Raw genomic sequence first — 57,076 nt, 5'->3', positions numbered from 1 at the left:
TTGCTTTTTCAACAACGTGGCGATTGCGGCACTGCACGCCCTGCAGCGCCGCCACCTCAAGCGCGTGGCCATCGTGGACTTCGATGTGCACCATGGCAACGGTACGGAAAACATCCTGGCCGGCGACGACCGGGTGCTGATGGTCAGCTTCTTCCAGCATCCGTTCTACCCGTTCAGCGGTGACAAGGAGCCGGCCTCCAACATGCTGAACCTGCCGGTGCCGGCCTATACCAAGGGCATGGATATCCGCGAGCTGGTGGAGATGATGTGGATTCCCCGCCTGGAAGCCTTCAAGCCCGAAATGATCTTCATCAGCGCCGGCTTCGATGCCCACCGTGAAGACGATATGGGCCAGCTGGCGCTGAACGAGCAGGACTTCGCCTGGATCACCGAGCGCATCAAGGATGTGGCGCGGCGCTTCTCCAAGGGCCGCATGGTGTCCTGCCTGGAAGGCGGCTATGTGATGAGCGCCCTGTCACGCAGCGTGGAAGCCCATGTCCGCGTGCTGGCAGATATCTGATTTCGTCTGGGCAAAGACACAGACACAGCAACGGGAGCATCGGCCATGATGGATTTGCAGAACGTGGACCAACTGGTGCAGGTGCAGCGCAGCCCGCAGGGCGTGGTGCGCATCACCTTGAACGATCCCCAGCGTTTCAACGCGCTGGGTGCCGAGATGCTGGTGGCGCTGCAGCAGGCACTGGATGCCGTGGCCGCCGATGCCTCGGCCCGGGTGGTGGTGCTGGCCGCGCAGGGCAAGGCCTTCTGTGCCGGCCACAACCTGAAGGACATGGCGGCCAACCCGCAGCTGGGCTATTACCAGCAGCTGTTTGCCCAGTGCAGCAAGATGATGGTGAGCATCGCCCGCCTGCCGGTGCCGGTGATCGCGCGGGTGCATGGCATGGCCACGGCGGCCGGTTGCCAGCTGGTGGCGCAGTGCGACCTGGCGGTGGCCAGCAGCGCGGCCAGCTTTGCCACCAGCGGCATCAACTACGGACTGTTCTGCGCCACCCCCAGCGTGCCGCTGGTGCGCAACCTGCCCATCAAGCAGGCCATGGAAATGCTGCTGACCGGGGACTTCATCGATGCGGACACCGCGTTCGCCCGCGGGCTGGTGAACCGGGTGGCCGCCCCCGACGCGCTGGATGCCGCCGTGGAGGCGCTGGTGCAGTCCATTCTGGCCAAGCCCGCGGCGGCCGTGCGCATGGGCAAGGCCCTGGTCTACCAGCAGCGGGAACTGGGGCTGGAAGCGGCCTACCAGCTGGCAGGGCAGACCATGGCGGCCAACATGATGGATGCCGACGCCCAGGAAGGTGCACAGGCCTTCGCGCAAAAGCGCAAGCCGCACTGGCAGGGCTGAGGTGGCTGTCCGTCCTCCTGTGACGAGGCGCTGCGCAGGCGCCCCGGATGCCGGGCCTGCCATGTCGCCATCCTGTGCCGGTCCGTGCAGGCCAGGGCGGGCTGCCGACGAGGGCTGCGGGCAAGGGTTGCCAGATAGGTGGTAACCCGAGGTTGGGCCGATTTCCATGCACACCGCCGCCGTTGTTCGCATAAAATAGAACGATCGTTCTTTTTTGTGCCGGCAAGGACCGTGTGAATTGTCAGGAATTCCGCCGCTGCTGCTGCAGCGCCGCATAAAATGAGTCGGTTTACGTAAACGTCAATCTTCCAAGAAATCAAGGAGCCGCAGCATGAAGGTATTGGTCCCAGTCAAGCGGGTGGTGGACTACAACGTGAAGGTCCGCGTGAAGTCGGACGGCACGGGCGTGGACATCGCCAACGTCAAGATGAGCATGAACCCGTTTGACGAGATTGCGGTGGAAGAAGCCGTGCGCCTGAAGGAAAAAGGCGTGGTCACGGAAGTGATCGCGGTCTCGTGCGGCGTGGCCCAGTGCCAGGAGACGCTGCGCACGGCCATGGCCATCGGTGCCGATCGCGGCATCCTGGTGGAGACCGATGCCGAGCTGCAGCCGCTGGCGATCGCCAAGCTGCTCAAGGCCCTGGTGGACAAGGAACAACCCGGCCTGGTGATCCTGGGTAAGCAGGCCATTGACGGCGACAACAACCAGACCGGCCAGATGCTGGCGGCCCTGGCCGACCTGCCCCAGGCGACCTTCGCCTCCAAGGTCGAAGTGGCTGGCGACAAGGTCAACGTCACGCGTGAAGTGGACGGCGGCCTGGAAACCGTGGCCCTGTCCACCCCGGCCATCATCACCACCGATCTGCGCCTGAACGAGCCGCGCTACGTGACGCTGCCCAACATCATGAAGGCCAAGAAAAAGCAGCTGGACACCGTCAAGCCCGAAGAGCTGGGCGTGGACGTGGCGCCCCGCATCAAGACGCTGAAGGTGGCCGAGCCTGCCAAGCGCGGTGCCGGCGTGAAGGTGCCGGACGTGGCCGCCCTGGTGGACAAGCTCAAGAACGAAGCCAAGGTCATCTAAGACAGGCAGCACAAGGAGATCATAGAAATGACCGCACTCGTTATTGCAGAACACGACAACGCTTCGATCAAGGGCGCAACGCTGAACACCGTGACGGCCGCCAAGGCCTGCGGCGGCGATGTGCACGTGCTGGTGGCCGGTGACAACGCTGGCGCCGCCGCTGCTGCCGCGGCCCAGATTGCCGGCGTGTCCAAGGTGATCCACGCCGACGGCGCCAGCCTGAAGGACAACCTGGCAGAAAACCTGGCTGCCCAGGTGCTGGCGATTGCCGGCAACTACAGCCACATCCTGTTCCCGGCCACGGCCTCGGGCAAGAACGTGGCCCCCCGTGTGGCCGCCAAGCTGGACGTGGGCCAGATCAGTGACATCACCAAGGTGGACAGCGCCGACACGTTCGAGCGTCCCATCTACGCCGGCAACGCCGTGGCCACCGTGCAGTCGGCTGACGCCGTGAAGGTGATCACCGTGCGCGGCACCGGCTTTGATGCAGCGGCTGCCACCGGCGGCGCTGCAGCCGTGGAAACCGTGGCCGCCGTGGCGGACTCGGGCAAGAGCAGCTTCGTGGGCCGTGAAGTGACCAAGAACGACCGTCCCGAACTGACGGCCGCCAAGATCATCGTCTCCGGTGGTCGTGCCCTGGGCTCGGCCGAGAAATTCAACGAAGTGATGACTCCGCTGGCAGACAAGCTGGGTGCGGCCATCGGCGCTTCGCGCGCTGCCGTGGACGCGGGCTACGCCCCCAATGACTTGCAGGTGGGTCAGACCGGCAAGATCGTGGCGCCGCAGCTGTACATTGCAGCCGGCATCTCGGGCGCGATCCAGCACTTGGCAGGCATGAAGGACTCCAAGGTGATCGTGGCGATCAACAAGGACCCGGAAGCCCCGATCTTCTCGGTGGCCGACTACGGTCTCGAGGCCGACCTGTTCCAGGCCGTGCCAGAACTGGTGAAGGCGCTCTAAGCCACCACCACAGGAAAGAGGGGCTGCGTGCCCCTCTTTTTCCGTCTGCCATCAGCACAGGATGCATGGGCATGCCACCGCCGCGTGGTGCCATGCCCATGGACCCTGGCGCCACAGCGGCTGCACAGCGCAGCCAGCGCGCACGCGCCGAACCCATCCCTCAATCAAACCCAAAGAGAAGGTGACAAGATGAGTTACACAGCCCCCGTCAAAGACATGCTGTTTGCCATGGAACATCTGGCTGGCATCGAGCACGTGGCGCAGATCCCCGGCTTTGAAGATGCCGGTCTGGAGACCGCACAGGCCGTGCTGGAAGAGTGCGCCAAGCTGTGCGAAGGCGTGGTGGCTCCGCTGAACGTGCCGGGCGATGTGAACCCCTCTGCGTGGAAGGACGGCAAGGTCACCACCACCCCTGGTTTTGCCGATGCCTTCAAGCAGTACGCCGAAGGCGGCTGGCAGGGCCTGCAGCACCCCACGGACTTCGGCGGCCAGGGCCTGCCCAAGACCATTGGCGCGGCCTGCATCGAAATGCTCAACAGCGCCAACCTGAGTTTTGCGCTGTGTCCGCTGCTGACCGATGGCGCCATCGAAGCGCTGCTGACCGCAGGCAGCGATGCCCTCAAGGCCACCTACCTGGAAAAGCTGATCTCCGGCCAGTGGACCGGCACCATGAACCTGACCGAGCCCCAGGCCGGCTCCGATCTGGCCCTGGTGCGCACCAAGGCCGATCCCCAGCCCGATGGCACCTACAAGGTGTTCGGCACCAAGATCTTCATCACCTACGGTGAGCACGACATGGCCGAGAACATCGTCCATCTGGTGCTGGCCCGTGTGGCTGGTGCGCCCGAAGGCGTGAAGGGCATCAGCCTGTTCGTGGTGCCCAAGTTCCTGGTCAATGCCGACGGTTCGCTGGGCGCGCGCAACGACGCGCACTGCGTGTCCATCGAGCACAAGATGGGCATCAAGGCCTCGCCCACGGCCGTGCTGCAGTTCGGCGACCACGGCGGCGCCATCGGCTACCTGGTGGGCGAGGAAAACCGCGGTCTGGAATACATGTTCATCATGATGAACGCCGCGCGCTACGCCGTCGGCATGCAGGGCATTGCCGTGGCCGAACGCTCCTACCAGCACGCCGTGGCCTACGCCAAGGACCGCGTGCAAAGCCGTCCCGTGGACGGTTCGGTCAAGGCCAGCGCCACCATCATCCACCACCCGGACGTGCGCCGCATGCTGATGACCATGCGCGCCTACACCGAAGGCTGCCGCGCCATGGCCTCGGCGGCGGCGGCGGCCTATGACGCTGCCCACCACCACCCGGATGCCGAAGTGCGCCAGGCCAACGCCACCTTCTATGAATTCATGGTGCCGCTGGTCAAGGGCTACAGCACGGAGATGAGCCTGGAAGTGACCAGCCTGGGCGTGCAGGTGCATGGCGGCATGGGCTTCATCGAAGAAACCGGTGCCGCGCAGTACTACCGTGACGCCAAGATCCTGACCATCTACGAAGGCACGACCGCCATCCAGGCCAACGACCTGGTGGGCCGCAAGACCGCACGCGACGGCGGCACCTCGGCCAAGGCCATTGCCGACCAGATCGCCAAGACCGAAGCCGCGCTGCGCGCCAGCGGCACGGCCGATGCCCTGGCCCTGGCCCAGCGCCTGCAGACCGCGCGCGAAGCCTATGTGCAGGTGGTGGAATTCGTGGCCGGCCAGACCAAGGCCAGCCCCAACGCCGTGTTCGCCGGCAGCGTGCCCTACCTGATGCTGACCGGCAACCTGGTGGCCGGCTGGCAGATGGGCCGTGCGCTGCTGGTGGCCCAGGACAAGGCCGCCCAGGGCGAGGATGTGCAGTTCATGCAGGCCAAGGTGGCCACGGCGCGCTTCTATGGCGACCACATCCTGACCAAGGTGCCCGGCCAGGCCGAGTCTGTGCTGCACGGCGCCGATGCCGTGATGGCGCTGCCGCACGAAGCTTTCTAAACCGAAGCTATCAAAAAAGTGAGCTGGAGTCGCTTGTGTGGCAGGCACTCCAGCCTTTTTTTGTCATATTAGAACTTTTAGTGGAGACATCGTCATGTCCAAGATTCCTGCGGCGCTGCAAAAACTGGCGCTGCCCGTCATCGGATCGCCGCTGTTCATCATCAGCAACCCCAAGCTGGTGATTGAGCAGTGCAAGGCCGGCATCGTCGGCTCCATGCCGGCCCTCAACGCGCGCCCTGCGGAACAGCTGGAAGACTGGCTGGCGGAAATCACCGAAACCCTGGCTGCCTGGGACAAGGCCCATCCCGAACAGCCCTCGGCCCCGTTCGCCATCAACCAGATCGTGCACAAGAGCAATGACCGCCTGGAGCACGACATGCAGGTCTGCGCCAAGTACAAGGTGCCCATCGTCATCACCAGCCTGGGCGCACGCGAGGACGTGAACCAGGCCGTGCACGGCTGGGGCGGTGTGGTGCTGCACGACATCATCAATAACAAGTTCGCCCGCAAGGCCATCGAAAAAGGCGCTGACGGCCTGATCGCCGTGGCAGCCGGTGCCGGCGGCCATGCCGGGGTGAAAAGCCCGTTTGCCCTGATCCAGGAAATCCGCCAGTGGTTCGACGGCCCGGTGGCGCTGTCCGGCTCCATCGCCACGGGCGACGCCGTGCTGGCCGCCCAGGCCATGGGTGCAGACTTTGCCTACATGGGCTCGGCCTTCATCGCGACCGAGGAAGCCCGCGCCGCCGACGAGTACAAGCAGGCCATCGTGGCCGGCAACTCGGACGACGTGGTCTACAGCAACCTGTTCACCGGCGTGCACGGCAACTACCTGGCCCCGTCCATCCGCGCGGCCGGCCTGGACCCCGACAACCTGCCGGTGTCCGACCCCAGCGCCATGAACTTCGGCTCGGGCCGTACCAAGGCCTGGAAAGACATCTGGGGCTGCGGCCAGGGCATTGGCGCCATCGAGCAGGTGGTGCCCACGGCCGAACTGGTGGCGCGCCTCAAGCGCGAATACGCCGCCGCCCGCCAGCGCCTGCAACTGGCCGCAGCCTGAGTCGGCGTTCCAGTGCACCAGTCCGGTGCGAGACTGGACGCATTGCCGGCGATTGTTACAATTTCACTGCCCCGGTAGGCCCAGGTCTGCCGTGCGCAGCCGCCAAGCCCCTGTGTGCCATTGCCCTCTGCCAAGAGGGTGGTGTACCGCAGGGGTTTGTCTTTTTTTGCGCGCTCCGTGGAGCGCGGTTTCTTGTTTTTTCTCTATGCAATTGAAATCCCTCGGCGCCGTGGCGCTGGCATCGCTGGCGTTGGCCACTTCCGTACAGGCCGCTGAACCCACGCCCCAGGCCGTGACCGACATGTTCCTGAAGTCCATTGTGCACATCGATGCCAAGTCCATGGAAGCCCTCAACGCCTACCTGCGCCCGGCGCGGACCTTTCCCGGTCAAGGCGATTTCATCAATGTGAAGGAAATGCTGGAAGTCGACCGCGACTACGCCAAGGAAATGGCGGCGACTTTCCTGGAAAACGTGAAGCTGAGCGACGCCGACAAGAAGGCCCTGGAGCCGGCCGCCGTGCAGCTGTTCGCCAACGTGCGCGATTCGCAAAAGCGCATCACCTGCACCATGGGCCAGCCCCAGAAGGTCACCGAAGGCGTGCATGCCGAGATGCTGGCCGTCAACGTGCCGTTCAAGTGCCTGGCGCCCAACCCGCCGGAAAAGGTCGTGGCCTTCCTGCAGCGCGCAGGCGGTGCCAAGTGGGACCTGGCCCAGTACCGTGAAAACGTGCAGACCCTGGCCAAGGGTTTCGAAGCCGCGCCGCTGACCCAGGTCTGGGAAGCCGAGTTCCCGCTGGCCACCGAGAAGAAGAAAAAGCCGCTGGTGTGGCAGAACAACTTCCCGCGTGAAACCATCGACGTCACGCCGCTGCAGTACTGATCTGCGCCCCGGCGAACCTGCATCCCTGCCGGTGGCTCCGCCACCGGTGCGGTGCAGACCGCCATCGTGACCCTGGACCCCGGTGGGGCGGCGGTGTGCCACCGCCCGTCCCCCGTCGGTGCCAGCGGCACCCGCATACAAGCGCCCCTCGGGGCGCTTTTTCTTTGCCTGCGTGCAGCGCTGGGTGACAGCCACATGAAGCCGGCGTTAACCCTGTTGCTGTCCGGGTGAATTGATGGAAATCAACGCCGCAGTGTTTCACTCGACTACCTGAGCCAGCGTGGAAGTTGTTTTGCAGAAACCCTAGCATCTGCACAAATTTCAGTAAATACTGAAAATTCAGAAACACATGAAATCGACTGACTTCGATCAAACGGCAGGCGCACCGGCAGGCACCCCCCAGGGGGCACGCCTGCGTGCCGACCGCGGCACTGCGTGGTCGGTGCTGGCGTCGCTGCTGTGGCTGCCCCAGGCGGCATTGCTGGCAGCTGCCGTGCAGTGGATTGCCGAAGGGCGGGCCGCCGAAGTCTGGCGCCTGGCACTGGGCCTGCTGGTGCTGGGGGTGGCCAGGGCGGTCTGCGACGGCCGTGGCATGCGGCTGAGCTTTGATGCTGCCCGTACCCAGCTGCAGGCGCTGCGCGCCCAGGTGGTGCAGCAGCTGGCCAGCAGCTCGCCGCTGGACACGCAGCGCGCGCCTTCGGGGCAGGCCGCCAGTGCGGTGGCCGAACAGGCCGAAGCCATCGTGCCCTGGCTGTCACGCTACCAGACGGCCATGTGGCGCACGACCGTGGTGCCGCTGGTGCTGCTGCTGGCCGTGGCCTGGCAGTCCTGGGTGGCGGCCCTGATCCTGCTGGTGGCCGCGCCGCTGATCCCCTTGTTCATGGCCATCGTGGGCTGGCGTGCACAGGCCGCCAGCGAGGCGCACATGGTGCAGCTGGGCCAGATGAATGCCTTTTTGCTGGACCGCCTGCGGGGCCTGACCACCTTGCGTGCGCTGGGCGCGGTGGATGCCACCGCACAGCGCCTGCGGGCCCATGCCGAATCGCTGCGCCAGCGCACCATCCGCGTGCTGCGCATCGCCTTTCTGTCCTCTGCCGTGCTGGAGCTGTTTTCCGCGCTGGGCGTGGCCATGGTGGCCGTGTATGTGGGCTTTCACCTGCTGGGCTATCTGGAGTTCGGCACCTGGCACGGCCGGTTGAGCCTGGGCGAAGCCCTGTTTGTGCTGCTGCTGGCCCCGGCTTTCTTTGATCCGCTGCGCGAACTCTCCGCCGTCTGGCACGACCGCGCCGCCGGTACCGCCGCGCTGCAGACCTTGCAGCACATGGCCCGTGGTGCCCAGCCGCTGCCGGGTGCGCTGGCGGAGGTCGCTTCCACGGCGGAAGCTGCCCCGGCCCGCGTGACCCTGCAGGCGCTGCAACTGCCCGGGTCGGTGGCCGCCATGCCGCTGGTGCCGGTGGATGTGGACATCCAGCCGGGTGAGCATGTGGCCCTGTGGGGTGCCAGCGGCAGCGGCAAATCGCTGCTGCTGGCCCAGATCGCCGGCCTGTTGCCCATAGACCAAGGGCAGGTGCTGGTCGATGGCGTGCCCATGGCCGATGCCACGGCACCGGCGCTGCGCCGCCGCATGGCCTGGATGGGCCAGCACCCGCATGTGTTCGCCGGTTCGGTGGCGCGCAATATCAGCCTGGACCGCCCCGATGTGGCAGGCGCAGACATTGCCCCGGCCTTGCAGCAGGCCGGCCTGGGCACGGTGCTGCAGGCACGGCCCAGCAGCAGCCTGGGCGAAGGCGGGCAAGGCCTGTCGGGCGGCGAAGCCGTGCGCCTGGCACTGGCGCGCCTGGCGGTGGCCGCCCCCCATGCCGGCGTGCTGCTGGTGGATGAGCCCACGGCCCACCTCGATCCCGCTACCGCCGCACAGGTCACGCAGGCGTTGCTGCAGCTGGCCCAGGGCCGCACCCTGGTGGTGGCCACCCACGATCCGCTGCTGGCCGCCCGCATGGACCGGGTGGTGCAGCTGCAAACACAAACGCAAACCCCAACCCCAACCCCAACCCCAACCCCAACCCCAACCCCAACCCCAACCCCGGAACAAGGCCCGGCGCCCGCATCCGTGCAGGCACAGGAGGGCGCGGCATGAAGCGCACGCGTCCCTCCCTGGGCGCCATGCTGGCAGCGCTGGCTGCCATGGCACCGCGCCGCCTGTGGCTGGGCGGCATGGCACTGGCCTGCCTGACCGTGCTGATGGGCATGGCCCTGCTGGGCCTGTCCGGCTGGTTCATTGCCGCCACGGGGCTGGCCGGGCTGGTGCCGGCCACGGCCCTGGTGTTTGATGTGTTCATGCCCAGCGCCGGCATCCGACTGCTGGCCCTGGGGCGCACTGCCGCCCGCTATGGCGAGCGCCTGGTCACCCACGATGCCACGCTGGCCGTTCTTGCCGCGCTGCGCGAACGCCTGTTCCGCAGCTGGGCGCCCGCCGGTGCCGCCTCGCAGCTGCGCCTGCGCCCGGCACGCTGGTTGCAGCGCCTGACCGGCGATGTGGATGCGCTGGACAGCCTGTACCTGCGCCTGGCCGTGCCTCTGGTGTCCGCCTGTGGTGCAGCGCTGCTGGCGGCCGTGGTGCTGGGCGCCATGCACTGGCAGCTGGGCCTGCTGCTGGGGCTGTGGCTGCTGCTGGTCGGCACCGCCATTGCCGTGGTGCTGGCGCGGCGCGCCCGCCGGCCTGCATTGCGCCGCGCGGCAGCGCTGGAACGGCTGCGCTCCCAGGCCGTGGACCTGGTGGCCGGGCAGACCGATCTGCTGATGGCGGGGCGCCTGCCGGCACAGTGCGCGCGCCTGGCGGCGACCGAGGCCTGTGTGGCCCGGGCGGACCGCCAGCTCAACCGGCTGGAGGCGCATGCCACCGCCGCCTATGGCGTGGTCAGCACCTTGACGCTGGTGGGCGTGCTGCTGGCCGTGGGCTGGCTGGCCGAGCAGGGCGTGATCGGTGCCCCGGGGGCTGCACTGGCCTTGCTGGTGGCCCTGGCCGCGATGGAGCCGTTTGCGGCACTGCGCCGCGGTGCCGTGGAAGCAGGGCGCACCTGGCTGTCCATCCAACGGCTGGCACCCCAGGTGGTGCAGGCACCGGTGGCCGATACCGCCGTGCACCTGCCGCCGCCCGGTGTGGCGGCCGTGCTGGAGCAGGTCAGCGCCCGGCACCAGGGCAGTCCGCGCTGGGCCTTGGAAGCGGTGAGCCTGCAGATCCCGGCCGGCACCCAGGTGGCGGTGGTGGGTGCCAGCGGCGCCGGCAAAAGCACGCTGCTGTCCGTGATTGCGGGCGAGCTGCCCGCCACGCAAGGCCATGTGGCCGCGCAGCCTGCTACCTGGCTGACCCAGCGCACCGAGCTGTTCCAGGACAGCCTGCGGGACAACCTGCTGCTGGCCTGTCCCGGTGCCAGCGACGAACGGCTGTGGCAGGCGCTGGAAGACGCGGGCCTGGCCAGCGATGTGCGCGCCATGCCCCAGGGGCTGGAGAGCCGGCTGGGTGAGGGCGGTCTGGGCCTGTCCGGCGGGCAGGCGCGCCGCCTGGCGCTGGCGCGGCTGCTGCTGCACCCGGCACCGTGCTGGCTGCTGGACGAGCCCTCCGAAGGACTGGATGCCGCCACCGCGCGGGATGTGCTGGCCTGCCTGCAGCGGCAGATGAAAGGGCACACCGTGATTGTGGCTACTCACTTGCGTCGAGAGGCAGAAAGCGCCGATCGTCTGCTCTGGGTGGAAGGCGGTCGCTTGCTGGGCGACGCCCGGCGCGGCACAGCGGATTTTGACAAGCTGCTGGCACGGCTGCGCGATGACGCCGCCACCCCGGCAGCGCATGCAACGGCCAAGGGTTTTTAAGAGAGAAAGGAATTCCCCATGGACCTCGACATCGTCGACTTATCGCGGCTGCAGTTCGCGATAACGGCGCTCTACCACTTTCTGTTCGTGCCGCTGACACTGGGCCTGTCGATTCTCATCGCCATCATGGAGACGGTGTTTGTGATGACCGGCCGCACCATCTGGCGCGACATGACCAAGTTCTGGGGCGTGCTGTTCGGCATCAACTTCGCCATGGGCGTGGCCACGGGCGTGGTGATGGAGTTCCAGTTCGGCATGAACTGGAGCTACTACAGCCACTACGTGGGCGACATCTTCGGTGCCCCGCTGGCCATTGAAGGGCTGATGGCCTTCTTCCTGGAAGCCACCTTCGTGGGCCTGTTCTTCTTCGGCTGGGACCGGCTGAGCAAGGTCAAGCACCTGATCGTGACCTGCCTGATGGCCATTGGCACCAATTTCTCGGCGCTGTGGATCCTGGTGGCCAACGGCTGGATGCAGAACCCCGTGGGCGCCGCCTTCAACCCGCAGACCATGCGCATGGAAGTGACCGACTTCTTTGCGGTGCTGACCAACCCGGTGGCACAGGCCAAGTTCGTGCACACGGTCTCGGCCGGCTATGTGATGGCCTCGCTGTTTGTGCTGGGCGTGTCGGCCTGGTACGTGCTCAAGGGCCGCCATCTGCACCTGGCTAAGCGCTCGATGACGGTGGCCGCCTCGTTCGGTCTGGCCGCCTCGCTGTCGGTGGTGGTGCTGGGTGACGAGTCCGGCTACCTGTCGTCAGAACACCAGAAGATGAAGCTGGCCTCGATCGAAGCCATGTGGGAGACCGAGCCCGCACCGGCGGCGTTCACCGCCATCGGCTTCCCGGACCGCGAAGCGCGCGAAACCCATTTCGCCGTCCACATCCCCTGGGTGATGGGCCTGATCGGCACGCGCTCGCTCAACACCGAGATCCCGGGCATCAACCAGCTGGTGAGCAACGCCGAAGGCTATATCCGAAGCGGTATCGACGCCTATGACGCGCTGCAGACCATCCGCAGCGCCAAGTCGGACGCCGAAGTCCCCGCCGAGGCGCGTGCGCGCTTCGAGGAAAAAGGTGTCTACCTGGGCTACGCCCTGCTGCTCAAGCGCTATGTGGACGACCCGCGCCAGGCCACCGCCGAGCAGATCCAGAAGGCGGCGACCGACACCATTCCCCCGGTGGGCCCGCTGTTCTGGAGCTTCCGCGTCATGGTGGCCCTGGGCATGTTCTTCATCGTGCTGACCGGCACCTTCTTCTGGCTGTCCGTGCGCCACCGGCTGGACGCCTACCCCTGGCTGCTCAAAGTGGCCGTGCTGTCCATCCCGCTGCCGTGGATTGCGGCCGAGTGCGGCTGGGTCGTGGCCGAGCTGGGCCGCCAGCCCTGGATCATCGAAGGCGTGCTGCCCACGGCCATGGCCGTCTCCCACCTCGGCGCCGGCACGCTGCTGCTGACGATTGCAGGCTTTGTGCTGATCTACACCGTGCTGCTGGTGATCGAACTCAAACTCATGGTGCGCGCCATCCAGAAGGGGCCGGAGCATGAGAGCGAGCCGCACCTGAGCTTCTACGAACCCATGATCCAAAAGCTGGCCCGCGCCCGCTGAGTGCAAGCAAGGAGTACACACAAATGATCTTGCATGAACTGATTTCGTATGACGTGCTGCGCGTCATCTGGTGGCTGCTGCTGGGCGTGCTGCTGGTGGGCTTTGCCGTGACCGACGGGTTCGACCTGGGCAGCATGGGGCTGCTGCGCGCCACGGCCAAAACCGATGTGGAACGCCGCACCGCCATCAATGCGGTCGGCCCCGTGTGGGAAGGCAACCAGGTGTGGCTGATTCTGGGCGGCGGTGCCATTTTTGCCGCCTGGCCGCAGCTGTATGCGGTGTCCTTCTCGGGCTTTTACCTGGCCATGTTCGCGGTGCTGGTGCCGCTGATCCTGCGCCCCGTGGCCTTCAAGTTCCGCAGCAAGCGCGAGAGCGCTGCCTGGCGCAACGGCTGGGACTGGGTGCTGTGCATCACCGGCCTGGTGCCCGCGCTGCTGTTCGGCGTGGCCGTGGGCAATGTGATCCTGGGCGTGCCTTTCCGCCTGGGGGATGACATGCGCATCTACTACGACGGCAGCTTCTTCGGCCTGCTGACACCGTTCGCGCTGCTGTGCGGCCTGGTGTCGCTGTCCATGCTGCTGATGCACGGTGCATCCTGGCTGGTGTTCAAGACCGAAGGCGAAGTCGCCCGGCGCGCTGCCAAATACGGCGTGCTGTTTGCGCTGCTGACCACCGTGCTGTTTGCCGCCGCCGGCGTGTGGCTGGGCAGCATCAACGGCTATGTCATCACCAGCGAGATCAGCCACATCGGCCCCTCCAACCCGATGAACAAGACCGCCGCCGCAGCCGCTGGCGCCTGGATGCACAACTTCCAGTCCTATCCCGCGCTGTGGGTGGTGCCCGGCATCGGTCTGGTCATGCCGCTGATTGTGGCCCTGGGCCTGCGCAGCCGCCGCGAATGGCTGAGCCTGCTGGGCAGCGGCCTGGCGATTGCCGGCATCATCCTGACCGTGGGCGCTGCCATGTTCCCCATGATCCTGCCGTCCACCGTTGACCCCCGCTTCAGCCTGACGGTGTGGGATTCCTCCTCCAGCCATGTGGTGCTGTTCATCATGCTGGTGTGCGTGCTGATCTTCCTGCCCTTGATCCTGGCCTACACCAGCTGGGTGTATGCGGTGCTGCGCGGCAAGGTCGATATCGCCGCCATCGCCACCGGCAAAGGCCACTCTTACTAAACGGTAGAAAGGAATTCGATATGTGGTATTTCGCGTGGATTCTGGGCCTGCCACTGGCCGCCGCTTTTGCTGTGCTCAATGCCATGTGGTACGAGCTGATGGATGACGAGGCCACCCGCCGCCGCATCCTGGAGCGCACCAGCAAGCTGCCCGAATAAGGGCCGCGGGCACGGCGCCTTCCGTCTCCGCATGGCAGCGGAGTCGCAGAGATTTTGCAAAGCCACGGTGACCGAAGGTGCTGTCAGCCGCTTTAGGCTCTTCAGATTCGGCCGCCCATTCGGGTGCCCAGGCAAGGCCTGGTGCTGTGATGGCACCAGGCCTTGTGTTTTTTTGGGTGGCGCACGGCAGCGGAGGCGGCCCCGTTTTGTACCGCCGTTGACATCTGGTCATGCAACAAAGCGTGTGCATGCGGTGCACAGCCACCGATTGCTGCTAGGGTAGTCCGGTCAAGATTCCCATCTCTATCGCACAGCAAGGAGGAGCCGTGATGGAAGCGCGCAGCGAACCGATTTCCCGCCAACACCACCGCAAGCAGGGCCTGGGCACCACCGGCCGATGGGCGCTGGTGGCCGTGGTGTTGCTGGGAGCGGGCTATGCCGGTTGGCACTACTGGGGCAGGGCGCCGGCCGCCCTGGAGACACCGCCTGTCGCAGCGCCCGCCCCCGCGGCCACGGCGCCTGCCGTTGCGGAACCCGCCCCGGCAGCGCCTGCGGCGGACCCGGCCGCTGATACCTCCCATCCGCTGGAACCTGCAGCCGACGCCCAGGGCCGCCCGCCGCTGGCCGGTGGCGATGGTGACGGCCTGGCCCAGGCCGTCACGGAATGGCTGGGGCGTGAACGCACGCTGCGCTTTGTCGCCACCGACGGGCTGGCCCGCCGCATTGCGGCCACGGTCGACAACCTGGCGCGCAGCCAGGCGGCCTCCCGGCTGTGGCCGCTGCATCCGGTGGGCGGGCGCATGGCCGTCACGCAGACCGACGACGGCCGCATGGAGATCGCGCCCGCCAACGCCGCGCGCTACGAAGCCGTGGTGCGCTTTGTTGTGGGCCTGGATGTGGAGCAGGCCGGCGTCCTCTACCGCCGTGTCTACCCGGTGTTGCAGCAGGCCTATGAAGAGCTGGGCTATCCCGGCCAGCGCTTCAACGACCGTCTGGTCGCGGTGATCGACCACCTGTTGCAGACCCCCGAACCTCCCGGGCCGCTGGCGCTGAAACTGGTACAGGTGCAAGGCCAGCTGGCGCCCCAGCAGCCCTGGCTGCGCTACGAATTTGCCGATGCGGATCTGCAGTCCCTGTCGGCAGGGCAGAAGATCCTGCTGCGCATGGGCGTGGAACACACCCAGCGCATCAAGGCCCAGTTGCGGGCACTTCGGGCGCAGATCACCCGGCGCTGAGCAACGGGTCCGCGCCCCGCGGAACGCACGGGTGCTGCCCTCCGCGCTTCAAGGGCTGCTCACGCAAAAATGGCCTGCAGTTGCAGGCCATTTTTTTGGTCGGTGCGTGGGCTGACAGCGCAAGCACCCGGCAAGCGCCGTGCCCCTGCAGACACTCAATCCTGCGGGTCCTTGCCGCCCTTGGGGTCCTTGGGCTTGGCACGGCCGGTGAGCTTGTCCTTGATTTCCAGCACCCGCGTCACGGCGGCACCCATGCCCATCAGCTGCATGGCGGTTTCGGGCTGCAGGCGCTGCACATCGTCGAACCAGGTCATCAGCTTTTCGATCAGCTCGTACATCTCCTGCATGCGCTTTTGCGCATGGCGTTCGTCGTCGGACTGGGCCTCTTCCAGCAGGGCCGAACGCAGCATGGACTGCGTGGGCTCGATCTCGCGGCGGCGGCGCTCCTCGGCCAGGCGGCGGAAGATGTCCCACACATCCTGCGGTGCTTCAAAGTATTCGCGGCGGTCACCGGGTTGGTGGCGCAGGTTCACCAGGCGCCACGACTGCAGCTCCTTCAGGCCCATGCTGACGTTGGAGCGCGAAAACTCCAGCGTCTCCGCAATCTCTTCCGCATTCAGCGCGCGCGGCGACAGAAACAGCAGCGCGTAGATCTGACCCACCGTGCGGTTGATGCCCCAGCGGCTGCCCATCTCGCCAAAGTGGGAGACGAACTGGCGGTTCAGGGAAGGAAGGGGTTGAAGCTGACTCATAAAGGAATTGTGCCTGTGAATTTAAGAATTTCAGCACTTCCTGAAATTGTCCGCAATGCAGGCTGGGCCGGGGGCGGCCGCGCCGAACGGTCGACCGCATTGGGGCCACCGGCCCGGCGCGGGCGGGCTCAGCGGTGCAGCTCGCCCGCGTTCTCGGGCTGGAAGTCGATGCCGTCCACCCGCACCGTCACCTTCTGGCCCGTGGGGCTGGGCATCTGGAACTCGTCGCCCACGCTCAGGCCCAGCAGGGCAATGCCCACCGGGGCGAACACCGACACCTTGTCCGCGCTGCCATCCATGTCCTTGGGGTAGACCAGGGTCAGGGTGTTGGTTTTGCCGCTTTCCAGCAGGGTGAAGCGCACGGTGGAATTCATGGTCACCACGGTGGCGGGCATCTGGGCCGGCTCCAGCACATCGGCACGGTCGAGTTCGGCTTCCAGCACGGCGCGGCCCGGAAACTCGCCCGGCATCTTCTCCAGCAGGGCTTCGATGCGCTCCAGGTCCAAGGTCGACAGAGTGATGGTGGGCTTGCGCTCCATGGCGGTGCTCCTTGCGGGATGGGGTGAAAGTCGGTCCGCCAGGCTCAAAAAACAAAAGCCCACACGGACAAAAGCCCGGGCAACGGGGTTGTCCGGGCCAAGGCAATGAAAAGCACCAATTTGGTGCGCTGTCCGTATTGTGGCGCTTTGTCGCGCGGTTGCCAAGCCATCTCGCACGCCGCCAGTGCGAATTGCCTGCGGCTTGCAGCTTCCAAAAAAGGAGCTGGCAGTCCGTGCCGGTATTACAACGAAGCGCTGCGGGCCGCCACAACCGCCCCAGGCCTGGCGGGGCTGCGGCGCAGCAAACCCTTGTCCGCAGCAAGGGTCTGGCGCCCGCATTGCGTGCAGTACTGTATTTATATACAGTTCATCCATGCCTTCCCATCCCGACCCGCATTCCGACCTGCCCGCCCAGCCCGTGCAGCTGCACAAGGGCCGGGGTGCGGCCAGCTGGATCGCCCACCGCTTTGCACGCGATGCCCGGGAAGCGTTCGACGATGGCTGGGCCGATCCGGCGGTGACTGTGGCCAATGCGGCCGGCGCAGAAGGGGACGACGGCGAAGCGGTAGCCGCCTTGCGCACGCAGCTGGAATGGGAACAGTGCAAATCCGCCCTCAGCCGGCACGACTCCCCCGACCTGCCGTTTCACCTGGGCCTGAATCCCTACCGGGGCTGCGAGCACGGTTGTATCTACTGCTACGCCCGGCCCACGCACAGCTATCTGGGCTACTCGCCAGGGCTGGACTTTGAAACCCGGCTCGTCGCCAAAGCCAACCTGCCCGAGGTGTTGCGGGCCGAGTTGTCCCGTCCCCGCCATGTGGCCGCGCCGGTCATGCTGGGCTCGGTCACCGACTGCTACCAGCCCATCGAGCGCGATGTGGGCCTGACCCGCCGCACTATCGAAGTGCTGGCCGCCGCACGCCACCCGTTTTCCATCGTCACCAAGGGCAGCGGCATCGAACGCGACCTGGACCTGCTGGTGCCGCTGGCCCGGCAGAACCTGGTGGCGGTCTATGTCACCCTGACCACGCTGCAGCCCGATCTGGCACGCAGGCTGGAACCCCGCGCCGCCGCACCGCACCGGCGCCTGCGCACGGTGCGCGCCCTGGCGGAAGCCGGCGTGCCCGTGGGGGTGAGCCTGGCGCCGCAGATCCCGTTTCTGAACGACGACCTGGAACAGGTGCTGGCCGCCGCACAGGCCGCCGGTGCCCGCCAGGCCTTCTACGCCGTGCTGCGCCTGCCGTGGGAGCTGGCGCCGCTGTTCGAGGAATGGCTGCGCCTGCACTACCCGGACCGCGCCCAGCGCGTGCTGGAACGGGTGCGCGATCTGCATGGCATCAGCGAGGAAGGCCGTGCCGAAGGCAAGGTCTACCAGAGCCAGTTCGGCCAGCGCATGAAAGGCACCGGTGCCTGGGCCGACATGCTGGCCCAGCGCTTTGCCCTGGCCTGCCGCAAGCTGGGCCTGAACCGCGAACGTGTGCAGCTGGACTGCAGCCAGTACCACCCCAGCCTGCTGGGGGGCCAGCAAAGCCTGTTTTGAGTGCGGATGACCGTACAAAAAGCAGGTGAAACCTCTGCACGGCGGCGCTCGCCGCTAGGATGCCAGCCGGTGTATTCGCACAGCGAACAAAACAGACAAACAAACATAGCAAAGCGCGTGAATCCCGTGGGGACGCCGGCCCCAGCACAGGCATCCCTGCCAGACGGTGGGCGCCACACCCTCAACGCTCCCCACGCAACGCCTGCCTCCTGCCCGCGCACGCTGTCGCGGTGCCGATAACGGTACCGATAGCGGTTCTGCAGCGGTGCACGGCAGGACCTTCCAAGTACTTCCAAGCAGCTCAAAGTAGCTGCAAGCAGTCCCCCGCTGAGATGGCCGATCTATCCCCTGACGCTGTATCCCGCCCCGCACCCCACGGCCCATCCCATGCCGCACCTGGTCCCGCCCCCCGCGCTGGATGGCGTGCGAGCTGGCTGGTCGTGGCCGCACTGGGGGCGCCCGGCCTGTGCTTCATCGTGCTGGGCTATGAGGGGCGGCGCGTCGCGCAATTGCTGACCTTGCTGCTGCCCCTGCTGCTGTGGCTGCGCATGCCCCTGCGCACCCCCGTGGCCATCATGGTCCGGCGTTGGCTGGTCACCTTGGGCATCCTCATGTTCGTGCTGGATGGGGCGGCACGCACCTACCTGCTCAGCAGCTACCAGGCCGCACCAGACTCCACGCTGGTGCTCAGTGCCATGGCCAACACCAATCTGCGCGAAAGCCTGGAATACGCCGCCCTGTCCTGGCGCGGCTTGGCGCTGTTCGGTCTGGTACTGGCGGCCGTGGCTGCGTGGGTCGGGCAGGTGTCGGGCCGGCTGGAGCGGGTGCCTGCGCCCGGCCCGGGCCGAAAACGCTCGCTGATGGAATACGCGGTGCTGGTGCTGATCGGCATCCTGCTGCTGCTGTCGGCCGCGGCCTATGCGAACAAGCCGTGGCGCCGCCTGCACCCGGTGCTGTTCTGGCCCCACTGGGTGGAAAGCGCGGAGAAACTGCGCAAGGGCTGGGCCAACCAGGACGCGGTGCGCAATGAGGCGCTGGAACGCGCCCAGGCCGCGGCGCCCGTGGTGCTGCGCGAAGGCCCTTCCACGGTGGTGCTGGTGCTGACGGACAGCATCAACCGCGACAACTTCTCGCTCTACGGCTACGGGCGCAAGACCACGCCCGGCCTGCAGCAGCACCAGCGGCAACTGGGCGCGCAGATGCAGGTGCTGCGCAACGCCTGGTCGGCGGACGCCACCACCCTGCCAGCGGTCGGCAATCTGTTCGCCTTCGGCATGCCTGAAGCCGACGATGCCCAGCACCTGCTGGCCATGGCACGGGTGGCAGGCTACAAGGTCTGGTGGATCAGCAACCACGACGATGTCGCCATCGAACAGCAGCACGCCCGCCATGCCGATGTGCTGCAGATGATCAACCGCGAACCCGGGCGCTCCAGCATGTCGCTGGATGGCGAGATGCTGGACGAATTCCACACTGCCCTGCAGGCGCCGGCGCAGCGCAAGTTCATCGTGGTCCATATGCAGGGCGCGCACCCGCACTACAGCCTGCGCTTTCCCAAAGGACACAACCCCTTTGATGACGCCCACGACGCGGTCGATGCAGCCATGACCCAGCAAGGCCGCCCGGTCTGGGTCCGCGAACTGCGCCAGAACTACGACGCCGCGCTGCTGTACCACGACTCGGTGGTGTCCGAGCTGCTGCGCCTGTCGCGTGAAGCGGCGAAGCCGCAGGCCTATACGGGCTGGATGTACCTGTCCGACCACGGGCAGGAAGTCGGCCATGTGGGCAACCATGTGGGCCACAGCCCCGGCACGGCGGCGGGCTACCGCATACCGGCCATCGTGTGGCAGTCGCACACGGCGGCGCCCATTCCTGCGGACTTTGCCCAGCGGCCTTTCCGCGCGGATTGGGCGGCCTGGACATTGGCGGACCTTCTGGGGGTACAGTGGCATGGCCAGCAGGCGCAGCGCAATGTGCTGCATGCCGATTACCGCTGGCAGGCGCCGCACATGCCTCAGCTGGGCTCCCAGATCACCTCGTTCACCGATTGAAGTGCTGTAGTTTCCGCAGCCGCTCCACGGCTCACACCGCATCCCAGAACGACCGCACCAGCACGCTGTCGCTGCGCTCCTGCATGCAGTACAGATAGGTGGTGGTGCAGGCCGGGGCGCACGCAATGCGGATGGGCTTGAAGCGCGTGTCGGGAATGAACTCCGCCTCCGACACCGCGCCAATGCCCAGGCCGCGCGCCACGGCCTCGCGGATGGCTTCGCGGCTGCCGATTTCCAGGCCCAGCCGGGGCTGCACCCCGGCGGCGCGCAAGGCCTGTTCCATGGCCGCGCGGGTGGTGGAGCCGGGCTCGCGCAGCAGCAGCGGCTGGCCGTGCAGGGCCGTGATGTCCACCTCGTCGTGCCGCGCCAGCGGGTGGTCCACATGGGCAAACAGAATGATGGCGTGGCGCGCATATTCGCGCGCCAGCAGCTCGGGGCGTTCGTACAGGCCGGCCAGCACCGCCACATCGGTGCTGTAGTGCGCAAGGTCGTGCAGCACCTGCTGTGAATTGCCCATGCGGATCGACAGCTGCATGCCGGGGTAGCGCGCCCGGTAGGCCGCCACCATCTCGATCACATGGAAAGGACCCACTGCCCCCAGCTTCAGCTCGCCCTGGTGCAGCTTGCCCGAATCGCGCAGAAAGAACGCGGCCTCCGACTCCAGCGCCAGCAGCCGCTGCGCCAGCGACAGCAGCTTGCTGCCGGCCGTGGTCAGTGCCATGCGGTAGCCCTGGCGGTGGAACAGCTCCACCTGGCTTTGCCGCTCCAGCGCGGCAATCTGGGTGGAGACCGTGGGCTGGCTCACGCCCAGTGCGCGGGCGGCGGCGCTCAGGCTGCCGTGGTGGGCCACGGCCACAAACGTGCGGTAGCGGGCGTTGCTCATGGGGCCGCGCTCCGGCAGAAACAGGGGTGAAGAATCATCTCAAGGTGTGACCTATGGAAACTGTGCAAACCGATTCTGAAACCTTCACATGACAGTCATATGTCGTCCCTAGCATTCCATCCATCGCACGGCATCCCGCAAGTGCGAATGCCGAAATGCAAAGGACTCTCCCATGTTGATGACCCGTAAAGCCTGGCTGCAAGGCGCCACCGCAACCCTGGCCCTGGCCGCCGCAGGCCTGAGCGGCAGCGCCATGGCCCAGCCCACCGAACTGCGTGTGGGCCTGATCCCTTCCGAAGACGCGCTGGCCATGATGCGTGCCAGCCAGCAGGTCATGGACCAACTGGCCGCCAAGACTGGCATGAAGGTCAAGCCCTTTGTGGCCAACGACTACAACGGCGTGATCGAAGCCATGCGCTCGGGCAAGATCGATGTGGCCTATTTCGGCCCGTTCTCCTATGTGCTGGCCAGCCAGATGGCCAACGCCGAAGCCTTTGCCATCCCGGTGACCAAGAAGACCGGCCAAAGCTCGTACCACAGCATCATCATCACCCGCAAGGACAAGGGCCTGACCACCGTGCCCCAGTTGCAGGGCAAGACCTTTGCCTTTGTGGACCCCAGCTCCGCATCCGGTCACCTGTTCCCCAAGGCCGGTCTGAAAGGCGAGGGGGTCGATACCGACAAGTACTTCTCCCGCGTGATCTTCTCGGGCTCGCACGACGCCAGCATCATGGCCGTGGCCAACGGCAAGGTGGATGCAGCGGCCGTGGCCGATCCCATCTTCTCCAACGCCGTCACCAAGGGCCTGGTCAAGGCCGAAGACTTCCAGGTGGTGTGGCGCTCGCAGGCCATCCCCGAATCGCCCATGGCCTGGCGCAAGAGCCTGGACGATGCCACCAAGCAGAAAGTGGCCGCCGCCATGGCCGAAATCAAAGGCCTGCCCTGGGGCGACCGGGGCGAGCTGAACGGCTTCTCGTCCACCAGCGACCAGGCCTATGACGTGGTGCGCACCACCGCCAAGGCCCTGAATCTGGACCTGGGAAAGATGAAATGATCACCATCCGCAACCTGCGCAAAAGCTACGGCAGCAACCATGTGCTGCACGGCATCGACATGGATGTGAAGGCCGGTGAATTCGTGGTCATGCTGGGCCTGTCGGGCGCGGGCAAATCCACGCTGCTGCGCTGCATGAACGGTCTGAACCAGCCCGACAGCGGCACCCTGCAGGTGGGCGGCATCGACCTGATGCAGACCCATTCCCGGCGCGAACTGGCCCGCCATGTGGCCATGGTCTTCCAGCACCACAACCTGGTGCAGCGCCTGTCGGTGCGCAAGAACGTGCTGACCGGGCGCCTGGGCCAGGTGGGCACCTTGGCATCGGTGCTGCAGTTCTTCAAACACAGCGACATCGCGCTGGCAGACCAGTGCCTGGAACGTGTGGGCCTGGCCCACAAGGCGCTGGAACGCACCGAAGCGCTGTCCGGCGGCCAGATGCAGCGCGTGGGCATTGCCCGCGCCCTGGCCCAGCAGCCGCAGGTGATTCTGGCCGACGAACCCGTGGCCAGCCTGGACCCCAAGACCGCACGCCGCGTGCTGCAGTACCTGCGCGACGCCACCCGCGAAATGGGCATCGCCGTGGTCTGCAATCTGCACCAGGTGGATTACGCCAAGGAGTTTGGCGACCGCATCGTCGGCCTGTCCCACGGCCGCATGGTGTTTGACGGCACACCGGCCCAGCTGGACGACGCCGCCCTCAACGCCATCTACAACACCGATGCGCAACCGGCCGATACCGCCGCCAGCGCCAGCCACAGCGTGCATGCGGCTACAGGCCCATGGCATGCCGGCAGCGCGCAGCTGGCCACCAACGCAGGAGCCATCTGATGCACAGCCCGACCTTGAACACACAACGCGACCGCTGGCAGTGGACGGCTGGCCGTCCTGAAACCACCGGCGGCTGGCTGGGCTACGCCGCGCTGGCACTGGCCATAGGCTGGGTGCTGCACTGGAGTGCCGGCGGCGCGCAGATGAGCTGGGGCGAACTGGCCAACGGCATGCCGCAGATCGGTGACTTTCTGGCGCGCTCCGTACCGCCGGACCTGGACATCCTGCCGCGCCTGTGGGCACCGGCGCTGGAGACCATCCAGATTGCGATCTGGGGCACCCTGCTCAGCGTCATCCTGGCGCTGCCGCTGTCCTTTGTGGCCGCCAGCAATCTGCACGGCTGGCACTGGCTGCGCCGCACCACCCGCCAGTTTTTGAACGTGGTGCGCAGCATCAACGAACTGATTCTGGCCCTGGTGTTTGTCTCGGCCGTGGGCCTGGGCCCTTTTCCCGGCGTACTGGCCCTGGCGCTGCACGGCATGGGCATGCTGGCCAAGTTCTTTGCCGAGGCGATTGAAGAGATCGACGACGGCCCGCTGCAAGCTCTGCGCAGCGCCGGTGCCAGCCAGCTGCAGGTGATTGCCTTTGGCGTGGTGCCCCAGGTCATCACGGCCTGGATCGCCGTGGTGCTGTACCGCTTTGAAGTGAACCTGCGTTCGGCCACCGTGTTGGGCATGGTGGGCGCGGGCGGTCTGGGCTTCGAGCTGGTCAGCAGCCTCAAGCTGTTCCGCTACCAGGAAACCGCCACCTGCATCATCGTCATCACGGTGATGGTGATCGCCGCCGACATGGTCTCCAACTGGCTGCGCAACCGCATCCAGCAAGGCCCCCGCCACTGACCTGGTGCCCTGGTGCAGGCTGGCCTAAACGGCCTGCACCGTCAGGGCACACACCGCGCACGGTGCGCTCTCGCGCCGTAACGCAAACCCTTCACATCTAACACCCGCTCACCTCGCTCTGTCTGCACTGGCCCGCCAGTGCGGCAGGCCGGTCTCACCCTGAATTTTGCAAAGGTCATCTCCCGTGTGGACTTATCACAACCCCGTGCGCGTCACTGCCGGCAACGGCAGCCTCAACCAGCTGCCCACGCTGCTGGCGGGCCGCAGCTGCCTGCTGGTCACTTTTCCGGAGGCTGACAGCCTGGGCCTGGTGCAGCGCGTGCGCAGCCTGATCGGCGCCCAACTGCGCGGCGTGATCGACACCATCCAGCCCAACCCCGATGTGCACTGGCTGGCCCCGCTGTACGAACAGGTGCAGCGTGAACATGCCGATGTGCCGGTCATTGTGGCGCTCGGCGGCGGCAGCGCCATCGATTCCGCCAAGGCGCTGCTCTGCGCCACGCCCGGCGGCCGCTTTGCCGAACTGCTGGCCGTGCTGGAGCAGGGCGGTCAGCTGCCTGCCTCTGCCGCCCACAAGGCGCTGATCGCCATCCCCACCACGGCCGGCACCGGCAGCGAAGTCACGCCCTGGGCCACCATCTGGGACCAGGCCGGCAGCCGCAAGCATTCGCTGCACCAGCACTGCACCTGGCCGGAAGCAGCCCTCATCGATGCCGAGCTGATGGCCAGCCTGCCCGCAGGCGCTACGCTGGCGGCGGGGCTGGATGCGCTGTCGCACGCGCTGGAATCCATCTGGAACGTGCACCGCAACCCCGTGTCCATGGCGCTGGCCGTGCAATCGGCCCGCTGCACCCTGGCCACCTTGCCGGCGCTGATGCAGGACCTGGGCAACCTGCAGCTGCGTGCCGACATGGCCCAGGCAGCGCTGCTGGCCGGGCTGGCGTTTTCCAACACCAAGACGGCGCTGGCGCATTCGCTGTCCTACGACATCACCTTGCAGCACGGCGTGCCGCACGGCATTGCCTGCTCGTTCAGCCTGCCGCTGGTGCTGGACATGGCCCTGGGTGCCGACCCGGTGGCCGACGCTGCGCTGCTCTCCATCTTTGACGCCATGACCCCGGCGCTGGCCAGCGAACGGCTGCGTGCCTTTTTGCACCAGCTGGGCGTAGCCACCGACCCCGCCCACTACGGCGTGGCGCCCGCTGCCTGGCAGGCCATGGTGCACAAAGCCGCCAGCGGCCCGCGCGGGCGCAACTTCATCCGCCCGCTGGCCTGACCCTGTCCCTGACCTTTTCCGTGCTGCGCTGACCGCCATGTCCCCCACCTCCACCTTGCCGCTGGCCGCGTACTGTCCCGCCCGCACCAATGTGCATGCGGCCCCGGCGGGCGGCCGTGCAGCCTTCTCCCTGTTTGCCTTCCTCTTTGTTTTTCAGGAGCTTCGCCATGAACCCCACCACATTGACCCCATCCGCCACCTTCAACGCAAGCTGCGCCGCGGCAGCAACCGGCTCCGCCGCCGACTTGGCGCCGCTGCAGGCCGTCATCTTTGACTGGGCCGGCACCCTGGTGGACTTTGGCTCGCTGGCCCCCACGCAGATCTTTGTGGAAGCCTTTGCCACCTTCGGCATCACCATCACCCTGGCGCAGGCGCGCGGTCCCATGGGCCTGAGCAAGTGGGACCACATCCACCAGCTGCTGCAGGACGCCAGCATCGCCGCCCAATGGCACACCGCCTTTGGCCGTGCGCCCGGCAATGATGATGTGGACGCCATCTACGCCCGCTTCATGCCCATGCAGATCGCCAAGGTGGGCGAGTTTTCGGCACCCATCGACGGTGCGGTGGAGCTGCTGCCCTGGCTGCGCGCCCGGGGCCTGAAAGTGGGCTCCTGCTCGGGCTACCCGCGCGAAGTGCTGAACCAGTTGCTGCCCCAGGCCGCTGCCGCCGGCATTGCCCCCGACCATGTGGTCGCCGGTGACGAACTGCCTGCCGGGGGCCGCCCCGGCCCCTTCATGGCGCTGGCCAATGTGCTGGCCCTGGGCATTGGCGATGTGCGCGCCTGCGTGAAGGTGGACGACACCGTGCCCGGCATCGACGAAGGCCTGCGCGCCGGCATGTGGACCGTGGGCCTGAGCCTGTCGGGCAATGAAGTGGGCTACAGCATGCAGGAATACGCCCAGGCCCCGCAGGACGAAGTGGACGCCCGCGTGGCCGTGGCCGAAGCCAAGCTCAAGGCGGCCGGAGCCCACTACGTGGTGCGCAGCGTGGCCGAACTGCCCGCCGTGCTGGCCCAGATCGCCGCCGCCATGCGTGCAGGCAAGACCCCGGCCTGAAGGCTGGCAGACGGCGCGCGGCACCCGCTGCGTAGGGTCCTGAACAGGCTGCTGGTGGGGCAGGGGAGTGGCGGTGTGCCGCTCACACCCCCAATACCTTCTACATCCAGGGCGCAGGGTGTAGGGTGCCGCCCAGTCCCACACCCTAGCCTGGGCCGTCACACCGAGTTGGCCCGTTCGGGCTGCGACGCGGGTGAATCAGTTCGGGTAGTTCGGATTGACGATGGGCAGGTTGGCCGACTTGGCCGCTTCCCGCATTTGCGGAATCGCCTCCACCAGTTTCTGCCGGTATTCGGCCCCGCTCAGCGCCACCGGGTCAATGCCAATGCGGGCAAAGGCTTCCGCAATTGCCGGTGTCTTCATGATGGCCAGCACCGTCTGCTCCATCCGGTCGCGCAGCGCCTTGGGTGTGCCCTTGGGAAAGGCCATGCCCATCCACGAATCGGCCGTGATGTTGTGCCCCTGCTCCTGGATGGTGGGCACCTCCGGCAGTTCCACCCAGCGCATGGGGCTGGCACTGGCAATCATGCGCAGCTTGCCCGCCTGGATATGCGGCAGCACATCGGACGGATTCAGCACGCTGGCATCCACTTGCCCGCCCAGCACCGCACCAATGGTTTCCGGGCCGGATTTGTAGGTGATCTCTTCAAACTTGCCGCCGGTCTGCTTGGCCAGCTCCATGAACGGCGTGCTGTTGGGAAACGCGGGGGACGAATAGAACACCCCCTTGCCGGTTTTGGAGGCCGCAATCAGGTCGGCAATATTCTTGTACGGTGAATCCGCCCGCACCACCATGCCATAGCGGTAGCGCGCCACACCGGCTATGTACTCAAAATCATCCAGCTTGTAATCCAGCTTCATGATTTGGGGCGACAAGGTCATGCTGGTATAGCTGGCCAGGCCCAGCGTATAGCCGTCGGGCTTTTGCTTGGACAGATAACCCACGCCCAGCGTCCCCTGGGCGCCGCCCTTGTTCACGGGAATCACCGGCTTCTTCAATACCTCTTCCATCGCCTTGCCAATGGTGCGCGCCGTCACATCGGTATTGCCGCCCGCCCCAAAGTTGATGACGAAATTGATCTCCTTGGCCGGGTACCCCTCTGTATTGGCCCAGGCCGGTCCGGCAGAAAGCAGTGCAGCCATGGCCACCGGTGCGCAGCAACGGCGCCAGCGTGCAGCGCGGGAAAAACCGGGAAACAAGGCAGTGCTCAATACAGTGTGCAAACGGCGCATGGCAAGACTCCAGAGGTGAATGAAACCGTGGCCCATGTCCAGTTGGACCAGGCCGGAATCTCAGTGGATGCGCAGCAAGAATGGGGGAGCGGGAAAGGCAATCCACCGATGGCCCCATGCTCTGTGCGCCCCCCAACTGCTGCTGTCATTTTTTGGACAGCGCAGCCCATGCAGGCCGCCCGCACCAGATAGGGACGCATCAGCTTTTGCGTGCAGCCGTCAATACCTGCAAGGCCTGGCGCAGATTGCGGCGCTGCAGCACCCGCTGCGGTCTAGGGAAAACGGTATGCGTGTTTTCCTGAGCCTTTTTATCGATGCATACGGCAGTGTTTCTTCTGCTGCGCACGCTCACCAGAAACGGCACATGCCATACCCGTTTGCCATAAGTAGCACTGCCCACGCGCAGGCAGAACAAGCTAAATATCCATAGGCATTTGCAATCCACGCGACAGGCCCACAGCCAGTTGTAAGCTTGTGTTACGTATGCTGGTCTAGGATGGCTGGCACTAAATAGTGACCGCCAAGTACCACCCCGTTTAGGACTGACGCTCACCCCTTTGGAGATTGCCATGCTGTTGATCGTGGGCACCGTGCGCCTGCCGCCCGAAAACCTGGAACGCGCCAAGCCCGTGATGGGGGCCATGGTGCAGGCCTCACGCGCCGAAGCTGGCTGCCTGGAATATGTCTATGCCGAAGACCTGTTTGTGCCCGGCTTGATTCATGTGAAGGAACGCTGGACCGACCAGCCTGCGCTGGATGCGCATTTTGCATCGGCCCATATTCAGCAGTGGCGGGCAAGCTGGGAAGGACTGGGGATTGGGGAGCGGAATTTGAAGGTGTATGAGGTGAGTGAGCCTCGGATTACATAATTCAATAAGTATCGGCTTGTGATTAGTTGACGTCGGTTTTTCTGGGGTAGATTATTTTTTCTATGCAGCGTTTTTATTTGGGATATAAAAAGGCATGTACGAAATCTGCCAGATTCCGGTCGTTCATTAATGATGCCCTAACCAAAAAATGTCCAAAGCTTAAAATTCTACCTCGGACCTTTTTTCTGCTACAGCGCACGATAAAAGAGTGGCTGCTTGCAAAAATAAAGCTAGGTCGCCTAAGTGTGGATGCTATTTTCTTACCCATCAATGGGATAGTCAGTGTAATTTCAGCGATTTAAAATAATAGGAATATAATTATGCGAGCAGATGAAATAGAAAAAGAAGTCAATGTATGGGCGCCAGAACTCGCAGATAGTTTGAATAAGCTTGCATACCTTGGGTCAGAGTCTTCAGTTAAATGGCTCACTGATTCTGAATGGGCGCCCAAGCTGAAAATAATTATTCGACAAGATGGGTACGCGATTGCGGCCGAGATGTGGCGTCATGTGCTTAGGGATTCTGTATTTCTTTCGACACCTGCACTCCTCCTAATACTCGAACACATGCGCAGAAATCCTGCCGGTATGGGAGGTTCACTAGCAATGCTTGGACTTGAGTTTTCTAAGTCGTTAGCAAACGTTGCTTATAGAGTTGCTGATGCGCTGCATGATGGTGCCAAAGATAGTTTTGCCGGTGATGAAATCGATGTAGCCATTGCGAGATTTCAAACAGCACTTTCAGAGTTTCGATTCGCAATTGAGAGTCAGTTGCTTTCGGACAGAACGAGGCGAATAGCTACCGGAAAGTACGCGACTGCAGTTGCGATGACCGGTCGCTGGATTAACGTGCCATCTGAGGCTGTCTCAAGAGCCTTGCAATACTCCCAAGACTCGATGAATCTTGGAAACTTGCAGCCCGAGACACTTGTATATCGACTGGAGCTCTTAGTTTTGCAGTTTGATCAAACTGGTAATAATCAGCTATTGCGAGATGCGCTAGAACTCCTATCGGCGAATCGGAAGATAGCGGAAGGAACGGAGCTTGCCGAGGCAGAGGCACGGTTCCGCCTTGCACAGCTTTCTGTGCCTGAGGGCAGAGATGCTAGACGTTACCTTGAGGCAACGGAAAAACTCCTCGCGAGGTTTCGCCCAAAGAGCGGAGTGGAAGAAGCTCGCCTCAGTATTCTCACCACCCTAGCTGCAGAGGTTAAGCAGGGGCGGTTAGCTGCATCAGCTAGATCAATGGCGGTTCCGAAAGGGTTACTTGCTTTAATGGCTACTGAGCCATCGTTCGAGCTTTGGGAAACCATCAGGAGAGTGATTAATGGATTAGAAGTTCAGAGAAAGAATAGAGGATGGGTGCCCGCAGCAGTGCTTAGTACCCGCTTCCTGCGCCAGATGGTCGATGGGCCAGCGGAGTTACTTGGAAAAGATGACCTTTCTCGTTATGTAGAAATCACGGGTTGGCTATCTGATAAGGCTTCATGGAACAGACACGCTCAATGGGAAGCAGGAGCTGCGGCGCTGTCTGCGGCGAAACGAACGGGAAATATGGGCCTAGCATACCGGGCGCAGGAGATTTTTGAAGGGCTTGCCGCTAGCCATTCGACCTGGCCACTGCCGCGAATCGGTATAGCGCGAGTGCGAGACTACCTAGTCGGCAACTCAGGTGAGGGGGCATTGTCCGCTGATGATAGCTGGCGTGAGGCCGCAAAACTTGCGCTGAATTCAGCCGTTTACGCACGATCTAATTTAGGCGGACGTAATGAGGTTTTTGCAGTTGCAGACGCAAGAGGATTTCTATCTGAAACATTTGTCTTCAAGCGAACAACCGAAGCCAAAGCTGTACATGAAAAATCGATGCTGAATGCGCTGCGAGATGAAATTTCTCAGTTAGGTGATACAAATAAATTTGAAGTGCCTCGGTCGCTTGCTATCGTCGAGCTTCCATCAGTCGATGATCGACGATGGGTGCATGTATCTCAGCGAGCTGCTGGGCGATTGGTGAGCGATATGAACACTGAGGATGTATCAGCTGTACTAGAGCCGATCGTTGACCTGCTAGCAGTCTTCCATCGGGTTGCTGGGAGCCCCGCCGCAGGAAAGTCTGCGTGGCGCTCGTTGAAGGAATATCTCAAGATGTGGTCAAGAACCTTATTCGAGCAGGAACAGGCTGATCGCTTTGTTGAGTCTTTGCGCGGCCTCTTTCCAGGGGCCCTTCCACTGGTAAGGAAGCGAGATGGTCATGCATCCAACTGGCTCGTGGACCCCGCTGGACGAGTCGTGGCCATTGATCTGGAGTCCGTCGATTTCGTGCCCATTGGGTACGACGTTGCTCAATTAATTGAAGACAATGCCCTAGTGCAAGCTGACCGAGATGGCTGGCATAGGCGGCTTGCAATCATGACGCGTTACCTGGAAGGCATGAAACAGGAACTCAGCGACACGGCCTTGACCGCTGCATACGGATGGTTTGCTCTTACCCGTGCATTACGCTTAGGGACCGAGAAAGAAGCAGGTAAGCAATTGCGGCGCCACGCGCGCGAGCTGTGCGGAATGCTGGTGGAGTTCGGAGATGATGCAACCAAGGGGTTGGCTCGTGAGTTACTTCTTGCGCTTTCGCGTGTTGAGCATTCAGACACAGCTGAGTCAGTTCCGAGTCATGACCATCGAAGGCTAAGCAAGGCAATGGCATACCTGCTTCGTCACCACGGTCCGACTAAAGGTGTACAGGTCGATAATGCTGGGTTCGCATCGATGGATGAGCTAGCGTTGGCTCTCGGAGTGGATTCGAGCAAGTTGTTAGCTGTAGCAGAGCATCCCGGAGAGCCCAGATTCGAGATACGAGATGACAGTATTAGAGCCCTCTACGGCCACTCCCTAAATGTGATCGTTGATGTCGGCATTAGAGTTGGCGTTCCGACTTGCCTATACCATGGTTCTAGCTGGTCAGCGCTGGACTCAATCGCGCGTGACGGATTGATTTCGATGCAGCGGCGCGTGGTCCATTTGACGAACATCGTTGAAGAAGCCATGGCAGTGGGCCTACGCAAGGGGGCTGCCATCGTCCTTGTGGTTGCTCAAAGTGAAGATGAAGAACCTGTTGCTGAGGGCATCTGGGTTTCATCGAAGGTTTTGCCTCACCGTCTATCCATCGTGAATCCGTTTGCTGAAGAGGCAGGCAGAGCTCGGTGAGCGCAATCTGTGTTTCGCGTCGTAGGTACTTCAAAAACTCATCTCTTCACCGGTTGCATGCTATCCAGAGCACTTGGTATTGTTAGATCCCACTTTGATCTGTATCGACGGCTTGGGAGCAGGGAGGGGCATCGATCGGTTGAATCCGCAGCCTGAAGCCGTACTTAGAACGGATAGCTGGTGCCATTTAGGCAAATGCAGAATATTCCGTAATGTTCGGCTTTTTTCTATAAGTTCACCCCCGCCCCACAAACGGCATCTTGGTCGCCATCACCGTGTGAAACAGCACATTGGCTTCCAGCGGCAGATTGGCCATGTACAGCACGGAGCGGGCCACGGTGTGGGTGTCGATCATGGGCTCCACCGCAATGGTGCCGTTGGCCTGGGGCACGCCCTTGGCCATGCGCTCGGCCAGTTCGGTGACGGCGTTGCCCACATCGATCTGGCCCACGGCAATGTTCCAGGCGCGGCCGTCCAGGGAGGCGGTCTTGGTCAGGCCCATGACCGCATGCTTGGTGGCGGTGTAGGCGGCCGAGTTGGGGCGTGGCGCGTGGGCAGAGATGCTGCCGTTGTTGATGATGCGACCGCCCTGGGGGGACTGGTCGCGCATCACGCGGAAGGCCTGTTGCAGGCAATAGAACATGCCGTTGAGGTTGGTGTTGACAACATCCTGCCAGTCGGCGGCCGACCAGTCCAGGAACGAACCCGGTGGGTTGCCGCGCCCGGCGTTGTTGAACAGCAGGTCCACGCGGCCCCATTGCGCCACGGTCTGGGCAAACAGCTGCTGCACGGCGGCGGCGTCGGTCACATCGGTGGGCACGCACAGCACGCGGTCGGCGGCTTCGTACTGGTCTTGCGCGGCCTGGCGCACTTCTTCCAGCATGGCCAGGCGGCGCCCGGCCAGCGCCACATGCCAGCCGTCGCCCACCAGGGCCAGGGCGGTGGCTTTGCCGATGCCGGAACCGGCGCCGGTGACAACGGCAACTTTGCGGGTGGGGCTGAGGGTGGGCATGCAGTTCTCCTGATGGGGTGAGGGTGGTGTTGTGGTCGATTGTAGAAAGCGGAGCGCCGCGCTGGGCGGTGGCGGGCCGTGGTGGCGTCGCATTGGCGGCATATGACTTGCTGCCCGTGGCATGCCGCATGGCTGCGGCAGCCAGCGCAGCGCCGTGGCAGAGCGGGCACAAAAAAGCCGCCAACAGGCGGCTGGTGGCAATGCGGCGCGGGCCGCACGGCGTCAGTCCGTTCAGGCCTGCAATTGCTGCGCGTGGTGGCGCAGGTGGTCGTCGATAAAGGTCTGGATGAAGTAGTAGCCGTGGTCATAGCCCGCGTGGCGGCGCAGCGTGAGCGGTTGGCCCAGCTGGGCGCAGGCGGCTTCCAGCGCTTCGGGCAGCAGTTGCTTCTCGATCAAGAATTTGTCGGCCAGGCCCTGGTCGACCAGGATGCCGGCCGGGTAGGGCGGCTTGCCCTGGCTTTCCATCAGGCGCGTGGCGTCATGCTGGGCCCAGGCTGCCTGGTTGGCGCCCAGGTAGCCGGCAAAGGCTTTCTGGCCCCAGGGGCAGTTGACCGGGTTGGCAATGGGCGCAAAGGCCGACAGGCTTTTGAACACACCGGGGTGGCGCAACGCCAGGGTCAGCGCCCCGTGGCCGCCCATGCTGTGGCCAAAGATGCCCAGGCGCTGGGTGTCGATGGGCAGGTGGCGGGCCAGCAGCGGCAGCAGCTCCTCAATCAGGTAGCTTTCCATGCGCCAGTTCTGTTCCCACGGGGCTTGCTGGGCGTCCAGGTAAAAGCCGGCACCCACGCCAAAGTCCCAGCTGTCGGATTCGCCGGGCACGTTGGCGCCGCGCGGGCTGGTGTCGGGCGCAATCAGGGCAATGTTCAGCTCGGCCGCCAGGCGTTGGGCACCGGCCTTGGTCATGAAGGTTTCTTCGGTGCAGGTCAGGCCGGCCAGATACAGCACGGCGGGCACTTTCTCGCCCGCCACGGCCTTGGGCGGCAGGTAGACCGAGAACTTCATCGGCAGGCCGATTTCGCGCGAATCGTGCTGGTAGTAGCGCTGCGCGCCGCCAAAGCAGGCGTGGGCGGATTTGAGTTCCATGGGTGACTCCTTGAACGGTGGCCGCGCAAGCGCTGAGGGCGCTGCAGCGGCGGCTTGTTGGATGCGTGGGGTCTGCGTGCAGACGGTGGGCCGGGCGGAGTGCCGGAGCTGGGTCACGCTACGGTGGTGTGCGGTTTGCGCGGGTCGTGCTGTTGTGCATGTTGGCGCGCTCAAGCTACGCCATTCACGCCATCCACATCGAGTGCCCGGCTGTCTGCATCCCGCAGACCCCACCTCACGGGAAGACCGCAGCCGGGTGCGTCAGGGCATGTGTCCCAGATGGAAGCATGCAGGGCGCACCGGGGCTGCGTAGCTGGGTGACCGCCTTATTCCGCGTAGTTGACCACCGAGCGGATCGACTTGCCTTCGTGCATCAGGTCAAACGCTTCGTTGATCTTGGCCAGGCCCATGGTGTGGGTGACAAACGGCTCCAGCTGGATCTTGCCGGCCATGGCGTCTTCCACCATGCCGGGCAGTTCGCTGCGGCCCTTCACGCCGCCGAAGGCCGTGCCCAGCCACTTGCGGCCGGTCACCAGCTGGAAGGGACGGGTGGAGATTTCCTGGCCCGCACCGGCCACGCCGATGATCACGGATTGGCCCCAGCCGCGGTGGGCGCATTCCAGCGCGGCGCGCATGACCTGGGTGTTACCGATGCACTCGAAGCTGTGGTCCACGCCCCAGCCGGTCATCTCCACAATCACCTGCTGGATCGGCTTGTCGAAGTCCTTGGGGTTGATGCAGTCGGTGGCGCCAAAGGTCTTGGCCAGATCGAACTTGCCGGGGTTGGTGTCCACGGCAATGATGCGGCCGGCCTTGGCCAGCTTGGCACCCTGGATCACCGCCAGACCGATGCCGCCCAGGCCGAACACGGCCACGGTGTCGCCTTCTTGCACCTTGGCGGTGTTCTTGACGGCGCCCAGGCCGGTGGTCACGCCGCAGCCCAGCAGGCAGACCTGCTCGGGGTTGGCGTCGGGGCTGATCTTGGCCAGCGACACGGCGGCCACCACCGTGTATTCGCTGAAGGTGGAGCAGCCCATGTAGTGGTAGATGGGTTCGCCGTTGTAGCTGAAGCGGGTGGTGCCGTCGGGCATCACGCCCTTGCCCTGGGTGGCGCGCACGGCCACGCACAGATTGGTCTTGCCGCTCTTGCAGAACAGGCATTCGCCGCATTCGGCGGTATACAGCGGGATCACATGGTCGCCGGGCTTCACGCTGGTCACGCCTTCGCCCACTTCCACCACAATGCCGGCGCCTTCATGGCCCAGCACGGCGGGGAAGATGCCTTCGGGGTCGTCACCGCTCAGGGTGAAGGCGTCGGTATGGCAGACACCGGTGTGGGTGATCTTGACCAGCACTTCGCCCTTCTGGGGCGGGGCCACGTCGATCTCGACGATTTGCAGGGGTTCTCCGGCTTTGAAGGCAACAGCGGCGCGGGATTTCATGGGACAGGTCTTTCCAGAAGGGGGAGCAGGGCAGTGCCACAGGGCGGGCGCGGCGCCGCCTGTACAGCAGGGGGATGGCCGGGCGCCGGGCGCAGTGCACTGGCGAAGCTCCGACTGTAGGGCATTCGCAGGCAAAGCCCAGCCCCCGGCGGGCCGTATGGCCGGTGGCGCAGGCTTTATGTCCGCATATGGCAGTGATATGGCGGTGATACGGCGGTGATGGCCGCTGTGGCAGCCATCGGCATTGGTGCCGCTGTTGCCGCTGGCGCCGTGGTTGCCGCCATGGCGGATGCAGCGGTTGCTGCGGTGGTGGTGCCAGTGGTGGTGTGCGGCGGACTGCCCCCGGCTCAGCCCTGCCGCCAGTGGCGCAGGCAGGCCTGGGCCAGTGCGGTGGCCGGGTCCACGCTCAGCGCCAGCAGCTCGGGGGCGGCGTGGCGCAGTCCGATCGGCACCTCGGTGCAGGCCATGACCAGTTGTGTGGCGCCGCGTGCCAGCAGGGCTTCGGCGGTCTGCGCCAGCAGCCGGCCGCCCGTGGCAATGTCGTTGGCCTTGATGGCGTAGCAGCCGGGGGTGAACAGTGTGTCCAGCTCCTGCTCGGTGGGCGTCAGGTAGTCCAGACCCGCCGCTTCCAGCCGCGCCTGGTACAGGCGCTGGCTCAGCGCGCCCCGTGTGGCGATCACGCCGATGCGGGCGGGCGATGACTGTTGTGCAGCCTGCAGAGCCTGCACGGTGGCGTCGACGATGTGCAGGATGGGCGCCGCGCTGTGTGCGCTCAAGGGGCCATACCAGGCATGGGCCGTGTTGCAGGGAATGGCAATGCAGGTGGCGCCAGCGGCATTCAGGCGCGCAATGCCCTGCAGCATGGCGGGCAGCGGGTCCTCGCCGCCACCGGCCAGGGCCCGTTGCCGGTCCGGAATCTGCGGCACATTCCAGGTCACGGTGGGCACATGCTCCTGGTCGCGCTGCGCGCCGCTGGTCTCCAGCAGGCGCTGCAGAAAGTCCAGTGTGGCCAGCGGCCCCATGCCGCCCAGCACACCCACCAGGCGCGCCGCGCTCATGCGGCCACGCCCTGCAGCGACTTGGCGGCTTCTTCCCGCAGCACATGCAGGATGTCGCGTTTCAGCGCGCCAAAGCGCGGGTCGGCCACCAGGTCCTCAAAACTGCGCGGCCGCTCGAACGGGACCTGCAGCTCCTGGCGGATCCGGCCGGGGCGCGAGGACAGCAGGACCACCCGGTCGGCCAGGAACAGCGCCTCATCCACATCGTGGGTCACAAAGAGGATGGTGGTGCGCTTGTGCTGCCAGATGCCGGTCAGCAGCTCCTGCATGGCCAGCCGGGTCTGGGCGTCCAGTGCGCCAAAGGGCTCGTCCATCAGCAGGATTTCCGGCTCCGGCAGCCAGGCGCGGGCCAGGGCCGCACGCTGGCGCATGCCGCCGGACAGTTGCCAGGGGTGGAGGTCGGCAAAGTCGGCCAGGCCGACCAGGCGCAGAAACTCTTCGGCACGGGCCGCATAGTCGGCGGCCCGCAGGCCGGCCATGCGCGGGCCAAAGCCCACGTTCTGGCGCACCGTCAGCCAGGGGAACAGCGTGGGCTGCTGGAACACCATGCTGCGTTCCGACCCGGGGCCGGTGATGGGACGGCCGTCGCACAGCAGGCGCCCGCCGTCGGGTTGCTCGAAACCGGCCACCAGATTCAGCAGCGTGGACTTGCCGCAGCCCGAAGCGCCCAGCAGGCAGACGAATTCGCCATGCTGCAGCTCTAGCGAAACATCGCTGAGCACCTGCTGGCTGTCGCCCTTGCCCGGCTGGGCAAAGTGCTTGTGCACGCCCTGGATCTGGATGCGACTGTGGTTCTGACTATGACCATGGTGGTGGTCGCGGTCATGGTGACTACCGGATGACCGCGTGGTGGTGTGGAGATGCGCGCTCATGCGTCTTTCCCGGCCCAGGGGGCATAACGGCGCTGCAACAGCACCAGGCCCACGTCAAACAGATAGCCGACCAGCCCCAGCAACAGAATGCCCAGCATCACCACATCGGTGCGCAGATAGCTGCCGGCGTTGATGACCATCCAGCCCAGGCCGGAGTTGGCGGCCACCATTTCGGCGGCGATCAGCGAGGTCCAGCCAATGCCGATGGCCAGGCGCACGGTGGTGAACAGCTCGGGCAGGGCATGCGGCAGCACCACATGGCTGAACAGCTGGCGGCGGCTGGCGCCCAGCGTCTGCGCCGCGCGCAACCGCGCCTGGCTGATGTGGGCCACCGCCGCAGCGGCACCCACGACGATGCTCAGCACCGTGGCGATGAAGATCAGAAAGAACTTGGCCCCTTCGCCAATGCCGAACCAGACGATGACCAGCGGCACCAGTGCAATCTTGGGCAGGGGCCGCAGAAATTGCACAAAGGGATTGAGCGTGGCGGACAGCGTGGCTGACAGGCCCATGGACAGGCCCAGCGGCACCCCAACCAGAATGGCCGCGACAAAGGCCGCCACGGCGCGCAGTGTGCTGGTCAGCAGGTGCTGCCACAGCGGCGTCTGGCGGTAGCCTTCCTGGCTCAGTTCCACCAGGGTGTGCCACAGTTCGGTGGGGGGCGGCAGCATCAGCGGATCCACCCAGCCCAGGCTGCCGCTGGCCTGCCACAGCAGCAGCACAGCCAGCACGCTGGTGATGCTGACCACTGCCAGCCGGCCTGCCGAGGGCACCCGGCGGGCGCGTGCGGGCTGTGCGGTCCGTACGGGTTGTATGGGCTGCGGCGATGGGGCCTGCGCCGCCGTGGGCGGCAGGTACAGCGGCAGCGGCGTTTGCGAAGACACGGACATGGCGCAGCCTGCTTACTTGGCGGCCGCAGCGCGCTGCAGATAGGTGGTGTTGATGTAGGGGCCGTAGCTGACTGGGACTTCCTGCTTGCGCAGCTCGCCGATGCCGGCCAGGAACTCGGCCGAGTCCTTGTAGGCCTTGGTGATCAGCGAGCCGGACTTGGTCTTCTCATCCCCGATGAAGGCCGGCGTCAGCTGCTCCTGCAGCGACGGGTATTCCAGCCCACCCAGGGTGCTGCGCACGCTGTCGGCGGGAATGTCCAGGTGCTTGGCAATCGCCTGCACCGAACCTTCCTCGTCCTTCTTGTACTGGTCCACCTTGTCTTGCACCACGCGCAGGAATTTGGTCACCAGCTCGGGATGCTTCTCGGCAAATTCCTTGCGCACCACAAAGTTGTTGAACACCAGCACCTGGTGTTTCTGCAGGTCCTTGGTGACATAGATCTGTTTGCCGCCGCTGGCTTCCAGCTGCTGGGTGAAGGGGCCCCAGACATAGGCAGCGTCGATGTCGCCGCGCTTCCAGGCGGCCACGATTTCGGCGGGCTTGAGCGACAGCGCCTTGATCTTGCTGCGGTCCACCTTGGCCAGCTTGACGGCCTGCTCGAAGGCGTACTGCGCAGTGGAGTTGGCGGGATAGGCCACGGTCTTGCCTTCCAGGGCCTTGAGGTCGGTGATGCCGTCGCGGGCAATCAGGCGCTCTGCGGTGGCAATGATTTCGGGCGTGCCGATCACCTCGATCGGCAGCTTGCGCGCAATGCCGGCCGCAGCGGGGCTGGAGCCAAAGCGGGCAATGTCGATTTCCTTGGCGGCAAACAGGCTCAGCACATCGGCGCCCGATGCGAACTGCACCCACTTGGTCTTGGTGCCGAAGGCCTTGTCGAACGAGCCGTCGATCTTGCCCAGAATCCACACGCGCGGGCCGCCGGCCCAGGCCAGCCGCACCTCGGAAGGAACGGACTGGGCAAACGACGACAGCGCGGACAGGCCCAGCACGGCGGCTGCGGCAACACGGGTCACGGAAAAGCGGGGCATGGGGAGGTCCTTAATTTGGAATGCTTATGAAGAAATTTATCTTGATAAGCATTTGGAATTAAGCGTGTTTTGCGCATATCCATAGTTGGATTTCACCCATGGCGGGAGCTGGTGCCGTGGTGTGGCCACCGGGGTGCCCGCAGCCAGTCGCGTGACCATGCGCAGCACAGCCGGAGCCATGGCGGGCGCGGGCGCTGATAAGGGGCAAGTGTGGGTGCCGCAGAATGGAGGTCCGTTTTTCTTCCATCACCCCGACTGTGTATATGCGTTTTCTGCAAGCTTCGGCTGTTGCCGTGGGAGCCGTGCTGTTGGCTGGCTGCGGCAATATCCAGACCGTCAAATCCTTTTCCACCACCTACAAAGAGCCTGATGGCGGCGAGCGTGCCCGCGTGCGCGTGGTGTCCGACGGCATGGTGCGCGCCGTGCCCCGCAGCAGCTGTGTGGACTGGCGCCTGCCCGACGCAGGGGTGATGGTGGCCAGCCTCAAAGGCTTTGCAGACCAGAACAACCGCTCCCTGGGCATGCCGGACGCACCCTTGCATGTGGTGCCCAAGGAAATTCCCACGGTGGTGGGCGAGTTCTATGTGCCCGCCAACCAGCCGCTGACCCTGGTCTATATCAGCAACGGCCATATCTCGGGGGGCAAGCGCTACCAGTGCAGTGTCAACAAGACGGTCACCTTGCAGGCGGGCACGGACTACGAGGCCAGCTTCATCAACACCAAGGACAAATGCCTGTCGGTCGTCACCCGCCTGACGCCGCAGGCCCCGGCCAATGTGAGCGATGTCATGGTACCGCTGACCGAGGCACCTCTGTGCCGCAAGTCGGACCTGCTGTAGCCCTTGGTGCGCGGGTGCCGTATTCGGCGGATTCGGTGGGGTAGGCCGGACAGGCCGAGCCCGCCAGAAGCCCCGCCGGCCACGGTGGCTGCCCGCCGGGCCCCAACCGCCCGGGGCGCCGCTTGCGTATAGTCGGTCGCAGCGCGCTGCTGGGCTGTGATGAACGGCTTGCAGCACTTGTTGTACTTGCACAGACTGCTCTTGTTTTGGATATGGAACACCGCCACGCAGGCGCCCACCGCGTCGATCTGGTTGTCTACCCCGGCTTCAAGGCCCTGGAGGCTATAGGACCGATGTCGGTGTTCGACTACGCCAATGTGCACCTGCGCCAGAAGGGCCTGCCCGATGGCTACGCCGTGCGCGTGGTGGCGGCGCAGGCGGGGCCGGTGCCTTCCGACACGCTGATGGGCCTGCAGGCCACGCACACCCTGGCCCAGGTGGAGGCCGACGGCACGGGCTGCACGGTGCTGCTGGTGGGCTCGCGCCATATCGAGCAGGTGCTGGCGGCTTCGCCGGAACTGGTGGACTGGGTGGCGCGTGTGGCGCCCCAGGTCGGGCGCATGATTGCGCTGTGCAGCGGCAGCTTTTTCCTGGCGGCGGCCGGCGTGCTGAACGGCCGGCGTGCGGCCACGCACTGGAGCGTGGCGGGGCTGCTGGCCCAGCGCTATCCGCACATTGCCGTGGATGCCGACGCCATCTATGTGCGCGACGGCAGCTACTGGACCTCGGCCGGGGTGACGGCCGGCATCGATCTGGCGCTGGCCGTGGTGGAGCAGGACTTCGGCCACGCACTGGCGCTGGATGTGGCGCGCGATCTGGTCATGTACCTCAAGCGCCCGGGCGGGCAGTCGCAGTTCAGCGTGTCGCTGGCGGCGCAGGCCACGCAGCACAGCGGCGTGCAGGCGGCCCAGCAATGGGTGCTGGCCCACCTGGACCAGCCCATGCCGCTGGCGCTGCTGGCCGACAAGGCGGCCATGAGCGAACGCAACTTCCGCCGTGTGTTCCAGCAGGAAACCGGCTGCAGCCCCAGCAGCTTTGTGGAAAACGCCCGGCTGGAGCGCGCCAAGCAGTTGCTGGAAAACCTGGGCGCGCTGCCGCTGAAGACGGTGGCAGCCAAGGTGGGCCTGGGCTCCGAGCAGGCGCTGCGCCACCTGTTTGTGCGCCGCCTGGGCATCACGCCGGTGGTGTACCGGGAGCGGTTCGGGGGATAAAGGCTGCTGCGCCCTCTGGCGCCAGCCTCTTCCAGGCCTCTTCTGGCATCTTCCTGGGAAGGGCGGGGCAGTCCACCATGCGGACGCAACTGAGGTTGGCGCTGTCCAGGCAGATCACCGCATTGCCCCCGGCTGTGGTGCGGGGGCTGGGGTTAAGGGTTAACCCCTTGGCGGCAGAGCAGACTTTTATAATCCCGCCCATCTTTGTCGCCTGGGCAGCTTTGTGGGCCTGGCGTGGCAAGGTCGTCAGCGGGGCCGTACGCCGCCCCTCACCCGGAGCGCCGGCTTGCCAGTGCAGCGTTCCGCCCCTTTCCCCCTTTCTTGCCCGCACCAACCATGAGCAGCATCGCACTCTCATCCATTCTGGTGGTCCTCAGTATTGTGGCCATCATCTACCTCACCTCCAAGGTGAAGTTCAGCGTCTTCGGCTCGCTGTTCGCCGTATCGCTGGCGCTGGCGCTGGGCTCCGGCATGCCGCTGGGCAAGGTGATCGACACCCTCAAGAGCAGCTTCGGCAACACGCTGGGCGGTATCTCTTTCATCATCATCTTTGGTGCGGCGATTGCGGTGTGCATGCAAAAAAGCGGCGGTGCGCTGAGCATTGCCAGCCACATCCTGAAGCTGGCGGGCAAGGGCAACGCCAAGGCCGCCATGGCCTGGACCGGCTTCATCCCCGGCCTGACCATCTTCTGCGACACCGGCTACATCATCCTGAGCGGTATTGCGCGCAGCGTCAGCGCCAGCTCCAAGACCTCGATGCCGCTGATCGCCGCCATCATGGGTTCGTCGCTGTTCGTGGTGCACTGCCTGGTGCCCACCCACCCCGGCGCGCTGGCCGCAGCCACCGCGCTGAATGCCAACCTGGGCATGCTGGTGCTGGCCTCGGTGCTGTTTGCCATCCCCGGCCTGCTGGCTTCCTACTACTGGGCCGGTCTGATGGACAAGGGCCAGAACTACGCCCCCGCCGAGGCCGATGACGAAGACGGCACCGACGACCTGTCGCAGCACAATCTGCCCAAGTTCTCGCATGCGCTGCTGCCCGTGGTGCTGCCGCTGGTGCTGATCTCCATTTCCACCCTGCTGACCACGCTGGGCATGAAGGATGGCGGCGCCACCGTGTTCCACTTCCTGGGTAACCCGGTGATGGCTTTGCTGATGGGCATGCTGTGCGGCGTCTGGCTGCTCAGTCGCCATGGCGGCCAGAAGGGCGACTTCACCAAGGTGCTGGAAGAAGCCATCGTCAAGGCCGGCCCGATCCTGATCATCACTGCCGCCGGCGGCATGTTCGGCGCCATCATCAAGGAAACCGGCGTGGGCAATGCGCTGGGTGAAGTGCTGGGCGGTGCCTCGGTCGGCCTGCTGGTGCCTTTCATCATCGCGGCGCTGCTCAAGACGGCCCAGGGTTCTTCCACCGTGGCCGCACTGACCACCGCTGCCATCATCAGCCCCAGCCTGCAGACCTTCGGCCTGGATTCGGAAATGGGCCGCGTGTTCGCGGTGCTGGCCATCGGCGCGGGCTCGATGATCGCCTCCCACGCCAACGACTCCTACTTCTGGGTGGTGACCAAGTTCTCCAACATCGAGATGCAGCAGTCGCTGCGCGTGTTCTCCTCGTCCACCTTCGTGATGGGCGTGGTGACCTTTGCCTGCATCTGGGCAGCCAGCGCCTTCATGCTGTAAAGCGCCCCCTACAATCGCGAACATTGTCGTGCGCCGCCGGCGCATGACCCGTGGCCTGCGGCTTCGATCCTGGCTGTCACCGCGCACCCCGTGCGGGCTGGCAGTGCCGGCGGTTCGAAGCCGCAGCCGTTTGCGAAAGCCCAGACCATGAAAATCGTCATTGCCCCCGATTCGTACAAGGAAAGCCTGTCCGCCCTGGAAGTGGCCACGCAGATCGAACGGGGCTTCCAGGAAATTTTCCCCGATGCCCAGTACGTCAAGGTGCCGATGGCCGATGGCGGCGAGGGCACGGTGCAGGCCATGGTCGAGGCCACGCAGGGCCGCCACATCGAGGTGGACGTCACCGCCCCGCTGGGCGAGCGGGTCACCGGCTTCTACGGCCTGACGGGCGACGGCCGCACCGCCATGATCGAGATGGCCGCCGCCAGCGGCCTGGCCCTGGTGCCGCCGGCGCAGCGCGACCCGCGCGTGACCACCAGCTACGGCACGGGTGAGCTGATCACCGCCGCACTGGACGCCGGTGCGCGCCACCTGATTCTGGGCATTGGCGGCAGCGCCACCAACGACGGCGGCGCCGGCATGCTGCAGGCCCTGGGTGTGCAGTTGCTGGACGCCCAAGGCCAGCAGCTGGCCCGTGGCGGCGCGCCGCTGGCCCAGCTGGACCGCATCGACGCCTCCGGCCTGGATGCACGCCTGGCCGAATGCACCATCGAAGTGGCCTGCGATGTGGACAACCCGCTGACCGGCCCGCGCGGTGCCTCGGCCATCTTCGGCCCGCAAAAAGGTGCCACGCCCGAGATGGTGCAGCAGCTGGACGCCAACCTGCAGCACTTCGCCCGCATCATCCTGCGTGACGTGGGGGCGGACGTGGACGCCGTGGCCGGTGCCGGTGCGGCCGGCGGCATGGGCGCGGCCATGCTGGCCTTCCTGCAGGGCCAGCTGCGACCGGGCTGCGAAATCATTGCCAAGGCCGTGGGCCTGGAGGCTGCGGTCAAGGATGCGGATCTGGTGATCACCGGCGAAGGCCGCATCGACCAGCAGACCATCTTCGGCAAGACCCCGTTCGGCGTGGCCACGGTGGCCAAGCAGTTCGGCAAGCCGGTGGTCGGCATTGCCGGGGGCCTGGGCACCAATGCCCATGTGGTGCACGACCACGGCATCGACGCCATCTTCAGCGTGCTCAGCCGCATCTGCACTATCGAGGATGCGCTGGCCGAGGCCGAACACAATGTACGCAGCGCGGCGCGCAATATCGCGGCGGTGCTGGCGATGGGCCAGGGCCTGCGCACCGGAGCCTGACGCCGGACAGCCGGCGCGGTGCTGGTGCAAAGGCGGCTTCCGGGTGCTGTCCTACGCGCCCGCCGCGCCGCCTGTGAAAGCATGGCCGACAGTCCGAGGAGTGTCGCCTATGAAACTGGTCCACAGTCTGTTCACGGCGGTGCATGCCGTCATTGCCCTGCTGTTTGCGCTGGCCGCGCTGACCCTGGTCTGGATCGCCGCCCGCACCGCCTGGAGCGTGTGGTCCGGGGGGCTGGATGCCGATGCCACGCTGCACATGGTGCAGGCCTTGGGCATTCTGGCTTCGGGCGTGGTGGCGCTGCAGATCGCCCAGACCGTGGTGGAAGAGGAAGTGGTGCGCGATGCCCACATCAGCGGCCCCACGCGGGTGCGCCGGTTTCTGTCCCGTTTTCTGGTGGTGCTGGTGGTGGCGCTGGCCATCGAGGGGCTGGTGGCCACGTTCAAGGCCCAGGAAGACCCGGCCAGCCTGCTGTATTCCTCGGCTCTGATCGTGGCGGTGGGTGCCTTGCTGGCGGGGTGGGGTGTGTTCATCCACCTGAACCGCTCGGCCGAGGAACTGGAGCCCGAAGCCATGCAGGAAGCCAAGGGCGAAGACCGCAAGATGCGCGAATGAGCCCGTCCGCGCGGACGGTGGCACGGTGATCCCGCGACGCCGCGGGTGCCGTGCCGGCTGTGCTGTGGCTAGACGCTGGCCGGCGCCCAGGAGGCCAGCAGCGACACAAAGTCATCCACCCCGGTGGCTGCCGAGGGCGTGGCAGGCGCAGCCGCAGTTTTCGCTGGAGCCGGCGCGGGCTCTGCTGGTGCGGCGCTGCGGGGCAGCAGCACGGTCAGGTCCAGCTGGGGGTTGAGCTGGCTCAGGCACAGGATATAGGTGGCGGCCGATACCGATGCATCACCGCGTTCCAGCCGCGCCATGGTGGGCTGGGAAATGCCCAGCCGGGCGGCCCACTGCGCCTGGGTCTCGCCCAGGGCCTTGCGTGCAGCCACGATGCATTCGGCAAGCCGCGCAATCTGCTGCTGCACTGCGGGCGGAAAATCGGTGGGACGGGTGTTCTGGCGGGGCATGCCGTGGATCAAAAGCGGTGGCAGCGCACGCTGCACAAGCGCGGCGTGCTATCAACACCGAAATTATCAAAGCGCAGGCATGGCCTTGCAGCGTACTGGGCCATGCCGGCAGGCCGCCGGCACCCGCGCCCGCTTGGCCGCTGCCGGTGCAGCGCCATCAGCGCGGCGTGGTGCCGCCGCCGGTAGCAGCAGCCGCTGCGCGCAGCTTGTCCTTCTTGCTCATGCGCTTGCCTTTGACGCCGCCGTTGTCGCCGTCCTCGTGCGGGGCGCGGGCCGGGGGCAGCTCGGTCACCGGGTAGGCGGGCAGGTCTTCCAGCGCCACTTCCAGTGCGTTGCGCTTGGCAATCAGCTGCCAGTGGGCGGCGGTGGTGGGGCTGACCAGGCTGATGGCCAGTCCGCTCAGGCCTGCACGGCCGGTGCGGCCGATGCGGTGGGTGTAGTCGGTGGGCGAACGCGGCAGGTCGTAGTTGATGACCACGGGCAGCGCATCCACATGGATGCCGCGCGCGGCCAGGTCGGTGGTGACCAGCACCTGCAGCAGGCCGGCCTTGAAATCGGCCAGCGCCGCCTGGCGTGCGCCCTGGCTCAGTTCGCCGTGGAAGGCGCGTGCCGCAATGCCGTGGGCCTTGAGCTTGAACGCCACATGCTCGGCGCTGTAGCGGCTGGCCACAAACACCAGCGCGCGCGGCCATTGGAATTCCTGCAGCAGATCGCGCAGCAGTGGCGTGCGGCGGGCCGCGTCCACATGCAGGGCGCGCTGCACGATGGTGGCGTCCTGCTGGTGGGTGGAGGCAATTTCCACGCGGGTGGCCGCATCCTGCAGCAGGCGGGCCGCAATGGCTTCCACCGCGGGCGGGAAGGTGGCGGACAGCAACAAGGTCTGGCGTTCGCCGGTGGCGGGCAGCAGGGCCAGCACGCGGTCCAGTTCCTCGGCAAAGCCCAGGTCCATCAGGCGGTCGGCCTCGTCCAGCACCAGGGTGTGGATGCGGTTGAGCTGCAGGCGGCTGTGTTCCACCACATCCAGCAGGCGGCCGGGCGTGGCAATCACCCAGTCCACGCCGCCGCGCAACGCCATCAGCTGCGGGTTGATCGACACGCCCCCGGTCAGCACGGCCACCTTGGGACGTTGGCCCATGGCTTCGCCCAGGTGGTAGACCAGCTCGGCCACCTGGCTGGCCAGCTCGCGCGTGGGCACCAGCACCAGGGTCTGCGTGCTGCGCGGGCCGGCGGGCGCGTCCGCCAGCATCCAGCGCTGCAGCAGCGGCAGCACATAGGCCGCCGTCTTGCCCGACCCGGTGGGCGCACAGGCGCGCAGGTCCTGGCCGTCCAGGATGGCCGGCAGGGCCTGGGTCTGGATGGCGGTCGGCGCCAGCAGGCCGTGGCGTTGGGCCGCGTGGACCAGGGACGGGGCAAGGCCCAGGGAGGCAAAAGACATGGTGGAGGCAGGCAATCCGCAAACGAAAGAAGGGGGATTGTCGCCGGGCGGGCCGTTCAGCGCTTGCGGTGCCCGGCTCAGCCCTGTGCCGGCGTGGGACAGCGGCGGGGCCAGACAGGGGGCGGGTGCAGTGCCACACAGGGTGCTGCACGGCACCACAACCCCATATCTATGGATAAATGTGCCGCAGCGGCGCAGGGGGCTGCGGCCTGCGCGGTTTGGCGCTAGGCTGGTGCCTTTGCCACCCCCTCTCGGAGATCTGCCATGGCGCGTCTGCCCATTCTGACTGTCGAGTCCGCCCCCGAGTCCGTCCGCCCGCTGCTGGAGAAATCGCAGAAGGCCATGGGCTTTCTGCCGCACTTTGTCGGCATGTTGGCCCAGGCGCCGGCGGCGCTGGAGACCTATATGACGGTCTCCGGCCTGAACATGCGCACCAGCCTGAACCCCGGCGAGCGCGAGGTGGTGCAGCTGGTGGCCGGCACCACCCATGGCTGCCATTTCTGTGTGGCGGCGCACACCCCGACCGCGCTGGGCAAAGGCAAGCTGGACCCGGCCGTGGTGGAGGCGCTGCGCGCCGGTCAGACCCTACCCGATGCCCGGCTGGAAGCCCTGGCCCGCTTTGCCCGCAGCGTGATCGCCACACGCGGCGATGTGCCCGATGCCGAGCTGCAGGCCCTGCGCGCCGCCGGTTTCAGCGACCAGCAGGCGCTGGAAGTGGTGCTGGGCATCAGCCTGGCCACGCTGTCCAACTTTGCCAACAACCTGGCCCACACGCCGCTGAACCCCGAGCTGGAGCCCTATGCCTGGCAGCGTCCGGCGGCCTGAAGCGGGGCGCACTGACAGGCCGGGCTGTTGCTGCGCCTGCAGGGTGTTCGTTCTGTCGGGGTGCACTGATTAGAGCAGCCACTCGATCGGCAGCCAGCCCAGCACCCGCAGCAGCAGGCGCAGCCACCAGCTGGAGTAAGGCTCCTTGGCGTAGGTGTCCACGCCGCCGTCGTTGTTCTGGGCCTGCCACTGCAGCTGGCCCTGGCCATCCAGGCTGACCCGGTAGGCGCGCAGCGGCACCTGGGTGTCGAAGGTGTCGCTGATCTGGCGCGCCAGCACCGGGCTGTCGATGACAAAGCCCAGCTCGGTGTTCAGCATGGCCGAACGCGGGTCGAAGTTGAAGGAGCCGACAAAGGCCTTCTGCCCATCGATGGCAAAGGTCTTGGCATGCAGGCTGGTGCCCGAGCTGCCCAGCGAGCCCAGCTTGAACTGGTCTTCCAGCTCCACCGGCTGGGGGTTGTTGCTGCGCATCTCGAACAGCTCGATGCCCGCCTGCAGCAGCGGCTTGCGGTATTTGGCGTAGCCGGAATGCACCACGGCCACGTCCGTGGCTTCCAGCGCATTCGTCAGCACCCGCACCTGCACGCCGCTGCGCTGGAGCTGGGCCAGCGCCTCGGTGCCGGAGCGGGTGGGCACAAAGTAGGGCGAGACCAGGTCCAGATGGCGCGTGGGCATGCCGGTGCGCTGCAGCAGCTGGGGCAGCATCAGGCCTTCCTGCGCGGCAGTGCCCAGCACCTTGGCCGGGTCGTCGCTGACCAGGTGCACCGGCGCCCACTCCAGCGGCAGCTGGGCCTGCAGCAGCTGCTGGATGAAGGGCGTCATCTCCACCGCGCGGGCAAAGTCTTCGGAAGCGGCGGAGGCGGCCAGCGCCTGGTACTGCTGGCGCAGCGCGTCGGGCGTGGTGTCGGCATCCGGGTGCACCAGCAAGGCGATGGGGTAGGCCGAGGCACTGTTCCAGTAGCGGTCGAAATCGCTCGATACCTCGGGCACGGCCGGGCCGATGGCCAGCACATCCAGGTCGGAGAACAGCACGCCGTCGGTGGCGCCGAAGTACTCGTTGCCCACATTGCGCCCGCCGATGATGGTGGCCTGGTTGTCGGCGGTGAAGGACTTGTTGTGCATGCGCCGGTTGGTGCGCGGGAAATGCGTCAGATAGCCCAGGTATTTGCCGGTGCGCAGCACAAAGGGGTTGAACAGGCGCACCTCGATCAGCGGGTGGCTGTCCAGCGCGGCCAGCTCGGCGTCCAGCCCTGCCGTGCCGCCGTCGTCCAGCAGCAGGCGCACGCGCACGCCGCGGTCGGCGGCGGTGAGCAGCTCGCGCAGCAGCAGCTGGCCGGTCTTGTCGCCGCGCCAGATGTAGTACTGCACATCCAGGGTCTGGTCTGCGGCCCGGGCCAACAGGGCGCGTGCGGCAAAGGCTTCGCGCGGGTCGGCCAGCGCATAGATGCCGGTGAGTGCCGCATCGTGGCCGCTGCTGCGCAGCTGCTGCACCGCCAGACCCAGGCGGGACTGGCCGGTGGTATCGGCCGCCACGGCCTGGCTGTCGGTACGGCCTTCCAGCGAAGGCAGGCTGCAGCCTGCCAGGCTCAGCACCAGGCTCAGGAGGGCGAATATCGGTGCAAGGCGCATGGCACGTTCAAGGGGCGGTCAGTGAAGGTGGATGGATGCAACGTTACAACACTACAACACTAGCAGATGCCCCGGGATTTGGCTGCCAGCCCTGGGGTGCACCCGGTGTGGGTGCCCCGCAGGGCAGGGGATGGCGGGTGCAGGGCTGGCTCAGTCGCCCATCACCACCCCTTCGCGGCGCGGGTCGGCACCGCCGAACCAGAAGGTCTTGCCATGGGCTTCGCCCCGGGTGATGGCCTGCAGGCCGCTGGTCAGCTGCTGCTCCTTCACCTCGGCGCCGCGCTGGCGCAGGGCGTTGACCGTGGCTTCGGGGAAGCGTTTTTCCTCCAACAGGCTGGGGCCGTTGAGGCTGCTGAAATTGGGCAGGTTGATGGCCTGCTGCGGCGTCAGCCCCCAGCCGAACACTCCCCACAGCGTCTTGGCCGTGTAGTGGATGATCTGCGCCCCGCCGGGGCTGCCGGCGCTCATCAGCAGCTGGCCGGTGGCCTTGTCGAACACCAGCGTGGGCGCCATGGACGAGCGCGGGCGCTTGCCGGGCTGCACCCGGTTGGCAATCGGCTGGCCGTCGGCCGTGCGCGGGGCCATGCTGAAGTCGGTCAGCTCGTTGTTCAGCAAAAAGCCCTTGACCATCTGGCGGCTGCCGAACTGGTCTTCGATGGTGGTGGTCATGGCCAGGGCATTGCCCTGGGCGTCGACGATGCTGATGTGGCTGGTGCCGTATTCGATCTGGTGCGCCATGGGCGCGTAGCTGCTGCGCACCGAGACCGGGTTGCCGGGCTGGGCCACCTTCATGCTCTGCGCCCCGATCAGCTTGGCGCGTTCGGCCAGGTACTGGCTGTCCAGCAGGTTCTGCCAGTTGCCACCGGGTGCCTGCACAAAGTCGGGGTCGGCCACATACAGGCCCCGGTCGGCAAAGGCCAGGCGCGCGGCCTCGGTATAGAAATGCAGCCAGTTGGCCGTGGGCAGGCCCTGCGCGTCCAGCGGCATGGCGGCGGCGGGTGTCTGCGCCAGGATGCCCAGGATCTGCCCTACGGCAATGCCGCCGGAGCCCGGGGGCGGAAAGCCGCAGACCCGGTAGCTGCGCGCGGTGGCACTGGCGGGGGTGGGCGGAATGTTCCAGTCATGGCACAGGGCTTCCCGCTTGCGGGGGCGGTAGCCGGCCAGGTCCTGCGTGCTCAGCAGGCCGGGGTTGGTGGCATGGCTGCGCACCTTCTGCACAATGGCCTGGGCCACTTCGCCTTCGTGCAAGGCCTTGCTGCCATCGCGGGCCAGCGCGCGCAGCACCTGGGCATAGGCCGGGTTGCGCAGCACATGGCCCACGGGCAGGGGCTTGCCGTCGGCGCCGTAGAAATAGGCGCGGGCTTCGGGGTCGGCGCTCAGGAATTTCTCGTTCGACAGCATGGTGTGCAGGCGCGGGCTCACCTTGAAGCCCTGGTCCGCCAGCTGGATGGCCGGCGTGAACAGGCTGGCCCAGGGCAGCTTGCCATGCTCCTGGTGCGCCAGCTCCAGCATGCGGATGGCGCCGGGCGTGCCCACGGAGCGCCCACCTACCACGGCGTCGTGAAACGCCATGGGCGTGCCGTCGGGCTTGAGGAAGAGGGTTTCGGTGGCCGCGGCGGGGGCGGTTTCGCGGCCGTCATAGGCCTCCACCTTGGTGCCGGCAGCGTGCAGCAGAAAGGCGCCGCCGCCGATGCCACTGGACTGCGGCTCGACCAGGCCCAGCACCAGCTGCACGGCAATTGCTGCATCGACGGCACTGCCACCGGCCTTGAGCACCTGGTAGCCGGCATCGGTGGCCAGCGGGTTGGCGGCGGCCACGGCAAATTTTTCGGTGGCCCAGCCGGGCTTGTCGGTCCAGCCGGAGCTGCCTTCGGGCTCCAGCGTGGGCGTGGCGTAGTGCAGGGAGGGACTGGAGCAGGCGGACAGCAGGGCGGCTGCAGCGGCGGTGGCGGCGGTCAGCGCCCAGGGGGCGGCGCGTCGGGGCATGGGCATGCGGTTCTCCTTGTTGATGTGGCGAGGCAACAGGTGGGAGTGTGACCGCGCAGGCCTGCCCCGCGGTGCAGGACAGGACCGGATCAGCCGCGTGCCAGGCGCCCGCCCGATCCCGTCATCTGGGCATGCTGCAGGCTCTGGTCGGCGCGGTTCATCAGGTCCAGGCGCGGTTCCGAAGGCCAAGCCTGCACCACACCGGCGCTGATGCGCAAGCTGATTTTTTCATCCTCGCTCAGCAGCGGTCGGCGTTCCAGCTCCTGCTGCAGGCGGATCAGGGCCTGCAGGGCATCGTCGGCGTGGGCGCCGGAGAGCACCACAAAGAAGTGGTTGGCCTGGTCGCGGGCCAGCAGGTCCTGGGGCCGCAGCACCGAGCGCGCCACCATGGCCAGGTGGCACTGGGCCTGCTCCACTAGGGCCGGGCCATGCTCCAGTCCCAGGGCGTGCATGCCTTCCAGCGTCATGGATGCCAGGCTCAGGGGCGTGCGGTAGCGGGTGGCGCGGGCCATCTCGCGGTCCAGCCCTTCTTCCAGGCCCTTGGCGTTCAGCGCACGGGTCAGCGGGTCGTGGCGGGCCAGTTCCTCGGCCGTGTCCAGCGCTTTTTGCAGGGCCTCGATGGATTGCTGTTCCTGGGTGCTGCGCTCCTGCAGGTCCTGCAGGGCCGCGTGGGCGATCTTGTTCTCGGTGGCGATCGAGCGCGTGGCGGCCACCAGCTGCTCCAGCACCGGCGCCATGTCGGCCAGGCCCTGGGCCTGCTCCAGCTGGCCGGCGCATTCCTCGATCTGGCGGGTCTGCACGGTATTGCTGTGCGACAGCGCGGCCAGGCGCTGCAGGGATTCGCCGAGCAGGTCCTTGATGTGGGTCTGGGCCTCGGCCGCCCGGCTGTGCAGGTCCAGCTGGCGCAGCAGCAGGGTCTGGAGCTGCTGCTGCAGCTGGTCCAGGTGGGGCAGCGTCCAGGGCTGCTCCAGCGCCTGCAGCAGCGTGGCGCTGAGGGTCTGCAAGGTGCTGTCCTGCTGGTTCAGCTCGGCCGTGTGCGTGACCATGGTGCGCAACAGGCCCTGGATGGCGCGGCGGCGCTGGGCCTGGTCTTCGGTGGCAAAGGACAGGCGGTAGGCGTAGTTCTGCAGCATGTGCAGCAGATCCTGCAGCGCAGGCGGCGAAATGCGCAGGAAATGCACCAGCTGGTCGGTCAGCTCGTGCATGCGCCGGTCCTCGTCCTCGGACAGCATGGGCAGAATGTGCTCCAGCACCCGGGCCAGCTGCTCGGCCAGCTCGGGCGGCAGCAATTCCAGCATCTGCGGGGCCGCCGGTGCAGGCGGTACGGTGCCCATGGACTGGTGGGCGGCCAGCACGTCGTCCATGTGCGCATAGGCCAGAATGGCCTGCTGGATGCCGTGCCAGTTCTGGTCGTTGATGGCCTGGTTGAAATGCAGGGCGATGCGCTGCTGCACCGCGCTTTGCGCAGGCAGCACGCTGAATATCTGGCGCAGCGCCTTGCTGGGGAAGGGCGGGCGGGGCAGCTGGCCGGCCACTTCCTCGTAGACGGTCTGGTAGTTTTCGGGCGTGGGCGGCAGCTTGCGGGTGGCCAGCAGACGGAAAGCTTCACGGGCGATATCTGGGACAGAGCGTTCAGCCACGGGGGTAGACCTTTGGGAGGAAAGAGGAGGGGAACGGGCAAAAGTGTGACAGAACACAGCACCAGGCCGGGACATCGTGCGCAAACGGTGTCGCATGTCCGCACAACGCCGCAAGTATTTGGGGGCAAGAGTGAGCACCCTACAATCCGGGCAACCCGTTTGCACAGCATGAAGATTCTTATTTCCAACGATGACGGCTATCAAGCGCCGGGCATCGTCGCCTTGTACAACGCACTCAAGACCATCGCCGATGTGGAGGTGGTGGCGCCAGAGCACAACAACAGCGCCAAATCCAATGCGCTGACCCTGCATTCCCCGCTGTACGTGCGCGAAGCGCCGAACGGCTTTCGCTATGTGAATGGCACCCCGGCCGATTGCGTGCACATCGCGCTGACCGGCCTGCTGGGCTACAAGCCGGATCTGGTGGTGTCCGGCATCAACAACGGCGCCAACATGGGCGACGACACGGTGTATTCCGGCACCGTGGGCGCGGCCATGGAGGGCTATCTGTTTGGCGTGCCGTCCATCGCGTTCTCCCAGGTGGAGCGCGACTGGGTGGAGCTGGATGCCGCGGCCGGCAAGGCCCGCGACATGGTGGCGCAGCTGGCGCAGCAGAAGCTGCTGGGCACCAAGCCCTGGCTGCTGAATGTGAACATTCCCAACCTGCCGGCGCAGCAGCTGGGCGCCGTCAAGGTCTGCCGGCTGGGACGCCGGCATTCGGCCGAGCCGGTCATCACCCAGGTCAGCCCGCGCGGCGAGACCATGTACTGGATCGGCAGCGCCGGTGCGGCGCTGGACGAATCCGAGGGCACCGATTTCCATGCCACAGCCCATGGGCATGTGGCCATGACGCCGCTGAAAGTGGACCTGACGGACCACGACCATCTGGTGTATTGGGCACAGACTGCCGCACGTTTGGAGGCCGTGGAGCCCCGCAAGGAGGATGCATGAACCAGCCCAAGCGGCCCAGCTTTCCTGCCCGCCTGGGCCCGCCCAGCGCGCAGAACGCCGTGCGCCCGGTGGTCCGCCCGGCCGGCAATGCCGCACCGCGCAGCGCTGCGCCCATGCCGGCGCCCCGGGGCGTGGGTCTGGATTCGGCGGCCGTGCGCAGCCGCATGGTGCAGCGTCTGGCGGCTTCCGGCATCAGCTCGGCGGCGGTGCTGCAGGCCATGGGCAGCGTGGAGCGGCATCTGTTTGTCGATACCGCCCTGGTCAACCAGGCCTATGAAGACACCAGCCTGCCCATCGGTCTGGCGCAGACCATCTCCAAGCCCAGCGTGGTGGCCCGCATGATCGAGCTGCTGCTGGGCGCGGAAGGCGCGCGTGGCGGCCTGGGCCGGGTGCTGGAGATCGGCACCGGCTGCGGCTACCAGGCTGCGGTGCTGGGGCGGGTGGCCCGGGAGGTCTACTCCATCGAGCGCCTGCGCGGCCTGCACGAAAAGGCGCGGAACAATTTGCGTCCTTTGCGACTCACCAATGTGCACCTGATTTTTGGGGACGGCATGGTGGGCTATGCGCAAGGAGCCCCGTATGCGGGCATCATTGCGGCCGCAGGCGGCGACGCGGTGCCGGCCGCCTGGTGCGATCAATTGGCCGTGGGCGGGCGCCTGGTGGCCCCCATGGTCCAGAGCAATGGCCAGCAGATCCTGCTGGTGATTGACAAAACTCCTTACGGTTTCAATGAAACAGTTCTGGAAGCAGTGAATTTTGTCCCTCTAAAATCGGGGATTGCCTGAAAGGGAATTGCATATGTTGTTTACGCGAAGTCTTGGCACTTGGAGTGCGTTGGTTGTGGCCGGGGGGATCCTGGCGGGTTGCGCACAAGTGAACAAGGCTCCCGTGGAAGACCGCGGCGCCTCGCGTCCCGCTTCTTCGACTTCGGCGCCTGCGGTCGATCCGTCCACCCTGCCGGGTGCCGAGAACGCCGGCAAGCCCGGCTACTACACCGTCAAGCCCGGTGACACTCTGATCCGCATCGGCCTGGAACATGGCCAGAGCTGGAAGGACATTGCCCGCTGGAGCAATCTGGAAAATGCCAACCTGATCGAAGTCGGTCAGGTGGTGCGCGTGGTGCCGCCCAATGTGTCGGTGGCATCCGCACCGGCTTCCAGCAGCTCGGGCGGCCGCGCCGTGGCGCCGGTGGTGGTGGGCGGCAGCGATGCCGGCTCTGCACCGGCCACCAGCACGCCCGCACCGGCGGAACCCGCTCCGGCCAAGACGCCGGCACCCGCTGCCGACACCAGCCAGGGCTTCATCTGGCCGGCTTCCGGCGCCGTGCTGGCAGGCTTTGACGAGTCCCGCAACAAGGGGCTGGACATCGCAGGCAAGGCCGGCGATCCGGTCGCTGCCGCCGCGGACGGCCGCGTGGTCTATGCCGGTGCCGGTCTGCGCGGCTACGGCAACCTGATCATCCTGAAGCACAACGATACCTATCTGACGGCCTACGCCCACAACCAGAAGCTGCTGGTCAAGGAAGACCAGAATGTGAAGAAAGGTCAGAAGATCGCCGAAATGGGCAGCACCGACGCCGACCGCGTGAAGCTGCACTTTGAAGTGCGCCGCCAGGGCAAGCCGGTCGATCCCTCGCGCTATCTGCCCGCACGCTGATCGCCCGGGCGATCCGCCGCAGCCAGTGCCAGCGTGTCTGCCGGCGCTGGCTTTTTTTATGCAACAACAGACAACACAGACAAGGATGCGGGTGTGACGGAGTCAACGGAGGCCATCGACAGCGTGGAAGCGGACGACTGGGCGCAGGTCCAGGAGCAGGCGGAGCTGCGCGCCGTGGAGGTGCCCACCGCCTTGCATGGCCTGCGGCTGGACAAGGTGCTGGCAGAGCTGGTGCCCGAGTTCTCGCGCAGCTACCTGCAGCAGCTGCTGGCCCAGGGGGCCGTGCAGGTGCAGGGCGCAGTCGTCACCAAGGCCTCCGCCAAGGTCCGCTGGGGCGATCGCCTGCAGGTGGAAATGCGACCGACGGCGCAAAGCCAGTCGTTCCGTGCGGAAACCATGGCGCTGGATGTGGCCTATGAGGACGAGCACCTGCTGATCGTCAACAAGCCGGCCGGCCTGGTGGTGCACCCGGCGCCCGGCAACTGGAGCGGCACCTTGCTCAACGGTCTGCTGGCCTGGCATGCGGGTGCGGCCCAGGTGCCGCGTGCCGGCATCGTGCACCGCCTGGACAAGGACACCAGCGGCCTGATGGTGGTGGCCAAGAGCCGCCAGGTGATGGACGCGCTGGTGGCCATGATCGCGCGCCGCGATGTCTCGCGCCAGTACGTGGCGCTGGCGCACGGCGCCTGGCGCGGCGGCATGCGCGAAGTGCGGCAGGCCATTGGCCGGGACCCGCGCAACCGCCTGCGCATGGCCGTGGTCGACCTGGGCAGCCAGGCGGGCAAGCCGGCGCAGACCGACATCACCGGGGTGGACTCCGCCGAGCAGGCCTGCCTGGTGCATTGCAAGCTCCACACCGGGCGCACCCACCAGATCCGCGTGCACATGGCCTGGCTGGGCCACCCCCTGCTGGCCGACGCTCTGTACGGCGGCACGCCCCTGGCGGGAATGGAGCGCCAGGCGTTGCATGCCTACCGCCTGGGCTTTGTGCACCCCATCACAGGCCAGGAGGTGCTGGTGCGCAGCACGCCGCCGGCCGATTTCATGGCTGCCATCGATTTTTTGGGGCTGCGCTACAATCCCCCCCATTGACACTGCGCGGGCTCCCTGCCTGCGTACGCTGTATGGCACGCCTGTGAAGGCGCACTCTGACTTCCCCCGGAATCTCCGCTCATGAATACGGTAGATGCGAAACGGGTCCTCGAAACTGCCTTGATCTGCGCGCACCAGCCGCTGACGCTCAAAGAGCTGCGCGCTCTGTTCGATGGCACTTTGGGTACCGACACGCTGAAGGATTTGCTCCTGGCTTTGCAACGCGACTGGACACAGCGCGGTGTGGAGCTGGTGCAGGTGGCTTCGGGCTGGCGCTTTCAAAGCAAGCCGGAAATGCGCGTTTACCTGGACCGTCTGCACCCGGAAAAGCCTCCTCGATACTCCCGCGCCACATTGGAAACCCTGGCCATCATCGCCTACCGCCAGCCGGTGACGCGCGGTGACATCGAGGACATCCGCGGCGTGACGGTCAACAGCCTGATCATCAAGCAGCTGGAAGACCGGGGCTGGATCGAGGAGATCGGCCACCGCGAAACCGTGGGCCGTCCTGCTCTGTTTGCCACCACGCGCCAGTTCCTGGACGATCTGGGCCTGCAGGCGCTGGACCAGTTGCCGATGCTGGAGTCGTCCGAGGTGCAGGCCAATCTGTTTGCCCAGCTCGACGGTGCCGATGGCGAAAACCTGCCGGCAGCGCCCGAAACGCAGGATGCTGCCGTAGAGCAGCCGGAGCAGCCGGAGCAGCCGGAGCAGCCGGAGCAGCCGGAGCAGCCGGAGCAGCCAGAGCAGCCAGAGCAGCCAGAGCAGCCAGAGCAGCCAGAGCAGCCAGAGCAGCCAGAGCAGCCGGAGCAGCCGGAGCAGCCGGAGCAGCCGGAGCAGCCGGAGCAGCCAGAGCAGCCAGAGCAGCCAGAGCAGCCAGAGCAGCCAGAGCAGCCAGAGCAGCCA

General features: G+C 65.8%; 50 protein-coding genes (1 of these 50 cut by a window edge). 33 read left to right on the top strand and 17 right to left on the bottom strand.

The window, feature by feature from the left end:
- The 13 genes from QM470_RS03585 to QM470_RS03525 all read left to right on the top strand — a co-directional run.
- Positions 1-520, top strand: partial view of a histone deacetylase family protein gene (locus QM470_RS03585; protein WP_280014318.1) — the 3' portion only. The gene continues 434 nt to the left of window position 1, outside the view; only the last 520 of its 954 coding nucleotides appear in the window; the start codon falls outside the window, past its left edge; the stop codon is at positions 518-520.
- Positions 521-568: 48 nt separating this feature from the next.
- Positions 569-1,360, top strand: coding sequence for an enoyl-CoA hydratase (locus QM470_RS03580; protein ID WP_283338561.1), 792 nt, complete (start codon positions 569-571; stop codon positions 1,358-1,360).
- A gap of 331 nt (positions 1,361-1,691) precedes the next feature.
- On the top strand, positions 1,692-2,441 hold the full coding sequence (locus QM470_RS03575) for an electron transfer flavoprotein subunit beta/FixA family protein (protein ID WP_283338238.1): 750 nt from the start codon (positions 1,692-1,694) through the stop codon (positions 2,439-2,441).
- Between the two features lie 27 nt (positions 2,442-2,468).
- The gene (locus tag QM470_RS03570; RefSeq protein WP_283338237.1) at positions 2,469-3,401 is read left to right on the top strand and encodes an electron transfer flavoprotein subunit alpha/FixB family protein; all 933 of its coding nucleotides are present in this window, start codon (positions 2,469-2,471) and stop codon (positions 3,399-3,401) included.
- Positions 3,402-3,590: 189 nt separating this feature from the next.
- Complete coding sequence (locus tag QM470_RS03565) at positions 3,591-5,381, top strand: acyl-CoA dehydrogenase (protein WP_283338236.1); 1,791 nt, start codon at positions 3,591-3,593, stop codon at positions 5,379-5,381.
- 94 nt (positions 5,382-5,475) lie between these two features.
- Positions 5,476-6,438 (top strand): NAD(P)H-dependent flavin oxidoreductase, encoded by a 963-nt coding sequence (locus QM470_RS03560; protein WP_280000374.1) that lies wholly within the window; start codon positions 5,476-5,478, stop codon positions 6,436-6,438.
- A 205-nt stretch (positions 6,439-6,643) separates the two neighbouring features.
- Positions 6,644-7,318 carry a hypothetical protein gene (locus QM470_RS03555; protein WP_098066227.1) on the top strand — a complete coding sequence of 225 codons (675 nt, stop codon included), beginning with the start codon at positions 6,644-6,646 and terminating at the stop codon, positions 7,316-7,318.
- 349 nt (positions 7,319-7,667) lie between these two features.
- Positions 7,668-9,455 (top strand): thiol reductant ABC exporter subunit CydD, encoded by a 1,788-nt coding sequence (cydD, locus tag QM470_RS03550; protein ID WP_283338234.1) that lies wholly within the window; start codon positions 7,668-7,670, stop codon positions 9,453-9,455.
- The gene (cydC, locus tag QM470_RS03545) at positions 9,452-11,188 is read left to right on the top strand and encodes a thiol reductant ABC exporter subunit CydC (protein ID WP_283338233.1); all 1,737 of its coding nucleotides are present in this window, start codon (positions 9,452-9,454) and stop codon (positions 11,186-11,188) included. The genes cydD and cydC overlap by 4 nt, the downstream gene beginning before the upstream one ends.
- 18 nt (positions 11,189-11,206) lie before the next feature.
- Positions 11,207-12,793 (top strand): cytochrome ubiquinol oxidase subunit I, encoded by a 1,587-nt coding sequence (locus QM470_RS03540; RefSeq protein ID WP_272970936.1) that lies wholly within the window; start codon positions 11,207-11,209, stop codon positions 12,791-12,793.
- A gap of 23 nt (positions 12,794-12,816) precedes the next feature.
- Positions 12,817-13,968 carry a cytochrome d ubiquinol oxidase subunit II gene (gene cydB / locus QM470_RS03535; protein WP_283338232.1) on the top strand — a complete coding sequence of 384 codons (1,152 nt, stop codon included), beginning with the start codon at positions 12,817-12,819 and terminating at the stop codon, positions 13,966-13,968.
- Positions 13,969-13,988: 20 nt separating this feature from the next.
- Positions 13,989-14,126 (top strand): cytochrome bd-I oxidase subunit CydX, encoded by a 138-nt coding sequence (cydX, locus tag QM470_RS03530; RefSeq protein WP_066534155.1) that lies wholly within the window; start codon positions 13,989-13,991, stop codon positions 14,124-14,126.
- Positions 14,127-14,455: 329 nt separating this feature from the next.
- Complete coding sequence (locus tag QM470_RS03525) at positions 14,456-15,361, top strand: DUF3014 domain-containing protein (RefSeq protein WP_283338231.1); 906 nt, start codon at positions 14,456-14,458, stop codon at positions 15,359-15,361.
- 155 nt (positions 15,362-15,516) lie between these two features.
- Here the strand turns inward: QM470_RS03525 and QM470_RS03520 are convergent, their stop codons facing one another.
- Both QM470_RS03520 and rnk read right to left on the bottom strand, forming a co-directional pair.
- Positions 15,517-16,113, bottom strand: a complete 597-nt coding sequence (locus QM470_RS03520) for a GbsR/MarR family transcriptional regulator (RefSeq protein WP_066534154.1) — start codon at positions 16,111-16,113, stop codon at positions 15,517-15,519.
- Positions 16,114-16,241: 128 nt separating this feature from the next.
- The gene (rnk, locus tag QM470_RS03515; RefSeq protein ID WP_283338230.1) at positions 16,242-16,652 is read right to left on the bottom strand and encodes a nucleoside diphosphate kinase regulator; all 411 of its coding nucleotides are present in this window, start codon (positions 16,650-16,652) and stop codon (positions 16,242-16,244) included.
- Positions 16,653-17,025: 373 nt separating this feature from the next.
- Between rnk and QM470_RS03510 the strand changes: the two genes are divergently transcribed.
- Positions 17,026-18,192 carry a PA0069 family radical SAM protein gene (locus QM470_RS03510; protein WP_283338229.1) on the top strand — a complete coding sequence of 389 codons (1,167 nt, stop codon included), beginning with the start codon at positions 17,026-17,028 and terminating at the stop codon, positions 18,190-18,192.
- A 440-nt stretch (positions 18,193-18,632) separates the two neighbouring features.
- Complete coding sequence (locus QM470_RS03505) at positions 18,633-20,243, top strand: phosphoethanolamine transferase (protein WP_283338228.1); 1,611 nt, start codon at positions 18,633-18,635, stop codon at positions 20,241-20,243.
- A 31-nt stretch (positions 20,244-20,274) separates the two neighbouring features.
- Here QM470_RS03505 and QM470_RS03500 read toward each other — a convergent pair whose 3' ends face one another.
- Positions 20,275-21,126, bottom strand: coding sequence for a LysR substrate-binding domain-containing protein (locus tag QM470_RS03500; protein WP_283338227.1), 852 nt, complete (start codon positions 21,124-21,126; stop codon positions 20,275-20,277).
- Positions 21,127-21,298: 172 nt separating this feature from the next.
- On the opposite strand from QM470_RS03500, the gene phnD reads away from it, so the two are divergent.
- The 5 genes from phnD to phnX all read left to right on the top strand — a co-directional run bounded on the left by phnD (position 21,299) and on the right by phnX (position 26,180).
- Positions 21,299-22,180, top strand: a complete 882-nt coding sequence (gene phnD, locus QM470_RS03495; protein WP_283338226.1) for a phosphonate ABC transporter substrate-binding protein — start codon at positions 21,299-21,301, stop codon at positions 22,178-22,180.
- Positions 22,177-23,010 carry a phosphonate ABC transporter ATP-binding protein gene (gene phnC, locus QM470_RS03490; protein WP_283338225.1) on the top strand — a complete coding sequence of 278 codons (834 nt, stop codon included), beginning with the start codon at positions 22,177-22,179 and terminating at the stop codon, positions 23,008-23,010. The genes phnD and phnC overlap by 4 nt, the downstream gene beginning before the upstream one ends.
- Positions 23,010-23,849 carry a phosphonate ABC transporter, permease protein PhnE gene (phnE, locus tag QM470_RS03485; RefSeq protein WP_283338224.1) on the top strand — a complete coding sequence of 280 codons (840 nt, stop codon included), beginning with the start codon at positions 23,010-23,012 and terminating at the stop codon, positions 23,847-23,849. The genes phnC and phnE overlap by 1 nt, the downstream gene beginning before the upstream one ends.
- 184 nt (positions 23,850-24,033) lie before the next feature.
- Positions 24,034-25,125, top strand: coding sequence for an iron-containing alcohol dehydrogenase PsrA (gene psrA / locus QM470_RS03480; protein ID WP_283338223.1), 1,092 nt, complete (start codon positions 24,034-24,036; stop codon positions 25,123-25,125).
- A gap of 167 nt (positions 25,126-25,292) precedes the next feature.
- On the top strand, positions 25,293-26,180 hold the full coding sequence (gene phnX / locus QM470_RS03475) for a phosphonoacetaldehyde hydrolase (RefSeq protein ID WP_283338222.1): 888 nt from the start codon (positions 25,293-25,295) through the stop codon (positions 26,178-26,180).
- Positions 26,181-26,378: 198 nt separating this feature from the next.
- On the opposite strand, the gene QM470_RS03470 is transcribed toward phnX, so the two are convergent.
- Together QM470_RS03470 and QM470_RS03465 are read right to left on the bottom strand one after the other, a co-directional pair.
- Positions 26,379-27,323 (bottom strand): tripartite tricarboxylate transporter substrate binding protein, encoded by a 945-nt coding sequence (locus QM470_RS03470; protein WP_283338221.1) that lies wholly within the window; start codon positions 27,321-27,323, stop codon positions 26,379-26,381.
- 289 nt (positions 27,324-27,612) lie between these two features.
- Positions 27,613-27,984, bottom strand: a complete 372-nt coding sequence (locus QM470_RS03465) for a hypothetical protein (protein WP_283338220.1) — start codon at positions 27,982-27,984, stop codon at positions 27,613-27,615.
- Between QM470_RS03465 and QM470_RS03460 the strand changes: the two genes are divergently transcribed.
- Complete coding sequence (locus QM470_RS03460; protein WP_283338219.1) at positions 27,983-28,282, top strand: putative quinol monooxygenase; 300 nt, start codon at positions 27,983-27,985, stop codon at positions 28,280-28,282. The genes QM470_RS03465 and QM470_RS03460 overlap by 2 nt on opposite strands.
- 320 nt (positions 28,283-28,602) lie before the next feature.
- Entirely contained in the window at positions 28,603-31,479 is a 2,877-nt protein-coding gene (locus tag QM470_RS03455; RefSeq protein ID WP_283338218.1) for an RNA 2'-phosphotransferase, read from the top strand.
- A gap of 235 nt (positions 31,480-31,714) precedes the next feature.
- Here QM470_RS03455 and QM470_RS03450 read toward each other — a convergent pair whose 3' ends face one another.
- The 7 genes from QM470_RS03450 to QM470_RS03420 form a co-directional block, all read right to left on the bottom strand.
- Entirely contained in the window at positions 31,715-32,491 is a 777-nt protein-coding gene (locus QM470_RS03450; protein ID WP_066534102.1) for an SDR family oxidoreductase, read from the bottom strand.
- A 231-nt stretch (positions 32,492-32,722) separates the two neighbouring features.
- Positions 32,723-33,574: an S-formylglutathione hydrolase gene (gene fghA / locus QM470_RS03445; RefSeq protein ID WP_283338217.1), complete on the bottom strand. Its 852-nt coding sequence runs from the start codon at positions 33,572-33,574 to the stop codon at positions 32,723-32,725.
- A gap of 326 nt (positions 33,575-33,900) precedes the next feature.
- On the bottom strand, positions 33,901-35,016 hold the full coding sequence (locus QM470_RS03440) for an S-(hydroxymethyl)glutathione dehydrogenase/class III alcohol dehydrogenase (protein ID WP_066534098.1): 1,116 nt from the start codon (positions 35,014-35,016) through the stop codon (positions 33,901-33,903).
- 347 nt (positions 35,017-35,363) lie between these two features.
- The gene (gene cuyB, locus QM470_RS03435) at positions 35,364-36,074 is read right to left on the bottom strand and encodes a cysteate racemase (RefSeq protein ID WP_283338216.1); all 711 of its coding nucleotides are present in this window, start codon (positions 36,072-36,074) and stop codon (positions 35,364-35,366) included.
- Complete coding sequence (locus QM470_RS03430; RefSeq protein ID WP_283338215.1) at positions 36,071-36,946, bottom strand: ABC transporter ATP-binding protein; 876 nt, start codon at positions 36,944-36,946, stop codon at positions 36,071-36,073. The genes cuyB and QM470_RS03430 overlap by 4 nt, the downstream gene beginning before the upstream one ends.
- Positions 36,943-37,836 carry an ABC transporter permease gene (locus tag QM470_RS03425; protein ID WP_283338214.1) on the bottom strand — a complete coding sequence of 298 codons (894 nt, stop codon included), beginning with the start codon at positions 37,834-37,836 and terminating at the stop codon, positions 36,943-36,945. Before QM470_RS03425 ends, QM470_RS03430 begins: the two co-directional genes overlap by 4 nt.
- 12 nt (positions 37,837-37,848) lie before the next feature.
- Positions 37,849-38,865, bottom strand: coding sequence for a taurine ABC transporter substrate-binding protein (locus QM470_RS03420; protein WP_283338213.1), 1,017 nt, complete (start codon positions 38,863-38,865; stop codon positions 37,849-37,851).
- 263 nt (positions 38,866-39,128) lie between these two features.
- On the opposite strand from QM470_RS03420, the gene QM470_RS03415 reads away from it, so the two are divergent.
- From QM470_RS03415 to QM470_RS03395, 5 genes are all read left to right on the top strand, one after another.
- Complete coding sequence (locus QM470_RS03415; protein ID WP_283338212.1) at positions 39,129-39,704, top strand: hypothetical protein; 576 nt, start codon at positions 39,129-39,131, stop codon at positions 39,702-39,704.
- A gap of 212 nt (positions 39,705-39,916) precedes the next feature.
- Positions 39,917-40,915 carry a GlxA family transcriptional regulator gene (locus QM470_RS03410; protein WP_066534086.1) on the top strand — a complete coding sequence of 333 codons (999 nt, stop codon included), beginning with the start codon at positions 39,917-39,919 and terminating at the stop codon, positions 40,913-40,915.
- Positions 40,916-41,251: 336 nt separating this feature from the next.
- Positions 41,252-42,595 (top strand): GntP family permease, encoded by a 1,344-nt coding sequence (locus QM470_RS03405; RefSeq protein WP_283338211.1) that lies wholly within the window; start codon positions 41,252-41,254, stop codon positions 42,593-42,595.
- Positions 42,596-42,742: 147 nt separating this feature from the next.
- On the top strand, positions 42,743-43,894 hold the full coding sequence (locus QM470_RS03400; protein WP_283338209.1) for a glycerate kinase: 1,152 nt from the start codon (positions 42,743-42,745) through the stop codon (positions 43,892-43,894).
- A gap of 109 nt (positions 43,895-44,003) precedes the next feature.
- Positions 44,004-44,507: a hypothetical protein gene (locus QM470_RS03395; protein ID WP_066534079.1), complete on the top strand. Its 504-nt coding sequence runs from the start codon at positions 44,004-44,006 to the stop codon at positions 44,505-44,507.
- A gap of 68 nt (positions 44,508-44,575) precedes the next feature.
- Here the strand turns inward: QM470_RS03395 and QM470_RS03390 are convergent, their stop codons facing one another.
- Both QM470_RS03390 and QM470_RS03385 read right to left on the bottom strand, forming a co-directional pair.
- Positions 44,576-44,959 carry a helix-turn-helix domain-containing protein gene (locus QM470_RS03390; protein ID WP_283338208.1) on the bottom strand — a complete coding sequence of 128 codons (384 nt, stop codon included), beginning with the start codon at positions 44,957-44,959 and terminating at the stop codon, positions 44,576-44,578.
- A gap of 157 nt (positions 44,960-45,116) precedes the next feature.
- A complete protein-coding gene (locus QM470_RS03385; RefSeq protein WP_283338207.1) occupies positions 45,117-46,394 on the bottom strand; it encodes a DEAD/DEAH box helicase in 1,278 nt (425 codons plus the stop codon).
- Positions 46,395-46,658: 264 nt separating this feature from the next.
- Here QM470_RS03385 and QM470_RS03380 point away from each other — a divergent pair, with 264 nt between their 5' ends.
- Positions 46,659-47,219: a carboxymuconolactone decarboxylase family protein gene (locus tag QM470_RS03380; RefSeq protein ID WP_283338206.1), complete on the top strand. Its 561-nt coding sequence runs from the start codon at positions 46,659-46,661 to the stop codon at positions 47,217-47,219.
- Positions 47,220-47,288: 69 nt separating this feature from the next.
- Here the strand turns inward: QM470_RS03380 and QM470_RS03375 are convergent, their stop codons facing one another.
- The 3 genes from QM470_RS03375 to QM470_RS03365 all read right to left on the bottom strand — a co-directional run bounded on the left by QM470_RS03375 (position 47,289) and on the right by QM470_RS03365 (position 52,474).
- Positions 47,289-48,848: a phospholipase D family protein gene (locus QM470_RS03375; protein ID WP_283338205.1), complete on the bottom strand. Its 1,560-nt coding sequence runs from the start codon at positions 48,846-48,848 to the stop codon at positions 47,289-47,291.
- Between the two features lie 150 nt (positions 48,849-48,998).
- Complete coding sequence (locus QM470_RS03370; RefSeq protein WP_502846798.1) at positions 48,999-50,840, bottom strand: gamma-glutamyltransferase family protein; 1,842 nt, start codon at positions 50,838-50,840, stop codon at positions 48,999-49,001.
- Between the two features lie 83 nt (positions 50,841-50,923).
- Positions 50,924-52,474 carry a sensor domain-containing diguanylate cyclase gene (locus QM470_RS03365; protein ID WP_283338204.1) on the bottom strand — a complete coding sequence of 517 codons (1,551 nt, stop codon included), beginning with the start codon at positions 52,472-52,474 and terminating at the stop codon, positions 50,924-50,926.
- 168 nt (positions 52,475-52,642) lie between these two features.
- On the opposite strand from QM470_RS03365, the gene surE reads away from it, so the two are divergent.
- The 5 genes from surE to scpB form a co-directional block, all read left to right on the top strand.
- Positions 52,643-53,425 (top strand): 5'/3'-nucleotidase SurE, encoded by a 783-nt coding sequence (surE, locus tag QM470_RS03360; protein WP_066534068.1) that lies wholly within the window; start codon positions 52,643-52,645, stop codon positions 53,423-53,425.
- Complete coding sequence (locus QM470_RS03355) at positions 53,422-54,210, top strand: protein-L-isoaspartate(D-aspartate) O-methyltransferase (protein WP_066534067.1); 789 nt, start codon at positions 53,422-53,424, stop codon at positions 54,208-54,210. Before surE ends, QM470_RS03355 begins: the two co-directional genes overlap by 4 nt.
- A 13-nt stretch (positions 54,211-54,223) precedes the next feature.
- Complete coding sequence (locus QM470_RS03350) at positions 54,224-55,081, top strand: peptidoglycan DD-metalloendopeptidase family protein (RefSeq protein ID WP_066534066.1); 858 nt, start codon at positions 54,224-54,226, stop codon at positions 55,079-55,081.
- Between the two features lie 93 nt (positions 55,082-55,174).
- Positions 55,175-56,173 (top strand): RluA family pseudouridine synthase, encoded by a 999-nt coding sequence (locus QM470_RS03345; protein ID WP_218333794.1) that lies wholly within the window; start codon positions 55,175-55,177, stop codon positions 56,171-56,173.
- 81 nt (positions 56,174-56,254) lie between these two features.
- A partial coding sequence (gene scpB / locus QM470_RS03340) for an SMC-Scp complex subunit ScpB (RefSeq protein ID WP_283338203.1) occupies positions 56,255-57,076 on the top strand: 822 nt, incomplete at its 3' end.

It is taken from the genome of Comamonas sp. 17RB, from assembly GCF_030056555.1.
GTDB classification, from domain to species: domain Bacteria; phylum Pseudomonadota; class Gammaproteobacteria; order Burkholderiales; family Burkholderiaceae_C; genus Comamonas; species Comamonas terrigena.
Note: the sequence above shows the minus strand (reverse complement) of the source record. Positions and strands in the feature narration are given on the sequence as shown.

Bases quoted from the DNA above. Each gene is read 5' to 3' on its own strand.
- QM470_RS03580 (WP_283338561.1), top strand. From the start codon at position 569: ATGGATTTGCAGAACGTGGACCAACTGGTGCAGGTGCAGCGCAGCCCG.
- QM470_RS03575 (WP_283338238.1), top strand. From the start codon at position 1,692: ATGAAGGTATTGGTCCCAGTCAAGCGGGTGGTGGACTACAACGTGAAG.
- QM470_RS03570 (WP_283338237.1), top strand. From the start codon at position 2,469: ATGACCGCACTCGTTATTGCAGAACACGACAACGCTTCGATCAAGGGC.
- QM470_RS03565 (WP_283338236.1), top strand. From the start codon at position 3,591: ATGAGTTACACAGCCCCCGTCAAAGACATGCTGTTTGCCATGGAACAT.
- QM470_RS03560 (WP_280000374.1), top strand. From the start codon at position 5,476: ATGTCCAAGATTCCTGCGGCGCTGCAAAAACTGGCGCTGCCCGTCATC.
- QM470_RS03555 (WP_098066227.1), top strand. From the start codon at position 6,644: ATGCAATTGAAATCCCTCGGCGCCGTGGCGCTGGCATCGCTGGCGTTG.
- cydD (WP_283338234.1), top strand. From the start codon at position 7,668: ATGAAATCGACTGACTTCGATCAAACGGCAGGCGCACCGGCAGGCACC.
- cydC (WP_283338233.1), top strand. From the start codon at position 9,452: ATGAAGCGCACGCGTCCCTCCCTGGGCGCCATGCTGGCAGCGCTGGCT.
- QM470_RS03540 (WP_272970936.1), top strand. From the start codon at position 11,207: ATGGACCTCGACATCGTCGACTTATCGCGGCTGCAGTTCGCGATAACG.
- cydB (WP_283338232.1), top strand. From the start codon at position 12,817: ATGATCTTGCATGAACTGATTTCGTATGACGTGCTGCGCGTCATCTGG.
- cydX (WP_066534155.1), top strand. From the start codon at position 13,989: ATGTGGTATTTCGCGTGGATTCTGGGCCTGCCACTGGCCGCCGCTTTT.
- QM470_RS03525 (WP_283338231.1), top strand. From the start codon at position 14,456: ATGGAAGCGCGCAGCGAACCGATTTCCCGCCAACACCACCGCAAGCAG.
- QM470_RS03520 (WP_066534154.1), bottom strand. From the start codon at position 16,113: ATGAGTCAGCTTCAACCCCTTCCTTCCCTGAACCGCCAGTTCGTCTCC.
- rnk (WP_283338230.1), bottom strand. From the start codon at position 16,652: ATGGAGCGCAAGCCCACCATCACTCTGTCGACCTTGGACCTGGAGCGC.
- QM470_RS03510 (WP_283338229.1), top strand. From the start codon at position 17,026: ATGCCTTCCCATCCCGACCCGCATTCCGACCTGCCCGCCCAGCCCGTG.
- QM470_RS03500 (WP_283338227.1), bottom strand. From the start codon at position 21,126: ATGAGCAACGCCCGCTACCGCACGTTTGTGGCCGTGGCCCACCACGGC.
- phnD (WP_283338226.1), top strand. From the start codon at position 21,299: ATGTTGATGACCCGTAAAGCCTGGCTGCAAGGCGCCACCGCAACCCTG.
- phnC (WP_283338225.1), top strand. From the start codon at position 22,177: ATGATCACCATCCGCAACCTGCGCAAAAGCTACGGCAGCAACCATGTG.
- phnE (WP_283338224.1), top strand. From the start codon at position 23,010: ATGCACAGCCCGACCTTGAACACACAACGCGACCGCTGGCAGTGGACG.
- phnX (WP_283338222.1), top strand. From the start codon at position 25,293: ATGAACCCCACCACATTGACCCCATCCGCCACCTTCAACGCAAGCTGC.
- QM470_RS03470 (WP_283338221.1), bottom strand. From the start codon at position 27,323: ATGGCTGCACTGCTTTCTGCCGGACCGGCCTGGGCCAATACAGAGGGG.
- QM470_RS03460 (WP_283338219.1), top strand. From the start codon at position 27,983: ATGCTGTTGATCGTGGGCACCGTGCGCCTGCCGCCCGAAAACCTGGAA.
- QM470_RS03465 (WP_283338220.1), bottom strand. From the start codon at position 27,984: ATGGCAATCTCCAAAGGGGTGAGCGTCAGTCCTAAACGGGGTGGTACT.
- QM470_RS03455 (WP_283338218.1), top strand. From the start codon at position 28,603: ATGCGAGCAGATGAAATAGAAAAAGAAGTCAATGTATGGGCGCCAGAA.
- QM470_RS03450 (WP_066534102.1), bottom strand. From the start codon at position 32,491: ATGCCCACCCTCAGCCCCACCCGCAAAGTTGCCGTTGTCACCGGCGCC.
- fghA (WP_283338217.1), bottom strand. From the start codon at position 33,574: ATGGAACTCAAATCCGCCCACGCCTGCTTTGGCGGCGCGCAGCGCTAC.
- QM470_RS03440 (WP_066534098.1), bottom strand. From the start codon at position 35,016: ATGAAATCCCGCGCCGCTGTTGCCTTCAAAGCCGGAGAACCCCTGCAA.
- cuyB (WP_283338216.1), bottom strand. From the start codon at position 36,074: ATGAGCGCGGCGCGCCTGGTGGGTGTGCTGGGCGGCATGGGGCCGCTG.
- QM470_RS03430 (WP_283338215.1), bottom strand. From the start codon at position 36,946: ATGAGCGCGCATCTCCACACCACCACGCGGTCATCCGGTAGTCACCAT.
- QM470_RS03425 (WP_283338214.1), bottom strand. From the start codon at position 37,836: ATGTCCGTGTCTTCGCAAACGCCGCTGCCGCTGTACCTGCCGCCCACG.
- QM470_RS03420 (WP_283338213.1), bottom strand. From the start codon at position 38,865: ATGCCCCGCTTTTCCGTGACCCGTGTTGCCGCAGCCGCCGTGCTGGGC.
- QM470_RS03415 (WP_283338212.1), top strand. From the start codon at position 39,129: ATGCGTTTTCTGCAAGCTTCGGCTGTTGCCGTGGGAGCCGTGCTGTTG.
- QM470_RS03410 (WP_066534086.1), top strand. From the start codon at position 39,917: ATGGAACACCGCCACGCAGGCGCCCACCGCGTCGATCTGGTTGTCTAC.
- QM470_RS03405 (WP_283338211.1), top strand. From the start codon at position 41,252: ATGAGCAGCATCGCACTCTCATCCATTCTGGTGGTCCTCAGTATTGTG.
- QM470_RS03400 (WP_283338209.1), top strand. From the start codon at position 42,743: ATGAAAATCGTCATTGCCCCCGATTCGTACAAGGAAAGCCTGTCCGCC.
- QM470_RS03395 (WP_066534079.1), top strand. From the start codon at position 44,004: ATGAAACTGGTCCACAGTCTGTTCACGGCGGTGCATGCCGTCATTGCC.
- QM470_RS03390 (WP_283338208.1), bottom strand. From the start codon at position 44,959: ATGCCCCGCCAGAACACCCGTCCCACCGATTTTCCGCCCGCAGTGCAG.
- QM470_RS03385 (WP_283338207.1), bottom strand. From the start codon at position 46,394: ATGTCTTTTGCCTCCCTGGGCCTTGCCCCGTCCCTGGTCCACGCGGCC.
- QM470_RS03380 (WP_283338206.1), top strand. From the start codon at position 46,659: ATGGCGCGTCTGCCCATTCTGACTGTCGAGTCCGCCCCCGAGTCCGTC.
- QM470_RS03375 (WP_283338205.1), bottom strand. From the start codon at position 48,848: ATGCGCCTTGCACCGATATTCGCCCTCCTGAGCCTGGTGCTGAGCCTG.
- QM470_RS03370 (WP_502846798.1), bottom strand. From the start codon at position 50,840: ATGCCCATGCCCCGACGCGCCGCCCCCTGGGCGCTGACCGCCGCCACC.
- surE (WP_066534068.1), top strand. From the start codon at position 52,643: ATGAAGATTCTTATTTCCAACGATGACGGCTATCAAGCGCCGGGCATC.
- QM470_RS03355 (WP_066534067.1), top strand. From the start codon at position 53,422: ATGAACCAGCCCAAGCGGCCCAGCTTTCCTGCCCGCCTGGGCCCGCCC.
- QM470_RS03350 (WP_066534066.1), top strand. From the start codon at position 54,224: ATGTTGTTTACGCGAAGTCTTGGCACTTGGAGTGCGTTGGTTGTGGCC.